The organism is Aliidiomarina sp. B3213, from assembly GCF_003290085.1.
GTDB lineage: Bacteria > Pseudomonadota > Gammaproteobacteria > Enterobacterales > Alteromonadaceae > Aliidiomarina.
Genome location: NZ_QMKJ01000004.1, coordinates 115,344 through 173,014, shown reverse-complemented (window position 1 = coordinate 173,014; position 57,671 = coordinate 115,344). Strand labels below are relative to the sequence as shown.

49 protein-coding genes (2 of these 49 cut by a window edge) are annotated in these 57,671 nt (G+C 45.7%); 35 read left to right on the top strand and 14 right to left on the bottom strand.

Annotation, left to right across the window (positions count from 1 at the left end; genetic code table 11):
- The 3 genes from DQX04_RS11860 to DQX04_RS11850 form a co-directional block, all read left to right on the top strand.
- On the top strand, window positions 1–1,480 hold the 3' portion of the coding sequence (locus DQX04_RS11860) for a Zn-dependent hydrolase (protein ID WP_111916151.1). The gene continues 197 nt to the left of window position 1, outside the view; only the last 1,480 of its 1,677 coding nucleotides appear in the window; its start codon lies beyond the left edge, outside the window; the stop codon is at window positions 1,478–1,480.
- Window positions 1,481–1,714: 234 nt separating this feature from the next.
- Complete coding sequence (locus DQX04_RS11855) at window positions 1,715–2,491, top strand: DUF2884 family protein (protein ID WP_111916150.1); 777 nt, start codon at window positions 1,715–1,717, stop codon at window positions 2,489–2,491.
- A 135-nt stretch (window positions 2,492–2,626) separates the two neighbouring features.
- A complete protein-coding gene (locus DQX04_RS11850; protein WP_111916149.1) occupies window positions 2,627–4,558 on the top strand; it encodes a S9 family peptidase in 1,932 nt (643 codons plus the stop codon).
- A gap of 83 nt (window positions 4,559–4,641) precedes the next feature.
- On the opposite strand, the gene DQX04_RS11845 is transcribed toward DQX04_RS11850, so the two are convergent.
- The gene (locus DQX04_RS11845) at window positions 4,642–4,854 is read right to left on the bottom strand and encodes a cold-shock protein (protein WP_111916148.1); all 213 of its coding nucleotides are present in this window, start codon (window positions 4,852–4,854) and stop codon (window positions 4,642–4,644) included.
- 254 nt (window positions 4,855–5,108) lie between these two features.
- Between DQX04_RS11845 and DQX04_RS11835 the strand changes: the two genes are divergently transcribed.
- Window positions 5,109–6,149, top strand: coding sequence for a cysteine synthase A (locus DQX04_RS11835; protein WP_111916146.1), 1,041 nt, complete (start codon window positions 5,109–5,111; stop codon window positions 6,147–6,149).
- Between the two features lies 1 nt (window position 6,150).
- Here the strand turns inward: DQX04_RS11835 and DQX04_RS11830 are convergent, their stop codons facing one another.
- Together DQX04_RS11830 and DQX04_RS11825 are read right to left on the bottom strand one after the other, a co-directional pair.
- Window positions 6,151–6,624: an N-acetyltransferase gene (locus DQX04_RS11830; RefSeq protein ID WP_111916145.1), complete on the bottom strand. Its 474-nt coding sequence runs from the start codon at window positions 6,622–6,624 to the stop codon at window positions 6,151–6,153.
- Window positions 6,625–8,085 carry a RimK family protein gene (locus tag DQX04_RS11825; protein ID WP_111916144.1) on the bottom strand — a complete coding sequence of 487 codons (1,461 nt, stop codon included), beginning with the start codon at window positions 8,083–8,085 and terminating at the stop codon, window positions 6,625–6,627.
- Window positions 8,086–8,196: 111 nt separating this feature from the next.
- On the opposite strand from DQX04_RS11825, the gene hemH reads away from it, so the two are divergent.
- From hemH to DQX04_RS11810, 3 genes are read left to right on the top strand one after another with little or no spacing between them, the layout of a single operon-like run.
- Window positions 8,197–9,285 carry a ferrochelatase gene (gene hemH / locus DQX04_RS11820; RefSeq protein ID WP_111916143.1) on the top strand — a complete coding sequence of 363 codons (1,089 nt, stop codon included), beginning with the start codon at window positions 8,197–8,199 and terminating at the stop codon, window positions 9,283–9,285.
- A 15-nt stretch (window positions 9,286–9,300) separates the two neighbouring features.
- Window positions 9,301–9,828, top strand: a complete 528-nt coding sequence (locus tag DQX04_RS11815) for a TIGR03546 family protein (RefSeq protein WP_111916142.1) — start codon at window positions 9,301–9,303, stop codon at window positions 9,826–9,828.
- Window positions 9,825–11,582 carry a TIGR03545 family protein gene (locus tag DQX04_RS11810; protein ID WP_111916141.1) on the top strand — a complete coding sequence of 586 codons (1,758 nt, stop codon included), beginning with the start codon at window positions 9,825–9,827 and terminating at the stop codon, window positions 11,580–11,582. The genes DQX04_RS11815 and DQX04_RS11810 overlap by 4 nt, the downstream gene beginning before the upstream one ends.
- On the opposite strand, the gene DQX04_RS11805 is transcribed toward DQX04_RS11810, so the two are convergent.
- Entirely contained in the window at window positions 11,579–12,190 is a 612-nt protein-coding gene (locus DQX04_RS11805; RefSeq protein ID WP_207916385.1) for a trimeric intracellular cation channel family protein, read from the bottom strand. The genes DQX04_RS11810 and DQX04_RS11805 overlap by 4 nt on opposite strands.
- 160 nt (window positions 12,191–12,350) lie before the next feature.
- On the opposite strand from DQX04_RS11805, the gene yajC reads away from it, so the two are divergent.
- Genes yajC through secF form a run of 3 tightly spaced genes read left to right on the top strand, consistent with a single transcriptional unit; the run spans window position 12,351 to window position 15,532 of the window.
- A complete protein-coding gene (gene yajC, locus DQX04_RS11800) occupies window positions 12,351–12,686 on the top strand; it encodes a preprotein translocase subunit YajC (protein ID WP_111916139.1) in 336 nt (111 codons plus the stop codon).
- A 30-nt stretch (window positions 12,687–12,716) separates the two neighbouring features.
- Window positions 12,717–14,567 carry a protein translocase subunit SecD gene (gene secD, locus DQX04_RS11795; RefSeq protein WP_111916138.1) on the top strand — a complete coding sequence of 617 codons (1,851 nt, stop codon included), beginning with the start codon at window positions 12,717–12,719 and terminating at the stop codon, window positions 14,565–14,567.
- Window positions 14,568–14,578: 11 nt separating this feature from the next.
- Window positions 14,579–15,532, top strand: a complete 954-nt coding sequence (secF, locus tag DQX04_RS11790) for a protein translocase subunit SecF (RefSeq protein ID WP_111916137.1) — start codon at window positions 14,579–14,581, stop codon at window positions 15,530–15,532.
- 90 nt (window positions 15,533–15,622) lie between these two features.
- Here secF and DQX04_RS11785 read toward each other — a convergent pair whose 3' ends face one another.
- Together DQX04_RS11785 and DQX04_RS11780 are read right to left on the bottom strand one after the other, a co-directional pair.
- Complete coding sequence (locus DQX04_RS11785) at window positions 15,623–17,488, bottom strand: hypothetical protein (RefSeq protein ID WP_111916136.1); 1,866 nt, start codon at window positions 17,486–17,488, stop codon at window positions 15,623–15,625.
- A complete protein-coding gene (locus DQX04_RS11780) occupies window positions 17,488–18,885 on the bottom strand; it encodes a S8 family peptidase (RefSeq protein WP_111916135.1) in 1,398 nt (465 codons plus the stop codon). Before DQX04_RS11780 ends, DQX04_RS11785 begins: the two co-directional genes overlap by 1 nt.
- Window positions 18,886–19,104: 219 nt before the next feature.
- Between DQX04_RS11780 and yaaA the strand changes: the two genes are divergently transcribed.
- From yaaA to DQX04_RS11740, 8 genes are read left to right on the top strand one after another with little or no spacing between them, the layout of a single operon-like run.
- Window positions 19,105–19,878, top strand: a complete 774-nt coding sequence (gene yaaA / locus DQX04_RS11775; RefSeq protein WP_111916134.1) for a peroxide stress protein YaaA — start codon at window positions 19,105–19,107, stop codon at window positions 19,876–19,878.
- A 54-nt stretch (window positions 19,879–19,932) separates the two neighbouring features.
- Window positions 19,933–20,775, top strand: a complete 843-nt coding sequence (locus DQX04_RS11770; RefSeq protein WP_165831994.1) for a DUF3014 domain-containing protein — start codon at window positions 19,933–19,935, stop codon at window positions 20,773–20,775.
- Between the two features lie 7 nt (window positions 20,776–20,782).
- Window positions 20,783–21,367: a 1-acyl-sn-glycerol-3-phosphate acyltransferase gene (locus DQX04_RS11765; protein WP_111916132.1), complete on the top strand. Its 585-nt coding sequence runs from the start codon at window positions 20,783–20,785 to the stop codon at window positions 21,365–21,367.
- Window positions 21,364–21,984, top strand: coding sequence for a hypothetical protein (locus tag DQX04_RS11760; RefSeq protein WP_111916131.1), 621 nt, complete (start codon window positions 21,364–21,366; stop codon window positions 21,982–21,984). Before DQX04_RS11765 ends, DQX04_RS11760 begins: the two co-directional genes overlap by 4 nt.
- A gap of 58 nt (window positions 21,985–22,042) precedes the next feature.
- Window positions 22,043–22,507 carry a 6,7-dimethyl-8-ribityllumazine synthase gene (gene ribE, locus DQX04_RS11755; RefSeq protein ID WP_111916130.1) on the top strand — a complete coding sequence of 155 codons (465 nt, stop codon included), beginning with the start codon at window positions 22,043–22,045 and terminating at the stop codon, window positions 22,505–22,507.
- Window positions 22,508–22,517: 10 nt separating this feature from the next.
- Window positions 22,518–22,937, top strand: coding sequence for a transcription antitermination factor NusB (gene nusB, locus DQX04_RS11750; protein WP_111916129.1), 420 nt, complete (start codon window positions 22,518–22,520; stop codon window positions 22,935–22,937).
- A 7-nt stretch (window positions 22,938–22,944) separates the two neighbouring features.
- A complete protein-coding gene (gene thiL, locus DQX04_RS11745; RefSeq protein WP_111916128.1) occupies window positions 22,945–23,928 on the top strand; it encodes a thiamine-phosphate kinase in 984 nt (327 codons plus the stop codon).
- Complete coding sequence (locus tag DQX04_RS11740) at window positions 23,925–24,419, top strand: phosphatidylglycerophosphatase A (RefSeq protein ID WP_111916127.1); 495 nt, start codon at window positions 23,925–23,927, stop codon at window positions 24,417–24,419. Before thiL ends, DQX04_RS11740 begins: the two co-directional genes overlap by 4 nt.
- Before the next feature lie 42 nt (window positions 24,420–24,461).
- Here DQX04_RS11740 and dxs read toward each other — a convergent pair whose 3' ends face one another.
- Genes dxs through DQX04_RS11725 form a run of 3 tightly spaced genes read right to left on the bottom strand, consistent with a single transcriptional unit; the run spans window position 24,462 to window position 27,468 of the window.
- Entirely contained in the window at window positions 24,462–26,327 is a 1,866-nt protein-coding gene (gene dxs, locus DQX04_RS11735) for a 1-deoxy-D-xylulose-5-phosphate synthase (protein ID WP_111916126.1), read from the bottom strand.
- A gap of 4 nt (window positions 26,328–26,331) precedes the next feature.
- The gene (ispA, locus tag DQX04_RS11730; protein WP_111916125.1) at window positions 26,332–27,225 is read right to left on the bottom strand and encodes a (2E,6E)-farnesyl diphosphate synthase; all 894 of its coding nucleotides are present in this window, start codon (window positions 27,223–27,225) and stop codon (window positions 26,332–26,334) included.
- 3 nt (window positions 27,226–27,228) lie between these two features.
- Window positions 27,229–27,468 carry an exodeoxyribonuclease VII small subunit gene (locus DQX04_RS11725; protein WP_111916124.1) on the bottom strand — a complete coding sequence of 80 codons (240 nt, stop codon included), beginning with the start codon at window positions 27,466–27,468 and terminating at the stop codon, window positions 27,229–27,231.
- A 192-nt stretch (window positions 27,469–27,660) separates the two neighbouring features.
- On the opposite strand from DQX04_RS11725, the gene pomA reads away from it, so the two are divergent.
- The 4 genes from pomA to DQX04_RS11705 all read left to right on the top strand — a co-directional run bounded on the left by pomA (window position 27,661) and on the right by DQX04_RS11705 (window position 31,291).
- Window positions 27,661–28,428 carry a flagellar motor protein PomA gene (pomA, locus tag DQX04_RS11720; protein WP_111916123.1) on the top strand — a complete coding sequence of 256 codons (768 nt, stop codon included), beginning with the start codon at window positions 27,661–27,663 and terminating at the stop codon, window positions 28,426–28,428.
- Window positions 28,429–28,431: 3 nt separating this feature from the next.
- Window positions 28,432–29,364: a flagellar motor protein MotB gene (locus DQX04_RS11715; protein ID WP_111916122.1), complete on the top strand. Its 933-nt coding sequence runs from the start codon at window positions 28,432–28,434 to the stop codon at window positions 29,362–29,364.
- Between the two features lie 71 nt (window positions 29,365–29,435).
- Window positions 29,436–30,914: a tRNA uracil 4-sulfurtransferase ThiI gene (gene thiI / locus DQX04_RS11710; RefSeq protein ID WP_111916121.1), complete on the top strand. Its 1,479-nt coding sequence runs from the start codon at window positions 29,436–29,438 to the stop codon at window positions 30,912–30,914.
- A complete protein-coding gene (locus tag DQX04_RS11705; RefSeq protein ID WP_111916120.1) occupies window positions 30,902–31,291 on the top strand; it encodes a VanZ family protein in 390 nt (129 codons plus the stop codon). The genes thiI and DQX04_RS11705 overlap by 13 nt, the downstream gene beginning before the upstream one ends.
- A gap of 19 nt (window positions 31,292–31,310) precedes the next feature.
- Here the strand turns inward: DQX04_RS11705 and srmB are convergent, their stop codons facing one another.
- Entirely contained in the window at window positions 31,311–32,567 is a 1,257-nt protein-coding gene (srmB, locus tag DQX04_RS11700; RefSeq protein WP_111916119.1) for an ATP-dependent RNA helicase SrmB, read from the bottom strand.
- Window positions 32,568–32,665: 98 nt separating this feature from the next.
- Between srmB and DQX04_RS11695 the strand changes: the two genes are divergently transcribed.
- Window positions 32,666–33,493 carry an HDOD domain-containing protein gene (locus DQX04_RS11695; RefSeq protein WP_111916118.1) on the top strand — a complete coding sequence of 276 codons (828 nt, stop codon included), beginning with the start codon at window positions 32,666–32,668 and terminating at the stop codon, window positions 33,491–33,493.
- Window positions 33,494–33,546: 53 nt separating this feature from the next.
- Here DQX04_RS11695 and DQX04_RS11690 read toward each other — a convergent pair whose 3' ends face one another.
- The 4 genes from DQX04_RS11690 to DQX04_RS11675 form a co-directional block, all read right to left on the bottom strand.
- Entirely contained in the window at window positions 33,547–35,451 is a 1,905-nt protein-coding gene (locus tag DQX04_RS11690; RefSeq protein ID WP_111916117.1) for a hypothetical protein, read from the bottom strand.
- A complete protein-coding gene (locus tag DQX04_RS11685; RefSeq protein ID WP_256371953.1) occupies window positions 35,448–36,725 on the bottom strand; it encodes a S8 family peptidase in 1,278 nt (425 codons plus the stop codon). The genes DQX04_RS11690 and DQX04_RS11685 overlap by 4 nt, the downstream gene beginning before the upstream one ends.
- Before the next feature lie 357 nt (window positions 36,726–37,082).
- Window positions 37,083–37,982, bottom strand: a complete 900-nt coding sequence (locus DQX04_RS11680; RefSeq protein ID WP_111916115.1) for a recombination-associated protein RdgC — start codon at window positions 37,980–37,982, stop codon at window positions 37,083–37,085.
- 44 nt (window positions 37,983–38,026) lie between these two features.
- Entirely contained in the window at window positions 38,027–39,733 is a 1,707-nt protein-coding gene (locus DQX04_RS11675) for a sensor histidine kinase (protein WP_243618976.1), read from the bottom strand.
- A 314-nt stretch (window positions 39,734–40,047) separates the two neighbouring features.
- Between DQX04_RS11675 and DQX04_RS11670 the strand changes: the two genes are divergently transcribed.
- The 12 genes from DQX04_RS11670 to DQX04_RS11615 all read left to right on the top strand — a co-directional run.
- Window positions 40,048–41,061, top strand: coding sequence for a porin (locus DQX04_RS11670; RefSeq protein WP_111916113.1), 1,014 nt, complete (start codon window positions 40,048–40,050; stop codon window positions 41,059–41,061).
- Between the two features lie 95 nt (window positions 41,062–41,156).
- Window positions 41,157–41,843: a phosphate regulon transcriptional regulator PhoB gene (phoB, locus tag DQX04_RS11665; RefSeq protein WP_111916112.1), complete on the top strand. Its 687-nt coding sequence runs from the start codon at window positions 41,157–41,159 to the stop codon at window positions 41,841–41,843.
- A 28-nt stretch (window positions 41,844–41,871) separates the two neighbouring features.
- Window positions 41,872–43,176: a phosphate regulon sensor histidine kinase PhoR gene (phoR, locus tag DQX04_RS11660; protein ID WP_111916111.1), complete on the top strand. Its 1,305-nt coding sequence runs from the start codon at window positions 41,872–41,874 to the stop codon at window positions 43,174–43,176.
- Window positions 43,177–43,323: 147 nt separating this feature from the next.
- Complete coding sequence (locus DQX04_RS11655; protein WP_111916110.1) at window positions 43,324–46,008, top strand: hypothetical protein; 2,685 nt, start codon at window positions 43,324–43,326, stop codon at window positions 46,006–46,008.
- A gap of 17 nt (window positions 46,009–46,025) precedes the next feature.
- On the top strand, window positions 46,026–48,710 hold the full coding sequence (locus DQX04_RS11650; protein ID WP_207801118.1) for a TonB-dependent receptor domain-containing protein: 2,685 nt from the start codon (window positions 46,026–46,028) through the stop codon (window positions 48,708–48,710).
- 149 nt (window positions 48,711–48,859) lie between these two features.
- Entirely contained in the window at window positions 48,860–49,831 is a 972-nt protein-coding gene (locus DQX04_RS11645; RefSeq protein ID WP_111916109.1) for a PstS family phosphate ABC transporter substrate-binding protein, read from the top strand.
- A gap of 197 nt (window positions 49,832–50,028) precedes the next feature.
- Window positions 50,029–52,323 carry an ABC transporter permease subunit gene (locus tag DQX04_RS11640; RefSeq protein ID WP_111916108.1) on the top strand — a complete coding sequence of 765 codons (2,295 nt, stop codon included), beginning with the start codon at window positions 50,029–50,031 and terminating at the stop codon, window positions 52,321–52,323.
- A gap of 18 nt (window positions 52,324–52,341) precedes the next feature.
- A complete protein-coding gene (gene pstA / locus DQX04_RS11635) occupies window positions 52,342–54,018 on the top strand; it encodes a phosphate ABC transporter permease PstA (protein WP_111916107.1) in 1,677 nt (558 codons plus the stop codon).
- Window positions 54,019–54,066: 48 nt separating this feature from the next.
- Window positions 54,067–54,873 carry a phosphate ABC transporter ATP-binding protein PstB gene (gene pstB, locus DQX04_RS11630; protein WP_111916240.1) on the top strand — a complete coding sequence of 269 codons (807 nt, stop codon included), beginning with the start codon at window positions 54,067–54,069 and terminating at the stop codon, window positions 54,871–54,873.
- A gap of 8 nt (window positions 54,874–54,881) precedes the next feature.
- Complete coding sequence (phoU, locus tag DQX04_RS11625; protein ID WP_165831993.1) at window positions 54,882–55,601, top strand: phosphate signaling complex protein PhoU; 720 nt, start codon at window positions 54,882–54,884, stop codon at window positions 55,599–55,601.
- A gap of 95 nt (window positions 55,602–55,696) precedes the next feature.
- On the top strand, window positions 55,697–56,512 hold the full coding sequence (locus DQX04_RS11620; protein ID WP_111916106.1) for a sulfotransferase: 816 nt from the start codon (window positions 55,697–55,699) through the stop codon (window positions 56,510–56,512).
- A gap of 50 nt (window positions 56,513–56,562) precedes the next feature.
- On the top strand, window positions 56,563–57,671 hold the 5' portion of the coding sequence (locus DQX04_RS11615) for an AMP-binding protein (protein ID WP_111916105.1). The gene runs 439 nt beyond the window's last position; the window shows 1,109 of its 1,548 coding nt (coding positions 1–1,109); it begins with the start codon at window positions 56,563–56,565; its stop codon lies beyond the right edge, outside the window.

Here is a 57,671-nt window from a genome sequence, read left to right as displayed (position 1 = left end):
TAACCAGAGAGAGATGGTTGGGCTACTTATCGATGCTTCGAAAATTATGGATGACTTGTTTTGGCGTCAGGCTTATACCGGAAGCCAAGCTTCATTATTAGAGCGTATTGAAGACCCAGACGTAGAGCACTTTGCACGCATCAATTACGGCCCGTGGGATCGTTTGAACAGCGACGCGCCATACATTCAAGGTTATGGTGAAAAGCCGTTAGGAGCAAACTTCTACCCAGAAGATATGACTCGCGAAGAATTCGAAGCGTTCGAAGACCCGACTAAAGACAGTTTATATACCCTTATTCGCCGTAATGCCGAAGGCGAACTATACACCTTGCCATTCCATGAAGCATACGCAACAGAGCTTTCAGCTGCGGCAAGCTTGCTTCGTGAAGCGGCAACCTTGGCGGAAGACGAGCGTTTCGGAAATTACTTAGAAATGAGAGCCGACGCCCTAGTCACAGGTGAATATCAAGAATCAGATTATGCCTGGATGGATGTTAGGGACAACTTGGTTGACGTGATTATAGGTCCTATTGAAACCTATGAAGACCGTTTGTTTGGTTACAAAGCCGCGTTTGAGTCTTATGTTTTGATAAAAGACACCGAGTGGAGTGAGCGTTTAGCAGTATATGCAGAAACGCTACCTAGCTTGCAGCAAGGACTTCCTGTACCGGCGGAATACCGTGCAGAAACACCGGGTTCAGACGCTCAACTTAATGCTTATGATGTTGTGTACTACGCGGGGCATTCTAATGCTGGCAGCAAAACCATTGCTGTAAACTTACCGAACGACGAACAAGTGCAATTAGAAAAAGGCACGCGCCGCTCGCAATTGAAAAACGCGATGCGCGCCAAATTCGACGGTATTTTAGTGCCTATTTCAGACGTTCTTATTGTGCCAGAACAGCGTGCGAACATTACGTTCGACGCGTTCTTTGCGAATACTATGTTCCATGAAGTTGCACATGGATTAGGTATCAAGAACACTATCAATGGCAGCGGCACAGTGCGCCAAGCTTTGCGTGAATATGCTTCGCCGATTGAAGAAGGTAAAGCCGATATTCTTGGTTTGTACATGGTTACTCAGCTTCTTGAAGAAGGTATTCTTACCGAAGGCGAGCTAGAAGACTATTATGTAACTTTCCTTGCGGGTATTTTCCGTTCTGTACGTTTCGGTGCGTCTAGCGCACATGGCATGGCGAACATGATTCGTTTTAACTACTTCGAACAAGAAGGTGCATTCATTCGCAACGAAGCGGGTCAATATGCAGTAGACATGGACAATATGCGCCAAGCGATGAATGGTTTGTCAGAGCTTATTTTGCGGTTACAGGGTGACGGTGACTACCAAGGCGTTGCTGAATTGTTCGACGATATGGGTCACGTGAGTGAACAGTTGTCTTCAGACCTAGCGCGTTTAGAAGCTGCTGAAATTCCAGTAGATGTTCACTTTGCTCAAGGCCGAGAAGTTTTAGGTCTGTAACATTGTAAAAATACGCCACTAAGTTGGTAAATTTGACCAACTTAGTGGTTTTTCTTTTATAAATCACTTCAGCAACACCTCTCCCTTTTTAATTAAATCTTTGAATTTATTCTAATTTTTAATATTGGCAAGCGCCTTGCTATAAACCTTATGTATTGTTCCCCAGTGGTGAGTTGGTACATCATCACAGTGGCTCAACTTTGGTGATGTACCGTTTTTTATAAGGAAAAAATCATGAGTGTTTTAGCGGTCGGTTTATTAGCAAGTTCTGTGGTTATTGGCGACACCAATTTAAACGTAGGTCAGGAATGTAAAATTTCAGTAGACCACGAACTTCATGTTTCTTCCGAGCAAGTGCGTTTGATTGACGATGGCCATGAAATGTGGCGTATCGACGCACAAGGTGATTTGTATGTTGAGGGCGTCTATTCTGCTCAACCTGACAATATTCAAGAGATGCTAGTCGACTACAAAGAGGGCGTAGAGCGTCAAACTGAAGCTGTAGTTTATGTAATGGGCGAGGCATTAGAAATTACAAGTGAAGCTCTGGTTAGTGTGTTCTCTGAAATGTTTAGTGCAGACCATCGTATTGTTCAGCGTATCGAAGATTTGCACGACACATTAGAAGTAGAGTTCGACAGTGTGGTGTATCAAGAAAATGGTGAAACCATTGTACGAGGCCAAGAGCTGGAGTCTTTCGGTGACCGTTTGGGCGACACCATTGAGCAGGAAGTAGAAGAAATCGTTTCCAGCTCTGTGGGTAGCTTGCTAGTCATGGTTGGTAGAGAGCTAATCAAAGGTGGCGGCGACATGAGTGACTTCGAACAGCGTATGGAAAATATGGGCGCTGACCTGGAAGCGCGCATTGAAGAGCGTACCGTTCGAATCGAAGAGCGTGCCGACCAAATGTGCGACGAAATTATCGTATTGAACCAAATCGAGTCGGAATTAGCGATGCATATTCCTGTTATTGCTAACTATCCACTCTTTGAACAAGCTCAAAGCAAGTAATTTGTAATTTAGTTAAGGCTCGGCCGTTTGCCGAGCCTTTTGCATTTGTAATGAAAAGAAACACTTTTTGCCTGAAAGAAAAGTTAGAATTCTGTAACATCATTTCGAGTTCTAAATAAGAAAATAGGCAAATAAATGCAGTTTTTAGTCAGGGTAACTATCGTTCTCGCGATGTTGGTTGTTTCGCGAGCCTCTTACGCACAAGAAATTCCACTCGAGAATTTCTTTAAAGAAGCAGAGTTTTCTAGTGTCGCTATTTCACCTACCGGCAAATATATCGCTGTGTCTACTCCAGGTGAGGATCGCAGAAACCTTGCAGTCATAGATATGTCTGATCCCGCGAATTTGAAGGTGACCGCAGCTTTCAATATGCGTGGGGGGGAAAGCCCAATTGGACTCCGGTGGGTAACTGAAGAAAGATTACTATTTGAATCGATGATCCAGATTGGAGCACTTGAACGCCCACAAGGAACGGGGCGAGTGTACGCGATCAATGCTGATGGTTCAGAGCGAAATCAATTATTTGGCACTCAAGCTGGGAGTTATGTAGGGCGCCAAATGTCAATTATGAGCTACATGGAAGACGAGCCAGAGTGGGTTTTGATACAGCATTGGGCACATGATAATCCTCGGCCAGTAGCCCAGCGCATGAACATAAACGATGGGCGCTTGGGAATGCGAACTACTTCTCCGCTCGAGCGTGGAGGTTTACTTGCTGACCAACAAGACAGAGTTCGTTTCGCTTATGGACAGAACGATCGAGATAAACCAGTCTTTTCTTGGCGTGCGAGCGAAGATTCGGAGTGGATAGAGTTCGAGAACGAGTTCGGTCAAATATCACCGATTGCCTTTACAGAGTCTGGGACAAGTATTTATTTTTACTCTCGCGAATCTGATCGGTTAGGTGTTTATGAAATCGACTTACTGACTCAACAAATTTCGCCGGTAGCTGAGCATGACCGTGTAGAGTTGGATACCCAATTGGGTTTGTCACCGTTTATTTTTGATAATGAAGGTAATGATCTTTTAGCTGTAAGATTCATGGACGGTATACCTGAGTGGGTGGCTGTCGACCAAGATGCATTTGAGGTGCAATGGCTACGTCAGTTAGAGAATATGTATCAGGACTACTATGTACACATTCATAACTGGACTGAAGATGGTAAGCAAGCCTTGGTGTCAGTGCGTTCGGCTAGCACACCGCCAGACTTTTTTATCTTAGACACGGAAACCCCAGAACTGAGATTTTTCGCTTCAGCTACACCATGGCTAGATCCAAGCCAAATGGCTTCAGTTCAGCCGATATCGTTTAACGCCAGAGATGGGCAAGAGATCCACGGATATATGACATTGCCGAATGATTATGTTGAAGGAGAGAGCATACCATTTGTTGTTTATGTGCACGGTGGTCCACACGGACCGAGAGACTCATGGAGCTATGAGTCGTTTGTGCAGGTGTTTGCGCATCATGGGTTCGGTGTTCTTCAGGTAAACTACCGCGGTTCTGGTGGATATGGCGTCGATTTTGAGGAAATGGGCTACCGAGAATGGTATGGCAAGATGCAAGACGACGTTACTGATGGCACTTTGTGGGCAATGGAGCAAGGCTATGCCGATGAAGAACGTACGTGTATCGCAGGCGCAAGCTATGGTGGCTTTGCTACCTTAGCTGGAATAACAAAAGAGCCTGATCTTTATGCATGTGCTTGGGCGTTCGTTGGAGTATATGACTTACCGCTGATGAAAGAGGAAGGGAACATTCCTAGTTTCGCAGCTGGGCGACGCTACCTTGATAGAGTGCTAGGCACTGATCAAGAAGAGCTTATTGCTCGTTCGCCTACCACTCACGTGGGTAAAATAACAACACCATTGTTTGTGTCGCATGGAGCGGAAGATACTCAGGCTCACTTTGGTCAGTATCACTTGCTTCTAGAAAGACTAGATGAAGAGGGAATTCCATACGAAAGCTTGTTCGTTGAAGGCGAAGGGCATGGTTTCTACAAAGTTGAAAACAATGTGATGCAAATGGAAAGAGTATTAGAGTTTATGAAAGAGCACACCGAATAGGTGTGCTTGCTCTTTTGCAGCGAAATTCAGACAAAAAAAATGACCGGCTAGCCGGTCATTTTCATTTGTAAACGGTTACTCACTTACTCAGCAATTGCTACGTTCTCTGCTTGAGGTCCTTTTTGACCTTGAGTAATGGTGAACGAAACTTTTTGGCCTTCGTTCAGAGTACGGAAACCGTCACCTGTGATTGCACTGAAATGTACGAAAACGTCAGGACCGCCAGCGCGCTCCAAGAATCCGAAACCTTTCGATTCGTTAAACCACTTTACGGTGCCAGTTACTGTATCAGACATATTCTTTCCTAACTTACTTTAATTTAAAAATTGCTGGACTACACCAGCATCACTATTGCTTTGATGCAGCGGGTATTTCCAGAGAACGAAGACCTTTCCAAATGGAGGGTAAATCGAGCTGATAAATTCGAGCAGCATATTCAAGCCTTTGTAGTATACATGGCGAATTATTCGCCCGCCAATCATTTCAACGATTATTTTCGTATGATTATTCGTTACACTAACGAAATCGAACTTTTTTTAGGAGTTATTTCATGCGAGTGGTAGACAACTTAGCGGCCCAAATCGGACAAACAGACTTGCTGAAAATTAAGTCTTTGTCAGAGCTTTGTGGGTCTGACATTTACGTGAAATGCGAGCACCAAAACCCCGGAGGCTCAATTAAAGACAGGGCCGCGCTACAGTTGATAACCGACGCTATGGAGCGCGGTGAGTTGAAAAAAGGAATGACCGTTGTTGAAGGAACCGCGGGTAACACTGGTATCGGTTTAGCTATTGTAACGAAGGCATTGGGACTAAATTTGTTGGTAGTTATGCCGAATGATCAAACTCCAGAAAAAACTCGAATGATTGAGTTACATGGGGCTAAATTGAAGACAGTTAACCCTGTTCCTTTTAAAGATGAGAATCATTTTTATCACACCGCTCGTCGCCTCGGTGAGGAAAACGCAGATTATTGGTGGGCGAATCAGTTTGAAAATACCAGCAATATGCGTGCGCATTATCTACATACCGGGCCTGAAATTTGGGAACAAACTCAAGGTAAAGTCGACATGTTGGTCTCGGTGTCTGGTACTGGCGGAACCATAGGCGGTAACTCAAAGTACTTGAAAGAGAAAAACCCGGATATTGAAGTGTGGTTAGCAGACCCAGACGGTTCCGGTTCATACGAATTCTTGAGAACAGGCGAGTACAAGTCGAACGGCGGTTCAATGACCGAGGGTATTGGTATTATGCGCTTGGTAGAGAATTTCCGACAAGCGCAAATCGACCACGCTATCAATCTGCCAGACCAAGATATTGTTACGATTTCTCGTTATGTTCGTGATCAAGACGGAATTCTGCTGGGTAGTAGTTCGGCGCTCAACGTAGCGGCAGCTTTTTTCGCGGCGCTACATCGTCCGAAAGGGAAAACCATTGTTACTTTTGCTTGCGACTTGGGTGAGCGCTCCACCTCCAAACTATACAACAAGGAATACCTAGCAGGTCGTGGACTTTCTGTGGAGCCAGAGCCTATGGAAAATCTCATAAAACGCTATCAAGGAATGTCGGACAGAATAGTCAACGTAAATTAGGTTAACTTTTTAAAGCTGGCGGAAGTGATAAGCGCATACGATAACCATCACTTCCGTCTTCGTAATATTGAGCAAGTAAGTCGGTCACTTCGAAACCTAGTGCGCGATACAGCGTAATGGCACCAATGTTGGAGTCTTTTACCTCCAACGATACACCAGCTGCCTTAGCGTTACGGCAAGCGGTAATGATGTGATTCATCAGAAACTTACCTACGCCAGTGCCTCTAGCTTCAGGTGCAGTAGCTATTGAGTAGACGCGCCACCATTTGCTGTTTTTACGCGTTAATGTAATGGCGTAACCCGCAATTTTGTCTTTTATTTCGCTACTTTGAACTATCCATAACTTTGCTGAAGCTATTTGGGTAAAGCGTCGAAATGACGCTTTACCAATACGGTCGCCAGTAAAGCAACGATGTTCTAAAGCTACAAGTTCGGCAACGTCATCTGCAGTTGCCGAACGAACAGACAGAGTCATTTAGTCTTCCATGCGTCGTAAAAAGTCACTCATCACGATTCGATACAACTCGTCTCCGAGGTATAAGTCTTCGACACCCGACTCAATGGAAGGGTTGTCGTTAATTTCAATAATAACAGGGCCTTTTGGTGTTTCTTTTATATCGACACCATACAAACCGTCACCAATCAATCGAGTCGCCTGAAGCGCTATTTTGATCACGTCTTTAGGTACTTGGTGTACCCCAATACAAGTAAAGGAACCACTCTTATTCTTTCCTTGTTCGGCATGGTTATATATTTGCCAATGGTTGCGCGCCATAAAATATTGGCAAGCATATACAGCCCGGTTGTTGAGCACGCCGATGCGCCAGTCAAAGTCGGTGGGCAACCATTCTTGAATGAGCAATATACTCGACTTCCTGAACAATTCTTCTGAGATACTATGAAGCTCTTCTTCGTTTCGAACTTTCTCTACGCCCACAGAAAATGAACCGTCTGGAATTTTAAGCACTAACGGAAAACCAAACCGAGACGCAATGCCCTCTACATCGAGGTGTTCAGACTTCACAACAATTTCGGTTTTAGGTCGTGGAATTTTGTGTTTCTCTAGTAACTCATTCAGAAACACCTTATTCGCACAACGTAAAATGGCGTCTGGGTGGTCGATCACCACCATGCCATTTGCTTCCGCCTTCTTAGCGAAGTGGTAGGTATAGTGGTTTATTTTAGTATTCTCACGAATAAACAAGCCGTCGAACTCTAATAATCGTCCGTAGTCTTCTTGGGTAATCAATTCGGCTTCAATATTAAAGTCCTTCGCTATACGAACAAATTTTTGCAGTGCTTTTTTGTCACTCGTAGGTACGAATTCGTTAGGGTCGTAAAGAATAGCTAAATCATACTTATATTCTTGCCGCGCTTTTGCTTTGCGCCACACACTCTTACTAAACTTCTCTAAACCATGGGCAAACAGGTCTTGTTCTTGATCATTAAGATCCGAAAGTGGCCTATTACGTAATGAATTGATAAACCAACGACCTTCAAGCCTAAATTCAGCTTCAAGAATCGGGCACGGATAGGCTTCGAACAGCTGTCGCGCAAGCTGGCTTAAGTTGTCGTTTTGACACTGACCAAAACAAATAAGCAAGCGAACTTCCTTGGAATCGGTGTCGCTTTCTTTGACGTACTTTTTCAGCTGCTTGTTCAAGTCTCTGAAAAAGACTTGGTATTGAGCAACGTTCATAAGATCGTTAATAGTAGAAACCGAGGGCAAAACGCGCTGCCCACGTGCTTCAGCTAATAAACTAACGTAATACCCGTTAGACAAATAACTTAAATCATCACAAAGGTTTATAATGGGAGCACGACGTTTTAGATCTTGGTCGGTAATATAGTCGCCGGCGCTAATCGTAGATTGGCTAGGATGGTACGGTTGCCAGTCTAAAAGGTCATCAAGAATGATTAATGGTGTGTGTTGCATAGATTCTCTTAATAGATAAAACCGTTACTAAAACGGTGGCGCATTTATCGCTTAAACTATAAATTTACACAAGCGTTTTTCACTGAAATTTAAAAATAAAGGCTACGTTGAATGAAGTATAGAGGCAGAAGTGACTTTAAGCATGGAGAAAGAGGAAAATTAGGGGTTTTAATACTTAATTTAGGCACTCCCGATGCGCCAACGACGCCTGCGCTTCGTAAGTACCTAGGACAATTTCTTGCTGACCCTCGAGTGGTTGAAGTACCTCGACTTCTCTGGCGCGTTATCTTGCACGGAATTATTCTACGTATTCGCCCGCGTCGCTCAGCTGCAGCCTACAGAACAGTCTGGACTCAAGAGGGTTCACCTCTATTGGTACACACACAAAACCAAGCCAAGTTATTACAAGAAGCACTCAAAGAAGAGTATGGCGATGATATCGTCGTCGAATTTGCCATGCGTTATGGTAACCCTTCGGTGGATTCGGCAATTGAAAAATTAATGAACGCTGGGGTTCGAAAATTATTGGCGTTACCTCTATACCCTCAGTATTCAGGCTCAACTTCGGCTTCAACCTTCGACGCCATTGCACAAGACTTTATGAAGCGCCGCTGGCTGCCAGACTTTAGATTTGTAAGTCATTACCATGACCACCCGCAATATATTGAAGCTATTGCCAACACAGTACGCAAGCACCGTGAAGAACATGGTAGCGCGGACAAGCTGATATTTTCTTATCATGGCGTACCTAAAAAATATTTGCTGAAAGGCGACCCGTACCACTGTGAGTGCTATAAAACCACTCGCTTGGTTGCCGAGCACTTGGGTCTAGACGAGTCTGAATATATGACCACGTTCCAGTCACGGTTTGGTCGAGAGGAATGGCTTCAACCCTACACGGATGTAACTATGAAGGCTCTGCCGAAGCAAGGGGTGAAGAATATTCAGGTGATTTGCCCAGGGTTTTCTTCAGACTGTCTGGAAACTGTAGAAGAAATCGACGAAGAAAATCGTGAGTATTTTATGGACTCTGGAGGTGAGTCATTTAGCTATATCCCTTGTCTAAATTCACAGCCGAGTCACATTCAACTGCTAAAATCTTTGGTCGAAGAAAATATTCAAGGGTGGCAAGCGCAGAGTGATGAAAGTGCGCAGCAGTCCAAGCAAAACGCCACTAAAGTCATGGATACAGTGTCTTAGGAAGGACAAAACTTTATGTTGAACTTGTTTGCCAAACTCATGAAGGCATTAAACTCGGAAACAAGCCCCTGGTCTTTGGCGGCTGCCGCTGCGCTGGCTATGTGTGCGGGTTTTATTCCGTTGTTAAGCCTGCAAGTGCTCATTATTGTAGGCATCGTGTTTTCACTCCGGGTGAACGGAAGCTTATTTCTTGCTTGTTGGCTCTTTTTTACAGGAACCGCTTATTTACTCGATCCTTTGTTCCATAGTTTAGGGGAATGGTTATTGGCGCATCAGGGGCTCAGTAGTTTCTGGCAAAGCTACGAGCAAGCCAATTGGTTATGGATTTTCCAGCTTCATCACACCATTCGCTTAGGAGCAACAGTCGTGAGCTTAGTACTGTTTGTGCCTGCGATATTCTTTTTTAAATGGTTAGTGGTGCACTACCGCAAAGACATTCAAGCCAGAGTCAATAAGTGGCCCATCATGCAGGTGCTGAAGGGCACTAAGTTTTGGCGAGTATATAGAAGCCTCAGTGGTTTGCATGCAAGGGGGCAGCTATGAATAAGTGGTTTAGATGGTACGGTGCTGCCTCATTTATCGGAATATTAACGGGCATCGGGTTCATAGCTTACCTTCTGAGTGACACGGTTATTCGTTGGACTGCAGAGCATGGCTTATCCACCCTAAATAATGCTGAAGTGAATATTGAACAAGTTGAATGGCAGGCATCGCCATTCAAAGTTGATCTCATTAATATCGAAGCGACCAACCCACGCGCACCGGAAAGTAATCGGGCTCAAATAGGCAAGCTAACCGTGCAACTTAGCTTTAGAGAGCTTATGCGTGGACGCTTTTTTGCGCGTGAAGTTGCGGTGGAAGGCGTTGCTTTCGATACCGAACGAAGTAGCCGAGGTTGGGTGGATAGAAATCCAGAAACCGAAGCGGCTAGACAGAACTGGCAGGAACAACTTGCTGCTTGGAATGTGTCTTTGCCCGACACAGAAGAGCTTATTGACCGACTAGCGTTGCAAACGGAAGAAAAAGTTGAGCAGTTCCAGGCTAACCTAGCGGAGCGCCGCGAGGCGGTTGAGGAAGCCAGAGAAAACCTGCCCGATGAAGAACAGCTCGCTGAATTTCAGGAACGGTTAGAGGCAATTATTGAGTCTAAGCCAGAGTCTCCACGCGAAATTCTGGAAGCTCGAGAAAACTTAAATGATTTGAAAGACGACGTGAAAAGTGCTGCTGAGCAAGTCGAGGTGTTTATTGCCTTAAGCTCAGACACGCTCGCCGTAACCCGCCATGAGCTTACAGAGTTGCAACAGGTTGCAGGTGGCGACTTGTCGCGGCTGAATAACTTGCTATCGCTGAGCCCCGATTCCTTACCTAATTGGAGCGGTATTCTTTTTGGGCCTACGGTGGAGAAGTGGGTGACACGAGGGAACTCTATCTTCCAGTGGGTTGCTCCTAAATTGAAAAGTGCGCGCGACGAACAGCAGCGTCCGTCTCGCTGGGAAGGGCGCTATGTGGACTTAAGCGAAAACCGTCCCAAATTCTTGATTGAACAAATAAACGTTAACTTTGCTCAGTGGCAGGGTGCGCTGGCAGTGAATATTAATAATTTAACTTACCAGCATGGTTTAATTGGCGAACCGACGACCTTTGCTGTGAATGCCGGAGCAACCGAGCGTTGGAGTTCGTTGGCATTGTCTGGGGATATGTCATTTGCCGGCGGGCAATTGTTAGGCCAACAACAATGGCAAGTTTTGGGCTTGAACCTCACAGACATGACATTGCTCAACTCGGAGAGCCTTACCGCCAAGTTATTGCAAGCTGGGGTGAATACTCAAGGTAGCACTCGTGTTGAAGGCTCGGAACTTTCAGGGCAAGGCGGTTTTGACCTGAGTTCTGTGGAAATGGACTTTGGCGGTGAAAGTCCAGTAGCTCCTCGCTTAGAGCAGCTCTTTTCTTCTATACAGTCGTTCTCTTTGGGGCTAAACCTTTCCGGAGAAACAACGTCGCCGAGTTTTGCAATAGAAACAGACCTAGACGAGCAGCTTGCTGGCGCTTTTGCCAACCAACTTCGTTCTGGATTAGAGGGACAGGTTGAAGCTGGTGAGGAGCGATTGCAGAACATTATTGCACCCGCGAATAGCTCGGCCACGCAATGGCTCAGTGCTGTTGAAGCGCAACGTGCAGAGGGGCAGTCTTTGCAAGAGTCGCTTACCGCAGTGCTTGAAACTGAGCTTGATGATTTAATCGAGTCAGAAAGAGACCGAGCACTGCGATTACTACGAGAGCGTATTGGCGGCAACTAGTAGCCTGGCGGCTCTTTGAAAACGGTTAGCGACCAATGGTAACGAATTGCACCTAAGCGTAACCCTAGTGTGGCGAGCATCGCTGAAACCATTGCGATGCCTGGGTGAAGTGGGTATAGCAATACGAAAAGTACGCCACCGGCAATACATGTGGTGGCGTAAAGTTCGCTTTTTAATACCATGGGTACGTCTCTTGCTAAAACGTCACGAATCATGCCACCAAATACCGCTGTCATCGTTCCAAGAATAACCGCAATAATTGGGTGAACCCCATTGCTCAATGCTTTTTCTGCGCCCAACACGGTGAAGAAAGCGATACCTAAAGCGTCTGCAAAAAGTAATCGATTTACCGGAATGTAGGCTTTAAACCTTAACCAAACAATAGTCCCCAATGCCGAGCCAGCAATAACCGCAAAATAAGTCGGGTCGGCAACCCAAAATACGGGCACGTCTAGAATAAGGTCTCTTGTGGTTCCGCCCCCAATCGCAGTAGCTGATGCGAGTACAATAACGCCGAATCCATCCATTTGTTTTCTAAAGGCTAAAAGTGTGCCCGCGATAGCGAATACAGCGCAGCCAGCAAGGTCGGCAAAATAAATCCAATTCAAGCTATTGAACTCCTGTTCATAAGGACTCATGTAAAGGGTTTATGGGAAGATAATAGAAAGCGCGACGAAGGATAACAAGTATCTGTTTAGTTGCGTTTCGATTTACTACGCCTTCGTATACAATACGGGGCTTCATTACAAATATAAAAGAGGAAATACCATGGATTTTCTAATTGCTAACGCCCACGCTGCGGCTGGCGCACCACAACAAGGTAGCCCAATGTCTTTGGTTATCATGCTGGTTGTTTTTGGTTTAATCTTCTATTTCATGATTTTACGTCCTCAGCAAAAGCGCATGAAAGACCACAAAAGCCTTATCGAGTCATTGAGTAAAGGTGACGAAGTGCTTATGCAAGGTGGTTTAATTGGCAAAATCGAGAAAATCGATGCAGAAGGCGACATGATGGTTGTGTCTTTGTCTGAAACGACCAACGTAACAGTTCAAAAAGCTGCAGTAGCAACTGTATTACCTAAAGGGTCTATCAAAACTCTTTAATTTTGAGAAAAACAAACGAAGGAAAGGACTGTGTTAAACAGATACCCCTTGTGGAAAAACTTAGTCATTCTGCTCGTTGTGTTAGTGGGTACGCTTTACGCGCTACCAAACTTGTATGGTGAAGACCACGCCATTCAAATCTCTGCCACTCGTGGTGGAGAAGTAAACACACAAACACTACAACAAGTAGAGTCTGAACTCGCAGCGAACGGTGTTTCACCGCGCGGAGTTACCATGGAAAACGACCAAATTCTGGTGCGTTTGAACTCGGACACAGAGCAGTTGGCCATGCGTGAAGCGTTGGTCGATGCCTTGGGCACCCAATACATCGTGGCGCTTAACTTGGCACCTGCAACGCCGGAATGGCTGAAAACTATTGGGGGTATGCCGCTTAAGTTAGGCCTTGACCTTCGAGGTGGTGTGCACTTTTTAATGGAAGTGGACATGCAAGAAGCTCTGCGTAAAATTCGTGAGCAAATGACCACTTCTGTGCGCGACCGCCTTATTGAAGAACGTATTCGCTATAGCAGAGTCGCTGAAGAAGGTAACAACGTAGTTATCGAACTTCGTACCGAAGAAGACTACCAAGCGGCTGTAGCTTCATTGCGTAACCAGTACCAAGGTTATGACTTTGACGCAGACGCCAGCACGCGCACCGTTCGTTTAATGATGACCGACGTGCAATTGCAAGAAACCCGTTCGAACGCGATTGAGCAAAACGTAACTATTTTACGAAATCGTGTGAATGAGCTTGGTGTAGCTGAACCTGTGATTCAGCGCCAAGGTCAAGACCGTATCGTGGTTGAACTTCCAGGTGTACAAGACACGGCTCGTGCGAAAGAAATTCTGGGTGCTACTGCAACTCTTGAGTTCCGTTTCGTAGACACAGACAGTGACTTGCGCGACGCGATGGAAGGCCGTGTTCCTTTCGGTAGTACACTGTATAACCAACGTGGTGGCGGACAAGTATTACTGGAAAATAGAGTGATTCTAACCGGTGATCATATTGTCGACGCAAATACGGGTTACGACGAAAACGGTCGTCCGCAAGTAAGTATTACGCTCGACGCTGCGGGTGGCCGTATGATGTCACTAGCTACGCGTGACCGAGTTAACGACCCTATGGCAACGTTATTTATCGAGTTTATTGCCACCGGTGAAACAAGACCAGACGGTAGCTTAGAGTTTGATCGCCTGGAAGAAGTTGTAAGTGTTGCGAATATTTCCGAGCGCTTAGGTAGTAACTTCCGCATTACTGGTGTTGGTTCAGTGCAAGACGCACAAAACTTAGCGCTATTACTTCGCTCTGGTGCTTTGATTGCACCGATTCAAATCGTAGAAGAGCGTACAGTGGGACCGAGCTTAGGTGCTGAAAACGTGAAGTCTGGACTTACCGCAATTATGGCAGGCTTCGTATTAGTACTTATCTTCATGGGTATTTACTATCGTAAGTTTGGTCTTGTGGCGAATATGGCGTTGTTGACCAACCTTGTGATGATCGTTGGTGTAATGTCGATGATTCCTGGTGCAACGTTAACCATGCCGGGTATGGCGGGTATTCTTCTCACCGTGGGTATGGCGGTCGACGCGAACGTTATTATTTTCGAGCGTATTCGTGAAGAACTTAAGGAAGGTCGTAGCCCACAACAAGCTATTGCTCGCGGTTACGAAAATGCTTTCTCTACAATTGCCGACGCCAACATTACAACCTTAATCACTGCTTTAATCCTATTCGCTGTGGGTACAGGTTCAATTAAGGGCTTCGCGGTAACACTCGCAATCGGTATCGTAACTTCAATGTTTACGGCGATTACTGGCACACGCGCGGTGATTAACCTCACCTGGGGACGCAACAAGCGTCTTTCTGAGCTGTCGATCTAGGGAGAGGGCAAATGTTTGAGATAACAAAGGTAGACGAAAATAATCCGATTCGTTTTATGAATTGGAGAATGCATACCACGATTCTTAGTATCGTGATTGCTATTCTCGCGATCGCCAGTTTAAGTGTGAACAAACTAAACTGGGGATTAGACTTCACTGGCGGTACATTGGTTGAGGTAGGCTTTTCTCAGCCAGCAAACCTTAGCCAATTACGTACGGTGCTAGCAGAAAACGAATTAGCAGACGCAATCGTGCAAAACTACGGCACACAGCGCGACGTGTTAGTACGTATTCCTCCTCGCGAAAACGTGGAGTCGGAGTCTATTGGCGACCAGTTGTTGATGATACTTCGCCAAAACATGGACGAAGACCTAGTTATTCGTCGTGTTGAGTTTGTGGGACCGCAAGTGGGTGATGAGCTGGCAGAGGCAGGTGGTTTGGCGCTTATTGTAGCCATGATCTGTATTCTTGCTTATGTATCGTTCCGCTTCGAATGGCGTTTGGCACTCTCTGCGGTTATTGGTTTGTTCCAAGACGTATTGATGATTCTGGGGATATTCTCGCTTCTTCAAATAGAAGTTGACCTAACTATTCTGGCAGCACTTCTTGCGGTTATCGGTTACTCGTTGAACGATAGTATCGTTGTAGCCGACCGTATTCGTGAGAACTTTAGAAAGTTACGTAAGGAAGACCCAGAAAGCGTTATTAATATTTCATTGAGCCAGACCATGAGTCGAACCTTAATGACCTCATTAACAACGCTAGTGGTTATTGTGACGCTGTTCTTATTCGGTGGCACGATGATTCATGGATTCTCTATTGCCATGATGATCGGTGTAATTGTAGGTACGTATTCATCAGTATTTACGCGCAGCACGATCGTTCTGGCGTTCGGTATTTCGCGTGAATCGCTAATGCCTCCTGAAATAGAAAAAGAAGGCGAAGACCAAGAAGCAATGATGTAGTTGAGTTTTCTTAGCTTCAGGTAAAATAAAAGGGACAGAGTGAAAACTCTGTCCTTTTTTGTTTTCGAGTATTCAGATTGTTGTTATTTATTATGGGCGTAAGCGATTTACTCTGTATTGCGAAACGCCAATAAGTAACAACAGCATGAGGAGTGCTGACAGGTTTATACTAGAACCCGAGCTGGAGCCAGAATCGGGCTTAGGCTCGGGTTCAGGTTCCGTAGTTACGTTATCGTCTACATCCAGTGCGACGGACAGTTCTCTGTTTTCCGGAATATCGTCCTGAGGAGCCGCGAACAACCGGAAATTAAGATTATATTCGCCTGTTTCAGTAGCTCTTAAGTCGAGTTCAACCGTATCGCCAGACAGCGCTTGTAGGCTATCAATTTTACAACGATAGAAGAGGTCCGTAGCTTCTTCCCAGCAGGTATGGCTTGCATCTTCCAAGTGAACACGAGGCGCATCCCCTCCTGCATATCGGTCAATCTCAATCAATACGTTGCTTACGGTACGTTCAGACAAATTATCGACATTCAGAGACACTTGGAAGCTCTCATTCTCGGCGACGTTTCGAGAGACTGCATTACTCTCGAGGCGCATAGGTATGGTGTTGTCTTCTGCGGTGTATAAGTAAACAGCTCCTCGATTACCTTCACCAAAAACATAGGCGCTTCCACTTGCGACAAATAGCTCTCCATTAGGGGTGATGTCCATAAATGAGCCCAGTTGCCCTGTCCGGACGGGGGTAGAGGGACGAAGAGTTTCTGGAGGAATTGGAGCGTAAAATCGCTGTACCTCTTCCCAGTTTGACGAAGCAGTTGAGCGCTCTAATACTAAAACTTCTCCTAATGAATTGAAAATCTCGTTTTCGTCGTAGAGTTTGGCTAAGGGGGTCCCAATATAAAGACGATTCCCATCTAACCTGATGTGTTTAGCAAAAGAGTTTCTTGCCGGGTTATTCGATATGTCTGCTTGCCCTAATTCGTAATTGAACTGATTGTGAAGGCTCCAAATATCGTCAACTTCACTGTATCGGTAGTGGGAAACGTAGTGAGCATCGTCTTCTTTTACACCTTTAAAGATGAGATCATGATTTACTAACTCTAGGTTACGCATATTGCGTAAACCGTCAGCAGGCTCTTCGAAGCCCACGGTCTCAATAGTTTGATGAAATTGCCAATCATCAGTCTCAACGTCGTGCTTAAAGAGTTGAATTTCTGGACCAATATCGTCAGTTAGTGAGTTATGCAAGCTAATGCCATAAGCAGCTAACCACGGATAGCTAATATCTATTACGTCCCCAAAAGAATTGTAAGCACTACTTTGCAATTCAAATCCTTCGGGTGCTATTTCTGAGTGAAATCCCCACTGGGAATTGTCGTTTTCTTTGAAAATAAAGAGTTTACCACCCTCTAAACCACCGTCAGTTCCAAGTTGGTCTAACGGGGTTGAGGTGACTAACCAGCCACTATCATAAGTAATTCTCTCGCCAAAGCTATCAATACCTAATTTTGGTCTATTAATTTCCCCAATTAAGGTTGCTTGTTGCGTTTGCGAATTAAATTCATATACAAATATTACACCCGAAGCGAATTCACTCGCGTTATCGCCTTGGCGTGCCTCATTGTCAGCAACAAAGAAACGATTACCATCTACCGAAATGCGCAGGCCAAAAGTAAATGCCTCTCCTCTCAAAACTTGTGTTTCACGCCAATGACCATTTGAGTCTGGCGTAAACAGCCTTACGTAACCTCCACCAACATCGGTTGAAACAGAGTGAAATAGCGCATACCCACTGCCTACAGTAATTCTTTGTCCAAAAATCTCATCGGTTTCGACATTCATTTCGGGCAAAAATAATTGTTTAGGCGTAAAGCCTGCATAATTAGGAAAGGAAACAAGCGCTAGTAAAACTAGCGCCGCTTTCAAAGTATTTTTAATAGTTGAGTTGTTCATTATTGGCACATCACCCAATTGTTGTTTTCATCCATATATGGGCAGTCAAAGCCTCCTCCAGAACCACCTGAGCCTCCTCCAGAACCACCTGAGCCACCACCGGAGCTTCCGTCTTCACCATCATTTGGAATGTAGAGGAGCTTGTTAGCTGTTCCACTTGGGACCTGATATAACTTGTTCAAGCTAGCATGGTTAATTAATGAGGTTATAATATCACTCGGGACAACGGGTAAACCTATATTTTCTTCAATTAATAAAGCAAGGGCTCCGGAAACGAAAGGAGCTGCCATCGATGTTCCGTCGGCGGTGCCATACGAAGAATTTGAATTATAGGTAGCGGAAGTAATACTTTCTCCAGGTGCAAAGATATCTATAACTGCACCATAATTGGAAAAACTCGCTTTTGCATCATTGCTGTTGGAAGCTCCAACTGTTACAACACTGGATATTCTCGCCGGAGTCGTATTGCTAGCATCTGCATTCCCGTTTCCTGCAGACGCCACTACGATAAAGTCGTTAGAATTCGTTAACTGGTTTATGGCTATTTCTAATTGCTCATACGCGACTTCGTTCTCTTCTGTTACAGTCGCTCCTAAACTCAAGTTAATTACTGAAATCAAATTTGAAGTGTTAAAGTCGCGAATTGCATTTAGCCCGCTGATTACAGACGCGGTACTACTATGACCATAACAGTTAGCCACTCGAACATCGTAAATCTCCGCTTGCTTGGCAACACCATAGTTTTGGCCTGAAGCTATTCCAGCTACATGAGTACCATGGCTTCTCGCTAGAATACTTTGTCGTCTTAATTCGTCTTCTGGAGGCGGAGGTCCGTCGGGACAAAAGGTCTCAGTCACAGAGGATTGATGAATATAACTACTGTCACCATAACGGTCGAAGTACTGTGTGACTCTTCCGCTCATTTCTTGATGGGAGTTTTTTACACCTGAATCCACGATATAAATTCTGACATTGTCACCTTGATAGTTGGTGGTATAAGTACTTGATAATGGCAGGTCGATTTGGTCAATCCTGTCGAGTCCCCAGTCCGGACCATTTTGAGTGTAGGTGTTAAGGTGCATAGGGGCCACCGGCACAACAGAATGTATATTTGGGTTCCGTGCTAAAGCTTCAGCACGCGCAGCAGGCATAGAAGCAGAAAACCCCTGTAAAACATGGTCAAAAACTGAACCTACTTCGATATTCTGTTGATTGGCAAACTGAGTGGTTAATGCTCTGACTGCTTGTGGAGCCATTCGATGTCCTTCGTTAAAACGCACAATATATCGATCTTTAATGTGGTTCTGGTAGAAGGCTTCTTCGTAAGTTTCCGCGTGAGAGTAGGGGGGGGGGTAAAGATTGCGCCGATTATAGTAAGTGCTAGTAAATACTTCCATTGATGTTTCATATGAGGAGTCCTTGTTGTAAAACTAAAATTAACATTTCATATATCAAGCAACTGAGTTTAAAAGTTGTTTGTGTTTATTTTGTTGCATTGATTGCGGGTGTTGTCAAATTAGTCTGGAAAATCCGAATAAGGGTATCTAATTTCCGGTACTTTTCCAGAGGTATTCCTGTGGTAGACTTTTGACTAAAGTTATCAAAGAGGTAAACACATGCTATTCGTTGTTTCTCCCGCCAAGAATTTAGATTATGAAACGCCTGGCCCGGTTTCTGAGTATACGCAGCCGGAACTTCTTAAGCCTGCTCAAGAGCTAATTAATATTTGTCGTGAACTTTCTCCGCAACAGCTTGGTTCATTAATGAGTATCAGCGATAAGCTAGCCGGTTTGAATGCTGCTCGTTTCCAAGAATGGAGTACGCCTTTCACAACAGATAATGCCAAGCAGGCAGTATTCGCATTTAACGGTGATGTATACACAGGCCTAGACGCTAACTCGCTTAGCGGTAATACGTGGGAATATGGCCAGAAACACATGCGTATTCTGTCTGGTTTGTACGGTACTTTGAAGCCGTTAGACCTAATGCAACCTTATCGTTTAGAAATGGGTACCAAGCTGCAAAACCCACGCGGAAAAGACTTATATACCTTTTGGGGTGACACGATTACAGCGTCGTTAAACCAAGCATTGGAAGAAATTAATAGCAAAGTACTGGTGAACCTGGCTTCAAACGAGTATTTTAAGTCTGTGAAGCCTAAAGCATTGAATGCAGAGATTATTACGCCAATTTTTAAAGATACAAAGAATGGCCAATTAAAAGTAATCAGTTTCTATGCTAAAAAGGCAAGAGGGCTTATGGCTCGTTTCATTTTAGAGAAGCAACCGAAGTCGGTTGAAGATTTGAAAGCATTTAATTCAGCAGGATATGAATTTGATGCTAATCTTTCTAAGGGAAATGAACTGGTATTTCGTCGCGAAGAACAATAGTTGCGACTTGAAGCTCGGTTGAATCGACACAGTATTTAAACGGGAAGGATGATTATGCGCGAAGAAAATTCAACAGAACAAACAGGGCAAAATCAAAAAACGACAATCATTGTTGCGGTTATCGCCGTTATCGTAATTGTGATTATCGGTTGGACAGTATTTAGCGGCGGTGAGCCGGAGCCTGATCCAGAACCAGTAGAACAAGAAGTTTCTATGGAAGTTGAGCCCGAGGAAGAAGAAGTTGTAACCGACCCCGTTGAAGAAGTAGAAGAAGAAAGTCCACCGATTACAGACCGTGTGGTTACGGAACCTGAGCCAGATCCATTACCCGGTTTGAACGAAAGTACACCTGCGGTAATGAGTGCGTTAGACGAGCGCTCAGTAGATACCGACCCAGTAACTAGTGAAAACCTTATTCGCGATCTTGTGGTGTTTATCGATAACATTGCTGCAGGTATCGTTGCCCGTGACGCTGCCGTTATTGATGGCCCTTCAGAGCGTTTTATGGTGCAAGAAAGCGGTGACACAACATATATCGACCCACGTAGTTATGCGCGCTACGACGCAATTGTAGATTGGTTCGTTGGTTTAGACGAAGACGCAATGGTTGCTGTGTTTGAACAGTTTGAACCGTTATTTGATGAAGCTTACGCTGAAGTTTCTCGTCCTGGTGCTGATTTCAGAGATCGCGTTCGTCGCGCGGTTAGCGTGCTAAATGCGGCGCCTGAACAAAACGGTCGCTTGGCATTGAATGACGACGAAGTGATGTACACGTTCGCCGACGAGTCTTTAGAGTCTCTGCCAGCGGCACAGCGTCAAATGATTCGTTTAGGCCCTGACAACATGCGCCGTGTTAAAGCTAAATTAACCCGACTATTGAATGCTTTGAATAACTAAAGGTTCTATGCAGTCGGAAAAGCAGTGGCAGCATTTGCCCGTTAGAAATGGAAGGTTCGGTCGTTGGTTTGGACGACTGGGCCTTCGTTGTTTGGGCGGTTGGAAAATTACCGGCGAGTTACCCGACATTCCTAAAGCGGTAATTGCTGTTGCGCCACATACCTCGAATTGGGACTTCTTTGTAGGCATATTCGCCATGTTTGCATTGCGGTTGAAAATCTCGTTCTTGGGTAAGCACTCTATTTTTGTCTTTCCTGTAAAGCGCCTACTTATGGCAATGGGTGGCATTCCTGTGAACCGTGGTAGCGCTAAAGGCGTAGTTGGTGAAATGGTTGCAGCCTTTAATGAACGTGAACACTTACTTCTGGGTTTATCGCCAGAGGGCACGCGTAGTAAAGTCGAAGAATGGAAAAAAGGCTTCCTTTACATGGCTCGTGACGCGAAAGTTCCTGTGATTCCTGTTGCACTCTGCTTTCAAAGCAGAGAAATCCAGATTGGCGAACCTATTCACATTGAAGACATTGATGTTGGACTTGCTGCAGTCAAGGCTTTTACTGGCCAAGCACAAGGTAAGCGACCGGAGCTAGCATGATAGTACGCATTTTGATTGCTCTAATATTGTTGTTACCTAGTTATGTGACCGCATTTCAAGAAGAGGGTGAGCAGTCGCCGGATATATGGGAAGGCAGTGCTTGGGTTATTGCCCCTTTGCAAACAAGAGACGCAACCCTTTTTCATAGCGCATACTTTAGCTCAGCGCCTTATCTATACAATGTTCTGGGCTGGGGATGGCCTACCGCAAAGATTACTGTGGAAATGAACGCCAACATGGTGCAGCACCATGTTTCACAACATAACGCTGGTGCTAGCTATACATACTCAGTGCGCAAGTTAGGTTATGCGGACATTGTGGGTGCGATTTATATAAATCCAGTAAATCAAAGCCGTAGTGACGTACCTAATTATAATGCGCAAGATTATGAAGCTGAAATGTCGATGTGGTTTACTCAGCAGGTTGAACAAGACGAAGACATTGCCCAACTTGGCGTAGACATTATGAACTGGCTCGCAAATGAGTGGAGTTTTAACTCAGTACTTATTCCGGTGCACGAGAATTATGAGTTTTTGCAGGGAATAATGAGTAGCCAAGAGCTTGACCCTTTCACAGAAGATGCAGATGCGGGAATGTTGCTTTACCGCTATCCATAAAAAATATGATATTCTTCGCCCCATTCAAATTGGGTTTTGACCTACCGAAGGAAAAGTGATGAACATTATAGAAGCTGGTGTTGCCGCACCTGGGAAAAAAGTCGCGATCGTAGTGTCGCGCTTCAATAGTTTTGTTGTTGAGAAATTACTGGAAGGTGCAGTAGACACGCTTACGCGCATTGGCCAGATTAATACTGACGATATTACCGTTGTACGCGTTCCTGGTGCTTATGAACTGCCAGTAACCGCTAAAAAAGTTGCGGCAAGCGGCAAATACGACGCAGTTATCGCTATCGGCGCGGTGATTCGTGGCGGTACACCGCACTTCGACTTTGTTGCTGGACAAGCGAACTCTGGCTTAGCACAAGTAGCGTTAGATACGGGTGTTCCTGTTTCGTTTGGCGTCATCACTACCGACACCGATGAGCAGGCAATTGACCGTGCTGGTGTGAAGCATGGAAACAAAGGCTCTGAAGCTGCTCTTGGTGCGTTAGAAATGATTAACGTACTGGCGCAACTGTAAGGAGTATCGCGTGAAACCAGCAGCACGAAGAAAGGCAAGACGCCTAGCTATTCAAGCCGTTTACTCTTGGCAGCTTTCTGAAAACTCAGTGACTGATATTGAAGCTGAGTTTTTAACAGACAACGACGTAAGCAAAGTAGACGTGGAATATTTTCAAGACCTACTTAAAGGCGTAGCTAAGCAAGTTAGCTCGCTAGACGAAGCACTAACTCCGTTTACGGACAGACCGTTTTCAGAGCTTGACCAAATTGAGCGCGCTATACTCCGCGTAGCGGCATACGAGCTTAAGCAACGTCTCGATGTGCCATACAAAGTGGTAATGAACGAAGCAATTGAACTTGCCAAGGCATTTGGCGCTGACGATAGCCACCGGTTCGTCAATGGTGTACTAGACAAAGCCGTCGACACCCTGCGTTCTGCCCGCCAATAAATTTTATATGGACTCGTCCAAAAAAGAATTTGATCTGATCTCTCGGTATTTCCAGAGATCAGACAATCTTCGTTGGGATGTAAAAACCGGTATCGGTGACGACGCCGCAGTCGTGAGTCCGGGTGAAGCCTCTGATGTGTTGATTACCACAGATACCATGGTTGCCGGCGTACACTTCGACGAATCCCTTTCAGCGCGAGCCATCGGCCATAAATTAGTTGCAGTCAATTTAAGTGACCTCGCTTCTATGGGGGCAGAGCCAGCATGGCTTTCTCTGGCCCTCACTTTGCCGAGTGTCGATGAAGCTTGGTTAGAAGGCTTTTCCCAAGGCTTCATGGATATCGCACAGTATTACAACTGCGACTTAATTGGTGGTGACGTTACACGAGGTCCGCTTACCCTTACGGTGACAGCTCATGGACTTGTTCCTAGCGGTAAGTCTATCCATCGCAGTGACGCTCAGCCAGGTGACCGAATTTATGTGTCGGGTAATTTAGGTGACGCACGAGCTGCATTAGAAATTGCCCAAAGCAACTTAGAAAGCACTAAGGCGCACGCAGAGTACTTCACTGAAAAGCTGCATTTTCCAACCCCGCAGGTTGCATTAGGGCAAGCATTAAGAGGCGTTGCCACCAGTGCAATCGATCTTTCTGACGGATTAATTCCCGACTTAAGGCACATGTTGGCTGCTTCTGAGGTGGGTGCGCGTATTCACTTAGAAAATTTGTCTGCGTCTGAAGCGCTACAAGCAACGATTCCAGATTTGCAACAACGACTGGCTTTACAGTGTTTTGCCGGTGATGATTACCAACTCTGTTTCACCGTTCCAGAAAGCCGCAGAGGAAGCCTTGAAACCGTCTGTAAGCAATTAGGTGTGCAGGTAAGCTGTATTGGTGTTATTGACGGTGAAGACGGCCTGTATTGTTATTTAGACGAGGAAGAAATTGAACTGCCAGATAATGGCTTTGTTCACTTTGGAGCAAACTCATGAAACCACATCCGAAAACGTTAATTAAAAATCCAATTCACTTTATTTCTTTAGGCTTCGGCACTGGGTTAGCGCCCAAAGCACCGGGAACTTTTGGAACTTTAGTGGGTATTCCAGCGGTTTTATTGTTTGCACCGCTTGGAGTGCAAGCTTATTTAGGTATTGTCGTCATGTTTAGCTTGCTTGGTATCTATTTCTGCCAGCAAACGGGTACTGCATTAGGTCAGTCTGACCACGGTGCGATAGTTTGGGACGAAATTGTGGGCTACATGATTGCTATGATCGCGATTCCGGTAGCTTGGCAAACCTTATTGCTCGCATTCCTGTTGTTCCGGTTTTTCGATATTCGCAAGCCGTGGCCAATTAAGTGGTTTGATCAAAAGGTCAAAGGCGGCTTAGGCGTTATGTTAGACGACGTTCTAGCAGGGTTAGCGACGCTAGTGATTATGCATGCGCTATTAAAAGCCGATAAACTTCCTGGTGTTATTGCGTAGGTAATAACTCTTTAGGTAATAAAGGTTTGTAGCAAAAGCGGTTTAATTTAACCGCTTTTGAATAGCTGCCAATATGCCTTTCGCGTCGAGCGCTAGCTCTTCTCGTACTTCGCTTTGAGACCCATGCTTAATAAAGATGTCTGGCAGACCAAGCTGTAATACTTGAGTTGTATTTTGTGCTTGCTGTAAGCACTCGAGTACCGCAGAGCCTGCGCCTCCAGCAATAGCGTTCTCTTCCACGGTTACGAGCAGTTCGTGCGAGCTAGCCATTTTCTCAACCATTTGTTGGTCTAGAGGCTTCACAAAACGCATATCGACAACAGTCGCGTTAAGGCTTTCAGCGGCTTCAAGCGCTTCAGGGAGCAGTGTACCGAAGTTTAGAATGGCTACCTTCTCACCCTCGCGCTTAACCACACCTTTACCGATTTCAACAGCTTGCGCGGGCTCTAGTTCTAAGCCGAGACCATTACCGCGAGGGTAGCGAACAGCCGCAGGACCTTGGTGCTGGTAACCGGTTTCTAATAAGTGGCGACATTCATTTTCGTCACTTGGCGTCATGACAACCATATTTGGAATACAACGCATATAAGTTAAGTCGAACGCCCCTTGGTGAGTAGGACCGTCTGCGCCGACAATACCTGCTCTGTCTATTGCGAAGAGTACGTCGAGGTTTTGCAACGCCACGTCGTGAATCAGTTGGTCGTATGCCCGTTGCAAGAAAGTCGAATAAATCGCAACTACAGGCTTCTTGCCTGCAATTGCTAGCCCGGCCGCAAAGGTAACTGAGTGCTGCTCAGCAATGGCAACGTCGTAATACTGATTCGGGTAGGTTTGTGCAAATTGCACCATACCCGAACCTTCACGCATAGCCGGTGTAATGCCTGCTAATTTTTTGTCTTCAGCTGCTTTCTCACAAAGCCAGTCACCAAAAACTTGTGAATAGCTTGGTACGCTAGCCGGCTTGTTAGGTAAAGCTTCATGTTTCGGGTCGAATTTAGGTACGCCATGGTAGCCAATCGGGTCTTTCTCGGCAGGCGCATATCCTTTCCCTTTTTTGGTCATAATATGAAGAAGCTGAGGCCCTTTAAGGTTCTTCATATTCGCCAGTGTTTCCACTAGCCCTTGAACGTCGTGACCGTCGATAGGTCCAATATAATTGAAGCCAAATTCTTCAAAAATGGTACCTGGGGTAACCATGCCCTTAACGTGCTCTTCTGCACGACTGACTAATTGACGCATTCCCGGCATATCTTTAAGAAGTTGCTTGCCACCTTCTCGAAGCGTGGTGTATGGCTTGCTCGACAGAATTCGTGCGAAATTACGATTTAACGCGCCTACGTTTTCTGAAATCGACATTTCGTTGTCGTTCAAAATAACCAGCATGTCAGGTTCAATATCACCGGCGTGGTTTAATGCTTCAAAAGCCATACCTGCGGTCATTGCACCGTCGCCAATAATCGATACAACCTTCCGGCTTTGCCCTTCTTCATGAGCTGCAACGGCCATACCCAAGGCCGCACTTATGGAGGTGCTAGAGTGACCGACACTCAATGTGTCGTATTCACTTTCTTCACGCCAAGGAAATGGGTGTAGTCCGTCTTTTTGGCGGATAGTGTGAAGCTGATCACGGCGACCCGTTAAAATTTTATGTGGATACGCTTGATGGCCAACATCCCAAACAATTTGGTCGAAAGGTGTCTGATAAACGTAGTGCAAAGCCACGGTAAGCTCGACTGTTCCTAAACCACTAGCTAGGTGTCCACTACTTTGACTTACTGAATTGAGCAAGAACTGACGCAGTTCATGACTAACCTGATTGAGCTGAGCTTTAGGTAAGCTTCTCAAATCTTCTGGTGACTCGATGCGGTGTAAAAGAGGAAACAGTTCCGCTGTAGACTTCTGTGTCATGATGTTAGCGATCTCGATTTATCAGGTATTGCGTGAATTCTTGTAATAACTCGGTATTGTACGCAATTGTGGAAAGAGCTTGTAGCGCTTTTTCTACTAATGCGTCTCTGGTGGCTATGGCTTGCTCTAGCCCTAGCAGACTTGGATACGTTGACTTTTCAAGGTTTAGATCTGCCCCCTGCACTTTGCCTAACGCTTCGGTGTCGCCAGTAATGTCGAGAATGTCGTCATGCACTTGGTATGCATGACCAATGAACTCTGCCCACTGAGTAAGGGCTAAGAAGTCTTGCTGTGACACCTTGGGCGCACATAACGCGCCAAGTTGAACCGCCGCGACAATCAGCGCGCCAGTCTTATTTTTATGAATTTGCTCGAGGGCTTCTAGCGACAATTTTTCTTCAATGTTGGTAGCTTCAACATCGAGGGCTTGCCCACCACACATACCGCGGTAACCCGACGCTTGCGCTAGTGTTTGTACCATTTTTACTACTTGTTCCGCCGGTAACGTGCTCTTTGTGTTGTCGGCTAACAGTGCGAATGCTTCGGTTTGCAGTGCGTCGCCCGCTAGAATGGCAGTTGCCTCTCCAAATGCGATGTGACAGGTAGGCTTCCCTCTGCGCAGCGCATCGTCGTCCATTGCCGGTAAGTCATCATGAATCAACGAAAACGCGTGTATACACTCAATGGCTGCGGCTGCACGGTCTAAGTCGGAAGCGTCGGCACCTAACATTTCACCGACGCTGTAAATTAAGAAAGGTCGTACACGCTTACCACCATTTAAGACACTATATTCCATAGCTTCTTTGAGCTTTGAAGAGGTGGTAGGTAATGCCTGTATATGCGTCGACAAGAATGACTCGTTACGTTGCAAAACAGCGTGCAGCTTGTCCATCAGCATTCTTTATTCTTCTCCCGCAGGAAGGTTATTTAACGTTTGTTGTCCATTTTGTTCGACAAGCATTTGAACTTTTTGTTCGGCGGCTTTTAATTTGTCTTGGCTAATGCGAGACAAAGAAACTGCTTTCTCGAATTGTTTAAGAGCTTCTTCTAGTGGCAGCTCGCCTTGTTCTAAAGACTCTATAATAGTCTCAAGTTCTTGCACTGCGGATTCAAAAGTTGGGGCTTTATCTTGTTCTGCCATTGCAGTTGCTCCATGCTGTTATCTGTTGTCGAAAAATATAAATAAATTCGCTATCAGTTTGATCTAACGTAAAGAAAGCCTATTGTTAGCCGATATGATTCATTAGACAAACGAATTAGCGGTTGTGTCGACGTCTCTGATGATGAAAAATACCATATAAACGGACCGCTCGGCAGAGGTGAGGAGAAAATAGTGGATATCGCAACGCTCATCGGCATACTCGGTGCTATTGCTTTTATTGTTATGGCAATGGTGCTCAATGGCGATATTGGCCTTTATATCAACGTTCCGTCTATCTTAATCGTATTCGGTGGAACAGTCTTTGTTGCGCTTGCAAACTTCTCTTTAAGCCAGTTTCTTGGTGCCGGTAAAGTCGCAGCAAAAGCCTTCATGTTTAAAATTGAGCCTCCTCTTGAACTTATCGACAAAGCCGTGGAAATGGCTGACTCGGCGCGAAAAGGCGGCTTCCTTGCGTTAGAAGAAGCGGAAATCGACAACCCGTTTTTTCGTAAGGGCATAGACATGTTGGTGGATGGTCACGACGCGGACGTAGTGCGCCAAACGCTGCAAAAAGATATTGATTTAACGTATCAACGCCACGAGCAAGGTACGAATATTTTCCAGTCTATGGCCGACACTGCACCCGCTATGGGTATGATCGGTACGTTGATCGGTTTGGTGGCTATGTTGGCTAACATGGACGACCCAAAAGCTATCGGGCCTGCTATGGCGGTAGCGTTGTTAACCACACTCTACGGCGCATTCCTTGCTAACGTAATCTGTCTTCCATTGGTGGCTAAGCTGAAATTAAGAATGGAAGAAGAGAAGCTGAACCAAGAGCTCATGCTGGATGCGGTGTTAGGAATCCAAGACGGTCAGAATCCAAGAATTATCGAAGGCTTGTTGAAAAACTACTTGGCTCAATCAAAACGCAACAACGGCGAAGAAGAGGCCGCATAATTTATGGCAGCTGTCATCGAGAAAAAATGTCCGAAGTGTCCACCCAAGGGGCTTGCTCCATGGATGGCGACTTTTGCCGACTTGATGGCGCTGCTTATGTGTTTCTTTGTTCTGTTATTAGCGTTCTCAGAAATGGACGTGTTGCGATTTAAACAGATTGCAGGCTCAATGAAGTTTGCCTTCGGTGTGCAAAACAAAATTGAAGTAACCGACATTCCTCGCGGAACCAGTGTTATTGCGCAAGAATTCCGCCCAGGCCGCCCAGAGCCTACGCCGATTGAAACCATTCAACAGCAAACGCTAGACATGACTCAGCAAGCGCTTGAGTTCCAAGCTGGTGAGGACAGCGAGCAAGGCGGTGACTCTCGTGACCAAGGCGGTGAAACAACCTTTGAAGAGTCTAACTCTTCAATGGAACAACGCCAGAATATGAACGAAGACGCACAAGAACTCATGGAACTGATGATGCGCTTGCAAGAACAGCTAAGCGAACAAATTGACGAAGGCGCGTTAGAGTTAGAACAACTGGGTCAACAGATCATTATTCGGGTGAATGAACAAGGAACCTTCCCTCAAGGTTCGGCGTTCCTGCAGCCTCAGTTCCGTCCAATCATTCGCCAGATAGCCAGTGTCATTGGCAATATTCCTGGAGAAGTTAGAATTTCAGGTCATACCGACAACCGTGTAATTCGCTCTGAAATGCACAGTTCTAATTGGGACTTATCGAGTGCTCGTGCAGTGAGCGTAGCTGAAGAGATGAGCCAAGCAAATGAGTTCGACACCAGTCGAATGACCGTGCAAGGCTTTGCAGACACGCGCCCATTAGTACCCAACAATAGCGAAGACAACCGCCGCCGTAACCGTCGTGTGGAAATTGCCATTCTACAAGGCGAAGCGTTAGAAAGCGCACCAATTGATGCTGTAACCGACCAGTAATTACCGTCGCTTTCCGCCCATAGCGAAAACAAGTATAATACTGCGCTTTTACAGCACTACTGGTCGGTACCATGATATTTGTCCTTCGTTTTCACGCCGAAATTACCGTTAAAAGCAAGTCGTTAAGACAACGCTATAGCAAGGTTTTAACCGGCAGCATTCGTAACCTTATGAAAGCTATCTCGCCCGAGATCAAGGTTCGCAACTTGTGGGACAAGTTAGAGGTAGAAACGCCGGAAGTTCCTGAAGTGTGTGCGCAGGTACTGGATCGGCTGCAAAACACGCCCGGTATTTCTCACATCGAGCAAGTTGAAAACACTCCGTTCGAAAGCTTTGAGCAACTTCTAGAGTTTGTGCTCGACAAGCAAGGTGAACATCTTGCCAACCAGTCTTTCGCGGTTCGTGTGAAGCGTAAAGGAAAACATGAATTCAGTAGCCAAGACCTTGCCGCATATATTGGCGGTGGTATTAAGGCTCGTGTTGAAGGCACTCGCGTTCAACTTAAAAACCCAGAGCAAACCGTAAAAATTTGGCTTGAAGACGACCAAGCGAACGTTGAAATTGAACGCTTTAATGGTTTAGGTGGTTATCCTATTCCTACACAAGAAACGGTGGTGTCACTTATTTCCGGCGGGTTCGACAGCGCTGTAGCGACTTACGCTTTAATGCGCAGAGGCGCCAGAACTCATTTTTGTTTCTTTAACCTAGGTGGCGCGGAAGCGCACGAAGCGGCGGTCAAAGAAGTCAGCTACTTTATTTGGGAAAAGTTCTCAAAGTCGCATCCCGTTAAATTTGTGTCTATCGACTTCAGTGATGTTGTAGACCGTATTCTCACGCAAGACCAGCCCGGCCTTATGGGCGTACTTCTGAAGCGCGCGATGCTAAGAGCTGCGTCTATTGTAGCTTCACGTTTAAATGCCCAAGCTATTGTTACCGGTGAAGCGTTAGGCCAAGTTTCGAGCCAAACACTGACTAACTTGCAGGTTATAGACGAAGTAACGGATACGTTGGTGTTAAGACCTCTAATTGTGTCGGACAAGCAGGACATTGTAGACCTAGCAAACAGTATTGGTGTTGGTGAGATGGCCGCGGCTATTCCTGAATATTGTGGTGTTATCTCTAATAAGCCAACCGTAAAGGCACAGCGCGGAGCCATTAAGGTGGCGGAGGAAACACTAAACGACGAGCTCATAGAGTCCGCTGTACTTAACGGTAAGCTTATCGATGTAAGAAATATTCCAACCGTAACCCAAGAAGAAACACATATACGTCAAATAAACGATTTGGCAGAGCTTAACGGTAATGAGTTGGTACTAGATATTAGAGCGCCAGAGGAAGAGGAATTAAACCCGTTAGTTTTATCCGGTTCTAAGGTACAACATTTACCCTTTTTTAAACTCGCAAGAGCCGCTGAAGGTCTTGATAAGAACCAACCGGTAGTGCTTTACTGCAAGCAGGGTGTAATGAGTCGCCTACAAGCGATTACGTTACGCAATATGGGCTTTACACAGGTAGCTGTGCTTGCAGACGAGGCAGTATGCAAAAGCTAATTGAATTCTTAAGGCGCAAAGGGCGAGTACTTTTTGTTCTAAGTGTTGTTGTTGCTTCTATCGGCTTACTCAGCCAAGTCCCAAGTGACTTAACACCGCGTTCTATACCCATGTACGACAAAATAGCCCACGTTATTCTGTTCTTCGGCCTTGCCACCACATTGCACTTCGCGTTTTCGCCAAGAGTATGGCTCGCTTTCGTCATTCTTGGCATATACGGCGGCGCTGTAGAATGGGTGCAATACTATATTCCGGGGCGTGGTGCAGAGTGGGTAGACTTTCTAGCCGACATGGTTGGTGTTGCGCTGTTTTATGGCGTTCGTGCTGCTTGGTATGCGGTTTTAAGCCGCCAGCCTGAAACAAAAAGCCGCGGATAACCGCGGCTTGTATTGAGTATTACTTCTTAGGCTTACTCGGCTTTTTAGTGGCTGCCTTCTTCTTAGCCTCTTTCTTTTTCACTTTCTTAGCTTTGCTCTTTTTCTTGGCGATTTTGTCCGGTTCTGGGAATTTGAACTGTGGACGTAAATCTTTAATGAATCGGCGTTCGATTTTTTGGCCGAGGTATTTTTCAATGCGACCAAGATAAATTGCGTCATGAGCTTCTACTAAGCTAATTGCTGTTCCTTTCTTGCCAGCTCGACCTGTTCTGCCAATGCGATGAACGTAGGTGTCGCCTTTCACTGGAAGGTCGAAATTCACCACAAGCTCTACGTCTGGCACGTCTATGCCTCGTGCGGCAACGTCGGTGGCAACTAGAATGCGAGATCTTAAAGAATGAAACGCGGCAAGACGTTTTTGCCGTTCGTCTTGCGGTAATTCGCCCTCAAGAAACAGGCAATTAAAACCCTCTCGTTGTAACAGCGCATGCACTTCATGTACACGCTCACGTTTTTTCACAAATACCAGAACGCGGCCTGTGTATTCTTTCAATGTACGTGAAAGAAGAGCTACTTTGTGTTCTAAAGTGTCTGCAATATGCAGCCACTGAGTGATTTTTCCTCGTTCACGTTTCGGTGGCTCTGCGTCTATAACCGTTGCAGCATTCAATGCTGCTTTCGAAAAAGCTCGTAACGAATGGTCGTCATTGGTGGCGGAGAACAGGAAACGTTGCTTCAGGTGAGGAGCTTCACTTTGAATTTGTTCCACCGCACCACGGAAGCCCATGTCGAGTAGGCGATCGCCTTCGTCTAACACCATGAGCTCTAATTCGTGGGCGCTAAATTGTTCAGCTGCAAGGTAGTCAATTAAACGGCCTGGTGTAGCAATGACGATATCGAGATTCTTCTCCATTTCACCCAAATGACTACCGTAATTTACACCGCCAGTAATGGTTAGTGACTTCAGCCCCGTTGCTTTGCCTAGTTTCTCTGCCCATAAGCCAATTTGATTCGCCAGCTCACGGGTTGGCGCAAGAACCAATGCTCGAGCTGAACCGGGCTTGCTGCGCGGGAAGTCGACTAGGTATTGGAACACTGGCAGCAAATAAGCAAGGGTTTTGCCGGTTCCTGTAGGTGAAGTCGCAAAAATATCCTTTAATTCCAAGGCGTGCGGTATCACTAGCTGTTGAATACGGGTCGGTTTTTTGAGACCTTCTTCTAACAGCACTTGTATTAATTCTGAACTAAGTTCAAGATCTTGCCAATCTGGAGTCATCGGATTCGCTTTTTCCGGTTAAATAGATACACTGATCATAACCGATTTTTAAGCATGGGAGTACGCCCTTGCGAAGGGTTCGTAACGTGAGAATAAGAATGGCCACCAAAAAAGCCTTTTTGAGCATATTAGAAAACGAAATTTCACAAGACACATTGAAGTTACCCACGCTTCCAGACATTGCGATTCAAGTCGAGCAAGCTGCTAATGACCCGGATGTTTCCTTACAAGACTTAAATGCCATTATTGCCCGAGATCCAGCGCTAAGCGCTCGTATGGTAAAACTAGCTAACAGTGCATGGCTTGGTCGCGCAGTTCGTGTCGAGAGCTTGCAGCAGGCTTTAACGCGCATAGGGCTTTGGCAGGTCCGCAACATCGTCGTAGGTTTGGCCATGGAGCAATTGTTCGAAGCGAAAAACGATATTGTTCGGCGACGTATGCAGGAGTGTTGGCTCGAGTCTGTGAAGCTTACCGCGGCAGTGGTTGTGTTATTGAAAAATTACGATGGCAAAGTGCGGTTGCACCAACACACCGCAGCGTTGATGACGATGACCAGCCAAATTGGAGCACTTCCGGTGCTTACTATGGCAGAGAAACATGCCGACACCTTTGCTAACCCTACGTTTATAAACGACTGCATTGCCAGCGTGGCACCTTCGTTAAGTGGCATGATTTTAAAAGCATGGAAATTTGCCGACGAACAAATTCACGTGGGTGAGCATTGGCAGGGCGCGATTGTGAGCTTTAAGCCGTCTTACCTGAGTATTATTCAACTTGCAGGTGTTCTGACTGAAACGCACAGCTCACAGCGTAGTGAAGCGTTGTTAAGTTGCTTCGTACAAACCGGCTTGTTGCCTGCCCCCAACTGGTGGGAGCAGGAACATGTTCAGGCGGAGTATAAGAGTATTTTAGAAGCGTTGAGTTAAGTAGTTTGTGATTGCCCGAAGGCTTTTGTGATGTCGGCCACAAGCTGGTTGAATTAGCCCGCCCGTAATACGTGATTTTTTGAGATATTCACTCTCGACTGCCTAAAGACCATCGCAAACAATAGAATCAGTGTCCAATACCCAATGCTAGAACCTGAACTCGAACCTGAGTCGGGTTCGGGGTCTGGATCAGGCTCAGGAGTGGGGTCTGGCGTAGTTTCATTATTCTCGTCTACATCAAGCGCAATGGTTAACTCTCTATTTTCTGGTACAGCATCTTGAGGTGCTGCAAATAGCCGAAAGTTAAGATCGTATTCTCCAACTACGGAAGCGCTTAAATTGAGTTCAACGGTGTCGCCTAAAAGCGCTCTTAAATTGTCGATTTTACAGCGATAGAAGAGGTCAGTGGCTTCTTCCCAGCAGGAGTGGCTTGAGCTTTCAAGGTGAATTCTAGGCTCGCTACCTCCAGCGTACCGGTCGATTTCAATTAAAATATTGTTTACTGTACGTTCAGACAAATTATCGATATTTAAAGACACTTGGAAGTTCTTACCTTCGGAAACGCTTTGTGAGGCGACATTACTGTCGAGGTGCATGGGAACGGTGTTGTCTTCTTCGGTGAAAAGGTACACCGCACCAGTGCCGAACTCGCCGTAAACATAAGCGCCACCACTTGCGACAAATAGCTCTCCATCAGGGGTAATGTCCATAAATGTACCTAGATGCCCAGCCCGAAGGGGGGCAGGGGGGCTTAGCGTTTCTGGTGGAATTGGAGCGTAAAATCGCTGTACTTCTTCCCAGCTTGACGAAGCGGTTGAGCGCTCTAAGACTAAAACCTCACCCAATGAATTGATAATTTCGTTTTCATGGTAGTACTTGGCGGCCAGGTTGGTGGAAATATATAGGCGGTTTCCATCTAATTTGATGTGTCGAGCAAACGCGTATCTTGCTAGATTATCCGATATGTCCTCTTGCCCTAGTTCGTAGTTAAACTGGTTTTGCAGGCTCCAAATATCGTCAACCTCGTTGTATTGGTAGTGGGAAACGTAGTGGGCATCGTCTTCTTTCCTACCATCAAAGATAAGATCATTGTTTACTAACTCTAAGTTACGCATACTGAGTAAACCGTCAGTTGGATTTTCGAAGCCAACGCTTTCAATAGTTTGATGAAACTCCCACTCATCAGTTTCAACGTTATGCTTAAAGATTTGAATTTCTGGGTCAATATCGTTAGTAAGCGAATTATGCATCACTGACCCATATGCCACGAGCCATGGATAACTTATATTTATTTCCTGCCCAAAACCATTGTAGGCAGAGCTTTGTAGTTCAAAGTCCTCGGACCAAATTTCAGAATGTAACTCCCATTGCGAGTCGGCATTTTCTTTGAAAATAAAGAGCTTTCCGCCCTCTAAACCATTCTCTGTACCGAGTTGGTCTAGCCAAGTGGAGGTGATGAGCCAGCCGTTATCATAATTGATTTCCGTTGCGAAAGCGCTAATGCCTAATTTTGGCCGGTCAATCTCTCTAACAAGAGTTGCTTGTTGAGTTTCAGGGTCAAACTCGTATTCGAAAATGACGCCGGAAGCGAATGGACTTGCGATATCTCCAGGGCGCGCCTCAGTGTCAGCGACAAAGAAGCGATGACCGTCTACCGCAATGCGGTCACCATAGAGAGATGATTCCCCTCTGAGTACTTGTGTTTCACGCCAGAGTCCATTTGAGTTGAGGGCGAACACTCTTACGTATCCACCACCTTCATCCATAGATATAGATTGGAATAATACATACCCATCACCAGTAGTAATACGTTGTCCAAGTTTCTCATCGGTATCGAAATTCATTTCTGGCAGGAACAATTGTTTGGGTGTAAAGCCAGCGTAACTTTGAAAGGAAACGAGCGCTAGTAAAACTAGCGCTGTTTTGACGGTGTTGTAGATAGTTGATTTGATCATCATGGGCACATCACCCAGTTGTTGTTTTCGTCCATATAGGGGCATTCGAGTCCGAAGTTTGGGTCTCCACCGGAGCCTCCATCATCACCACCAGAGCCACCATCAGTACCGCCGGAATCACCATCATTGGGAATGTAGAGAAGTTTGTTGGGCGTACCGCTAGGAACCTGATATAGCTTGTTCAAGCTAGCATCATTAATCAACGAGGTTATAATATCACTCGGGTTAACGGTTGTTGAATATCTATTTTGGTCAATTAATAAGGCAAGAGCGCCGGAAACGAAAGGAGCTGCCATAGATGTTCCATCCTGGGTTCCATACGAAGAGTTTGAGCTGTATGTTGCTGAAGTAATGTTTGCTCCCGGAGCAAAGATATCTACAACCGCATCATAGTTTGAGAAATCGGCACGCTCATCATACATCGTTGTGGCTCCAACTGTGACCACTCTAGGAATTCTGGCAGGGGTCTTATTGATGGCATCTATATTTTCATTTCCAGCAGATGCGACTACGATAAAGTTATTGGTGTCTATTAATTGATTGACTGCAATTTCAAATGGGTCTTCGCCCCCTTCCGTTGCAGATAGTCCCAAACTCATGTTTACCACTGAAATTAACTCGGCATCGTCATGCCCACGTCGGTAAATTGCATTGAGTCCGGCAATTATCGATGCAGTACTAGCATTCCCATAACAATCAGTCACTCGAACGTCGTAGACTTCTGCTTGCTTGGCCACGCCAAAGCTTTGACCTGCAGCTATACCTGCAACGTGCGTACCGTGATTTTTATTCCAAACACTATCCACTCTACCATCTTCTGGAGGAATAATTGCCGAACACCAAAGTTTTACTTCGGGGGATTGATACAGATAGTTACTACTGCCAAAGTAGTCGAAATACTGTGTAATTCTGCCATTCATTTCTTGGTGATTGTAGTTTACGCCCGAGTCAACGACGTAAATTTTGACATCATTACCTTGATACTCGGTGGTATAACTACTGGACAAAGGCAGGTCGACCTGGTCAACCCTATCGAGTCCCCAGTCCGGATCATCTTGTGTGTAGCTGTTAAGGTACACAGGAGCTACCGGCACAACCGAATGTATATTCGGGTTTCGAGCTAAAGCCTCGGCGCGGGCAGCAGGCATAGAGGCAGAGAAACCTTGTAAGATATGGTCAAAAACTGAACCCACTTCGATATTCTGCTGATTGGCAAATTGAGTAGTTAATGCTCGGACTGCTTGTGTAGCCATTCTATGCCCTTCGTTAAAACGCACGATGTACCGGTCTTTAATGTGGTTTTCGTAAAAGGCTTCTTCGTAAGTTTCCGCGTGAGAGTAGGGGGGGGGTAAAGATTGCGCCTGTGACTGTGAGAGCTAATAAGTACTTCCATTGATTTTTCATTCTTATGTCCTTGCTTTGTTGTCCTCCATTATTGTTAACACTGTCTATAACTTTAATCAATGAACCAAGTGATAACTTTGTAAAGAGCGGTTTTTTTACGAACAAGGAGAGGTTGCTAAGGGTTCACTCCCTCATAAGGTGCATAGCAATTCGAGTGAGGCATATTTCTGGAGAGGAAAAAATAGCCGCGGCTAACCGCGGCTTGTGTTGAATATTATTTTAGCGCTTAGCTAGTCGTTAGCAGCTTGCCCAAATGCTTCGGCAAGGGCATCTACCAACTGGCTAAACTCACCTTGCATAAGCGCTAAGTCTGAATCGAGTAACGCCGCGGCATCCAACCCATCTGTGTCGCGTTGCTCCATTACTTGGTCTGTGAACTTTATGCGCTTAATGCCATAGTCGTCGGCTAGCGAGAACAATATATTTTCTTGATACGACATCGCCAATTCAGTCACACGTTTGTTTTGCTTTAAGTGTTCCTGTACTTCTGGCATGTCGAGATCGTGGCCTTTAATTTTAACCACCATAGAGTCTTCGCTGAGGTGTTTTAGTTCAGCGTCTTGACCCATTTCAAAGCCATCCGGTGCTTTCATTTTCTTCACCCAATCGGTCATAAATAATGACGCAGGTCCTTCAGAGGCAAAAGGTTGAACAGGTAAAGAGCCTAGAGAAGTTCTTAGGTGAGAGGTAAATTCTTCGGCCTTTTTTGCAGAAGAAGAGTCGACATAAACACGCTGATTCTTAATATCGATAATGCCCCACGTTAATGCGAACTTACTTAAGGCACGAGGCATCATTTCGTTCATAATGTCTTCTTTAAGCGCCTTTTGGTCTTTACGCGGCATCGCATAGGCATTTTCTTGTTCAAACTGGGTTTTGCGATGCTCTAATTCTTCTTTTACTGCGCTAGCTGGAACAACTTTCTCTTCCTTGCGTAAACACAAAAGTACCGCGTCCTTTTGTTCAACAGCCATCAGTTCACTTTGGGCAAATGGAGACACCCAACCTAAACTCATAGGTTCACTGCGGTTGCAGGGGGTAAATTGGTTCTGAACGAGCGCTTCTTGAAGATTACCAGGAACAGAAAACTCTTGGCTAAAGGTATAAACACGAAGGTTGCGAAACCACATTTGTAGACTCCATTATTCGCAAGCAAAAAGGTATGGTAACGACTTTAATATCCGTTGTCAGTCGCTTCTGCGTCTTTCTCTAGAGGAACTACAGGGAAAGAGAACTGGTAGCTCAGGCCTTTGCCTTGTTCGCTAAAGGCATTCACTTCACCGTTTAAGGTTTCGCGCACAAGTGTGTAAATAATGTGGGTACCCAAGCCGCTACCGCCTCGGTTGGCTTTAGTGGTAAAGAATGGGTCGAAAAGGTGTTCAAGCTGCTCTTCACTTAAGCCTAAACCATCGTCGTTGTATAAGAATTCTAGAACATCTTTATCGAGCTTAGCTTGAATCGTAATGTGGCCAGACTCTTTACCTTCAAAACCATGAATAACCGAGTTCATAATCATGTTGGTAAGAATTTGGGCAAGTGCGCCGGCAAGGCATTTCACTTTTATTGTTTCGTCGCATTCAATGTCTATGGAAACATTTTGTTTTTTCAATGTTGGGTGTAGCGACTTCACTACGTTGCGCATATAGGCAGCCAATGAAATGTCTCTCATTGCGTCTGAGCTTTGGTCCACGGCGACTTCTTTGAAGCTAGACATGAGCTCTCTTGCACGGTGTAGATTATTTTCAAGAAGTTGAACGCTTTCTCGTGCCTCGTCAATAAACCGCTTCATTTGCGACTGAGTGAGTGTTTGGTCGTCTAACGCTATAGCTAAGGCTTCTACCCGGTCTGCAAGGAATGAAGTTGCAGTTACACCAATGCCAATGGGGGTATTTACGTCGTGCGCGATACCCGCAACTAAACCACCAAGAGAAGCGAGTTTTTCACTTTCTACAAGTTTCGATTGTGCTGTTTTAATCGTGTCTAAGGAATCTTTCAGGCGCTCATTGGTGCGCTTCAGTGTTGCTTCAGTTAAGCGGCGCTGCTGAATTTCTCGTTCAAGCTCGTATTGGCGTTTTTCAAGATCTAAACGGCGCTCTTCAAGGTCTAGCATTAGCTTGCTCATACCCGAAGTTTTTCTTGCTACTTCTTGCTCTAACAGGTCATTTTGCTCGTCGAGCCTGCGGTTTGCGTGAACTAACTTGTCTTGAGTTCGTTGTAAGTCGGTTTGATATTCACTAATTTTGTCGAGCAACTCATTAAACGCACCTTCTAAAAGGCCGAACTCATTTTCTTTGGCGTTACTCAGGTTCAGCCTAGACTCGTCGGGTGAGTTTGGCTCGAACGCTTCAATTTGAGTAGTGAGCTCCTGCATGGGGCGTGTCAGCATTTTATTAAATGCGTAGGTAAACAAAAGAAGCAGGAACGTTGTTTTAATTATGGCGTTACCGAGTAAAAACAAAAGGCTAACTTTAAGGCGCTCAATGGCAACGTCGCGGTTAGAAAACAGGGTAATGTCACCTACCAAGGTAGACTGACCTGAAAACTCAAACGCGAGTGGACTGTAATGTCCGAAAATACCGTCGCGCTCAGAAATTTTCACAGGACTTTCTGGGTTATTGGGCAAAGCATTCAAGGGCAGCGTTTGCCCCATTTGCACAATAAGTTGTCCACGGTCGTCACGAATCACTAAGCCACCAATTGCAGGAATACTAATAAGGCCGTCGGCAAGCGCTTGGATTTGTTGGTTGTTAAACTCCCAAAGTGAACGTGTAAGGCTGGCAGAAAAGGTGTTGTGCTGGTTCTCTAACTCAATCGCTAAAGAACGTTTGGTATTGTTGTACTCACCAACAATATGCGCAGTAGTCACGATGAAGGTGATCACAAAATAGACTGATAAAACCCGAGTGAGAAGGGTTCGAGAAATGCTTTTATATTGCACTTACACGTTTCCTGTCATTTAGTCTGCGCATGAAAATTTGGAATTCCATGTCAAAACTACCGAATAGCATGCAGGTTCGCAAGAAAATACTGTCATTGCAGGCTATAATCTGAAGCGTTCAGTATACGAACATTTCAATTTCGTCATAATTAATTCATATTTTGGTAGAAAATCTGCAATAAAAGTGTCACTTGTAATAAAGCTGTAATGTTTGTGTCATACAATTGTCGTTTTCATCATCACGATAGGAAAGTTTTATGAAACAGGTAAAAACACTTGGACTTTTAGTGGCGGCTCTTGGGTTTACTTCTATAGCGCAAGCGAACGAAGTAGAAGTAGACTTTTACGGTCGTATTCAATTGTCGACAGCTTATTTGTACGACGGTGACGAAGGTGGCCTTAATGTAGCGAGTAATGCAAGTCGCATCGGTGTAACAGCTGATTACCGACTGAATGAAGACTTGAGTGTTTTTGCCGAAATCGAACGCTCGGTAGACGTAAGTGAAGGCGGCAGCTCTCTGGGCGCTCGTGACACTTTAATCGGATTTAAAGGCGACTTCGGTACCGTAACGTTCGGTTACTTTGGTTCTCCAACCAAGTCTATTCTTTCGGGTGTTGAAGAGTTTCGTGACCGAATTGGTGATGGCCGTAACATGCTTCGTCGTGGTGAAATGCATCTCGACCGCCGTTACAAAAATGCTGTGCAATACCAAACTCCGAATATGAATGGCTTTGTATGGAAGCTTCATTACGGAACTGAAGAACAAACTGGCGTAACGGTAACGAACGACAACGACATTATTGGTACGTCGTTGCAATACCGTACTGGTGGCTGGGCATTTACTGCAGGCTATCAGCACGACAACCGTAACGTAGGTAAAACAGTAAAAGGTACTCGTTTTAGTGTTGTTCGTATCGGTGATGGCTGGCGTGTTGCTGCACTTGGTCAGCGCGTAACTAACTTAGTTGAGGGTGACGCAACTGGATGGATCTTGTCTGGTCGCTATCGCTTAAACAACGAATACTGGCTTAAAGCGCAAGTGGGTGCGCGTAGTTATGACGACATCGACAATAACGAATCAAGCTCGTTCTCTATTGGTTTAGACCGCGTATTGTCGCCAAGCTTAACGGTATACACTGTGGCTACCATGACTAACAATGACGACCTAGGTCTAGCCTCAATCACTGAAGGTGGATTTGGTAAGTCTCTTCCTGTAATGGCAGGTAACGACCCATTCGGACTGTCTGCTGGCGTAGTATTCAGATTCTAAAATCGAGAATGTGACACTTTTTCGACGGAAGTCATAAAAGTGTCACACTTCTATCCCATACTGATAATATATCGAATAAATAATGGGATATGGTCATGCCAAGTAGAATTCTAATCGTTGAAGATGAAGCACCAATTCGCGAGATGCTTGCTTTCGTTATGGAGCAACACGGATATCAACCCGTGGAAGCTTCAGACTACAATGTTGCACTAGAGCGTTTAGTTGAACCTTACCCAGACATGATTCTGTTAGATTGGATGCTTCCTGGTGGTAGTGGTGTGCAGCTTGCGCGCAAAATTAAAGGAACTGAGCATTTAAAGCATATTCCAATCATTATGCTCACAGCGCGTGGTGAAGAAGAAGACAAGATAAAAGGGTTAGAAGTTGGTGCCGACGACTACATGACTAAACCTTTTTCTCCAAAAGAGTTGATTGCGCGTATGCGTGCAGTGTTCCGCCGAGTGAACCCAACTTCATTAGACGAGCCTCTGGTTGTTGAAGGGCTTAAGCTAGACCCAGTGTCACACCGAGTTTCAACCAACGACGACCCACTAGATATGGGGCCGACCGAATTTCGCTTATTACACTTCTTTATGACACACCCAGAGCGCGTGTATAGTCGTGAGCAGCTACTTGACCACGTTTGGGGTACGAATGTATACGTGGAAGACAGAACGGTAGATGTGCATATCCGTCGCTTAAGAAAAGCGTTAGAATCGCATGGACATGATCGACTTGTACAAACGGTTAGAGGTGTAGGTTATCGTTTCTCTGCGCGATAATTTAAGTTGTCTTCCTGAAAGGTAATCTATGGAACGCGATTATAATTTTGCTCGGCTACTCATTCGTATTGTTGTTATTTGCGCCGGCTTGGCTGCAATAGGCAGTATCTGGGGTATCAGTGCTGAGCTTATCGCGTTATTTCTATTTGGTTTGATTGTTTGGGGACTGTTTTATCAGCAGCGCCTAAGTAAATGGTTGTGGCAAAGCCGCACCATGCACCCTCCACAAGCTCCGGGTACTTGGAGCGACATTTACGACGGTATTTATCGTACATTGCGTCGCTCGCAGTTAAGACGTCGTAATTTAGCCATGATTTTGCAGCGCTTCCGTGAAGCCGCTGAGTCGATTCCCGATGCGGGCATGGTGTTAGAAGCAAGTGGTAATTTGGTGTGGGCGAATCGTTTAGCTCAGCTTTATTTTGGCTTGAAATGGCCAGCTGACAAAGGCATACGTATCACCAACTTTATACGCCACCCACGTTTTGTGAAGTACTTTAGAAAGGGCGACTTTAAAGAGTCAATTACGTTGTCGTCGCCAGTGGGTGACAGCCGCATGATCGAGTTAAGAATTATGCCCTATGCGGGCAAACAGTGGTTGGTGATAGCTCGAGACGTTACTCGAATTTCAAAGCTTGAACGCATGCGCAAAGACTTCGTTGCCAATGTGTCCCATGAATTAAAAACACCGCTTACCGTTATGCAAGGCTATTTAGAGCTTATGGAAGATCCAGAGCTTATGCCGCCCAAGCAAATGAAAAAAGCAATTCGCGACATAACGAGTCAAACCGGTCGCATGCAGATTATGGTCGAACAGTTACTTACGCTTTCGCGTATGGAAGCTCAGGGCTCAGACGTAAGCGACGTTATCCGTGTGAAACAATTAACAGAGCGGTTGCTTGCCGACCTGAAAATTATGGCAGAGTCGAAAGACCAAACATTACAAGTAGAAATAGACGACAGTATTATTGTTCAAGGGAGTGAAGAGAAGCTTAGCGCTGCAATTCAGAACCTTGTAGTAAACGCAATTAAGTACACCCCCACTGAAGGCATCATTAAAGTGTCGTGGAAAATGAATATGCAAGGTGCTGAATTTTCCGTGACCGACAACGGTCATGGTATTAGCGCCGAACATTTGCCTAGACTAACGGAGCGTTTTTATCGCGTTGAAGACGACCGAAACAGCGGTACTGGTGGTACGGGTTTAGGTTTGTCTATCGTGAAGCATTCGTTAGAACATCATCGTTCATACCTGCAAGTTCAAAGTGTTTTAGGCAAAGGAAGCACCTTCAGCTTCGTTATTCCCCATAGCCTACTTCTAAGTGCGGCGAGCTAAATTTTAGCTGTCACAAAAACGCCGCATTTGTCACAAAACCTTCTCACTTGTCATTGAATTGTCATTTTGCATTCACTTAGCTGTCACATCGATTTGGATAATGGTTCCCGCAAACTAATAATCTTCCAATAACGGGGACCTACAAATATGTTAGCTCGTAACTTATTCAAGCTTAGTGCTGTCGCAATGGCGTTGGCGCTTTCTGCATGTGGTGGCGACATCGTCATTAATGCAGGTGGTGAACAGAATCCAGGCGGTGACGGCGGCTCTGGTGGCGGCGGTGGCGGCACACCAGTTGAAGGCGATTGCCCTTCATGGGCAACTGAAGGCGACGCGATCAGTGGCCAGAACCTACCTGTTTGTGAAATTACAGGTACGTTAACGCAAGACCGGACATTAACGAACGACATTTTGTGGGCGCTAGACGGCCGTGTAGCAGTAGGTAACGACGAAGCTGACTCTACTGTGCTTTCAATTGAAGCAGGCACCACGTTATTTGGTAAAAGCGGTGCAGACTTCTTAGTGGTTCGTCGTGGCTCGCAAATCATGGCAGAGGGCACACAAAACTCGCCAATCGTAATGACTTCATTGCAAAACCTACTTGGTACAGCAACTGGTACTGACTCAGGCCAGTGGGGTGGTTTAGTGTTGCTAGGTCGCGCACCAAGTAACCGTTGTGAAGATTTGTCAGCTTGTTCAATTGAAGCTGAAGGTGACGCTGGTCCTTACGGCGGTAACCTAGAAGACGACAACAGTGGTGTTTTACGCTACGTGCAGGTTCGTTACGCGGGTTATGAAGTATTGCCAGACAACGAATTAAACGGTATTACCTTCGCAGGTGTAGGTTCAGGTACTACTGTTGAACATATTCAGGTTTACAACAACCTAGACGACGGTATCGAGTTTTTCGGCGGTACAGTAAGTGCTAAATATGTTGTCCTTATGGGTAACCAAGACGACTCTCTAGACTGGGACGCAGGCTGGAATGGTCGTTTACAACACGTACTGATCAAGCACAACCCATACAATGCAAAAGCTAACCGTGGTATCGAGGCAGACAATAGTTCTGCAGACTTCAATGCTACGCCACGCAGCCGCCCAGTAATTTCTAACCTAACCATTCTAACGAATGAGTGGGACGGTGATGACGATGCTGAAGGTATCTTGTTACGCCGTGGTACTAGCGCTGAACTTCACAACGTTATTATTGCAGGCGAGCCAGGAACGGGTGAGTGCTTCGAGTTAAACGACGACGCAACTGTTGCAAATGCGAATTCGAACGACATGCAATTCACACACTCGATCATCAGCTGTTCAGAACCTTTCAAAGCAACTGTAGACGCGAACGACAACGTTACTTTTGACGCTGAAGCTTGGTTCCTAGGTCAAGAGGGTAACTCTACTGTTGACCCACTTCTAGGTGACTACATGCCTTCTGCGGTTTCTCCTGCGCTAGGTGCTGGTGTAAACGTAGCGAACCAAGTAGATAACTGGTTCGACGAAGTTGACTACATCGGTGCGTTCGACGGCACAACTGACTGGACTGAAGGTTGGACTTACGGTTTACATAACACTGTAGACGCAATGAGCTGCCCATCAGGTACTACTCAAATTCAAAGTATTACTGGTCGCTTGAACTGTGAACTGAATGGTACTTACACGCAAGACGTTCACCTACAAGTAGGTGCAGACTATGTACTTGACGGTCTAGTGCGTATCGGTAACGACAATGCTGACAACTCAACACTCTACATTGACCCAGGTGTAACTATCTTCGGTCAAGGTGGTGCTGACTTCTTGGTTATCGCACGTGGTTCTAAAATTAGCGCTGAAGGTCGCCCGAACGCGCCAATCGTAATGACATCATTGCAAGACGTTATTGGTGCAAACACTTCTTCTGGCCAATGGGGCGGACTAGTGTTGCTAGGTAACGGCGTAAGCAACAAGTGTGACCAAGCAGCTCCGGAAAACTGTGCAATTGAAGCTGAAGGCGACGCTGGCCCATATGGCGGCGGTATTGAAGACGACAACTCAGGTAAAATGAAGTTTGTACGTGTTCAACACGCAGGCTACGAAGTATTACCAGACAACGAACTTAACGGTATTACTTTCGCAGGTATCGGTTCAGGAACTCGCTTGTCATTCTTACAAGTTCACCAAAACCTAGACGACGGTATCGAGTTCTTCGGTGGCTCTGCAAACGTGCGTTACATGGTAACGACAGCAATTGGTGATGACTCACTAGACTGGGCTGACGGCTGGAACGGTAAAGTACAGTTCATGCTTGTTAAGCACGACGGTGAAGCGAACCGCGGTATCGAAGCTGATAACCAGTCAGGTAACTTCACTGCTACTCCTATCTCGAATCCAACGGTTGCGAACATGACCATTATCGGTAACGACTACACGTCTGCTGATAAGGACTCTGAAGGTGTGCTTCTTAGAGCGGGTACAACTGCGAAGCTATATAACTTTGTTATCACTGGTCCTGCAGGAATGGGTGAATGTTTAGAGTTTAACTCTGACGAGTCAATGGCACTTGCTGCAGACTTCACGACAGAGATGACGCACTCACTAGTTGCATGTGACGAACCTTTCAAAGGTGACGTAAGTGCTACGCAAACAACAGAACAGTGGTTCTTAGCTCAAGAAGGTAACCAAACTGCAGCAACTATGGCTGAAGCAGTAAACGGTATCTTCACAATCTTCGATACAACAGCTCGCGACGTGTCTCAGGATGATGACTTCTTCGTAAACGTTCCATTCATCGGTGCGGTTACAGAAGACTACAACTGGACGCAAGGTTGGACTGTTGGTCTTGAATCTAACTAATAAAAGGCGGTAACTAAATGAAGCAACGTAGAATGATCCTGAGACCTCTCGCACGATCAATCCTAATTGCTCTTGCTACCGCCCCTCTGATGTCTCAGCCCTTGTGGGCTGAGACTACAGACGTTGAGGCGGAAGCTGCAGCGGAGGAAGCGGAAGAGCAAGTGATTGACGAAGTGCTACGCGAGCAACGTGTTGAGCGTATTCAAGTCACTGGTCGTCAAATGAGTTCGGCAGCTGTAGTTGCTGCAGAGCGCCGTGAGCAACCGCAAGTAGCAGACTACCTCGACTCAGTCTCTATCGGCAGAATTGGTGATTCCGACGTAGCGTCTGCATTAAGACGCATTACCGGTCTTACTCTTGTCGATAATAAGTTTATCTATGTACGTGGTTTAGGTGAACGTTATTCGAGTACCTTGTTAAATGGCGGTATGGTACCGAGTCCAGACCCAACCCGTAATGTAATACCTTTGGACATGTTTCCAACCAGTATTATTGAAAGCTTAGTGGTACAAAAGAGCTTCTCAGTGTCTGAACCTGCATCTTTCGGGGGCGGTGGTGTAAACATCCGCACGTTGAACTTACCTCAGGAAAGATTCTTTGAGTTCTCACTAAGCACAGGAATGAACTCTGAAAACAGTGACGATGGTTTAACTTATGCTGGTGGCGACGATGACTGGCGTGGTCGTGATGACGGCACACGCGGTTTGGCACCTGAGTTAACGAATGCACTGAATCAGTATGGCTCTTTAGAACCAATTTCTATCGCGCAAGCACTTGGCGGTGTAACAGTTGAGAACCTTGAGCAAGCTCAAGCGATTAACCGTGACTTAGGCTTAGCCATTAATCGTAATATGGACGTTACTGAGCAGTCGATTGACCCAGACTACGGCGCAAGCTTTAGTTATGGTGACCGCTTTGAACTTAGCGACAGTTTGAGCCTGGGTTTAATGAGTGCTGTAAGTTACGACCAAAGCGCGAAAAACATCAACGAACAAGAGCGTTATTACTCTATTACTACCGGTAATGAGTTAACTCCGCTTGTGGCGTTCGACGATATTTCCGGAACGGAATACAACACTCAGTTGTCAGGCATTTTCAACGTAGGCTTGAACTACAACAATGAACATAAGTTGGAAACAACTACGGTTTATTTGTTAGACACAGCCGACGAAATTAAAAAGAAAGTGGGTGACACCATTGAAACCATTAACGAGTCGAACCGTGAAAACGTAGACTACTCGATTCGTTATGAAGAGCGCACATTGGTGGCCAACCAAATTCGCGGTTCGCACGTATTCGGTTTCTTGGGTGACATGAGCATAGACTGGCAGTATACCGACGCTAAAGCACGTCGTTATGCACCAGGCGAAGTAGAGTATCGCTACCTTCGTAACCGTGGTGAAGACGGAAGCGTAACTGAAGCATTACGCCGCAGTGACAACGCTGCATTGTACTTGTTCAGTGACATGGTTGATAACACGGAAAATGGTCGCATCGACTTTGGTTTACCTGTGAGTTTGAGCAACTGGGAATTAGAACTGCAAGGTGGCTACTTCTATTACCAACGTTCGCGCAACTCGGAAGTAAATCGCTTTAAGTTGGACAGCCGTGGGTTCTCAAACCAAGAGTTGGCGCAGTCGTTCTCGAATATTTTCTCGGACGAGAATATTCAAGATCCAAACCGCAACTTCAGAATTTCTGACGTAACAGCGCAGGCAGATGACTACATTGCAGCACAGCAACTAGACGCGTTCTATGTTGGTGTAGATGCATTGTGGGACTACACATGGCGTGTAAATGTTGGCGCACGTTATGAAGACTTCCGTCAATTAGCATTACCTATGAACCCTGCTACAGGTGAAATTCAAGGTGAAATTGCTGACTATCCATTGCTAGACGACGACTTGTACCCAAGTATCGCCGTAACCTGGTTATTCCACCCAGACATGCAGTTAAGATTCGGTGCTAGTGAAACCGTTGTTCGTCCAGACTTGCGTGAGGTTACTCCAGTACTTTATGTCGACCCACTTACGGATTTTAAAGTCATTGGTTACTCGGACCTGATTAGTTCGAAGCTCACTAACTTTGATGTGCGCTGGGAATGGTACATGTATACCGGTGGTTCTCTAAGTGTTGGTGGTTTCTACAAAGACATCGACGCGCCAATCGAAACGATTGAGCTGCTTGGTTCAGACGGTAACTTACTGGTGTCGTTCCGTAACGCTGAGACAGGTTACGTGTATGGCTTAGAAACAGAGTTTGTAAAACCATTTGAAGGCGCTTTAGAAGGTTTCTTCGTCGCCGGTAACGTTACGTTGAGCGACTCTGAGATTGAAATTCAAAGCTTTGGTGAATCAAACATCACTAACCTTACACGTAGAATGTCAGGCCATTCTGAGTATGTACTGAATACCCAGTTAGGTTTCGACTCTGCGAACGAGAAACACTCTGCAACGCTGAGCTACAACGTGTTTGGCGAGCGTATTTCTTTCGCTGGTGTAGATGGGAAAGACGATGCTTACGAGCAACCATTCCACTCTGTAGACTTTACCTATAGCTACTACCCTGTAGACGGTATGACGTTCAAAGTGGGCGCGAAGAACCTACTGGGTGAGTCAGTTGAAATTACTCAGCAAGGTGAAATTCTTCAACGTCGCGAGCCTGGAACAAGTTTAAGCGCAAGTTTTACTTACCGCTTCTAAACTTCGTTCATAAAAATGTAAAAATAAAACCTCTAGCTTTTCAATGAGCTAGGGGTTTTATGCTACTTTTATGACAGCTGTAACAAAACTGACACAGTGAGTCGTTATGATCATTGCCGAATTAATCGAGTCCCAAGTGGAGAAAACAGATGAGACAGTTCAAGAAAGTTTTGTCAGCGGCAGTTGCATTATGCGTAGTCAACTTTACCGCAGTAGCAGATATCGACCCTAACTTACCCGACTACGAGCGTGCGTCTGGTGTTTCCGGTAACCTGAACTCAATTGGTTCAGATACATTAAACAACTTAATGACGCTTTGGGCGGAAGAGTTCAACAAATTCTACCCAAATGTGAACATTCAAATTCAAGGTGCGGGCTCTTCTACAGCTCCTCCTGCGTTGACTGAAGGTACAGCAACACTTGCGCCAATGAGCCGCGAGATGCGTCAGTCAGAAATCGAAGCATTCGAAAACAAATTTGGTTATGCGCCTTACGCATTGCCAGTAGCTATCGACATGGTAGCGGTGTTCGTAAATAAAGATAACCCAATTGAAGGTTTGAGCCTGCCAGAAGTTGACGCAATCTTTTCTGCAACTCGCCGTGGTGGCTACCCTGAAAATATCGATCGCTGGGGCCAAGTTGGCTTAACAGGCGCTTGGGACAACCGCGATTTCGCACTTTATAGCCGTAACGCAGTTTCGGGTACATACGGTTTCTTTAAAGACATGGCATTGTTTGGTGGTGACTATAAGCCAAGCATCAATGAACAGCCAGGCTCTTCTTCTGTAGTACAAGGTGTTTCTGAGTCTATCAACGGTATTGGTTACTCAGGTATCGGCTACCAAACTTCAAGTGTTCGCGCTATTCCATTAGCTGTTGAGCTTGGTGGTGAGTACTTTGAACCTACGGCTGAAAACGCAGCTACGGGTGCGTACCCACTATCTCGTTACTTGTTTATCTACATCAACAAGCATCCGAACCGTCCACTAGACCCAATGATGCGTGAATTCGTGAAAATGGTTTACTCAAACGTAGGTCAGGGCGTGGTATACAGAGACGGATACGTTCCTTTGCCAGCTTCACTAACTAACCGTGTGCTGGCTGACTTAGGTATCGAGTAATAAAGTTCAGTGTAAGTCCCTTTTTGAGGCACCTCGGTGCCTCTTTTTATTTTTGGCGCATGACAAAAGTATGAAAGGCAGGAAATGTGTCAGTACCGTGACATAAATATGACAATATGACAGTACTGTAATAAAGCTGTCACATTTCTTAACTATACTTGCCTTCTAATATCCAGTTATCTATTTGAGAGAGTACGATGACAGAATCAGTAGCCTCAGCGACGGGAAAGCCTAACGAGTCCCGTTTACCTTCATCGGAGCTACGCGCGAAACGCCGCCGTGTCCGTATGTTTAAGGACAAAGTTTCAAAGGTTGGCATTACCAGCGCCGGTTACGGCGTAGTGTTTTCGCTAGCGCTTATCTTTATTTATTTGTTCTATGAAGTAATGCCTATTTTGAAAGGCGCAGACGTAGAGCAACAAGCAAGCTTCGAACTACCTGTTGCTGCAGAGCAGGGTAATTTGGAACACTTGATTATGGAACGCTACCAAGAAATGGGAGTTGCGTTTACCGATCAAGGTCAAATTACGTTCTTCGACGCATTCTCTGGTGCCGTCGAACATTCTGAGTCAATCTCAGACATTACCGATGCTCATGTTTCAAGTTTTGCTCATGGTGAAAACTTGGGTGGACTGGTTGGCTTCGGCTTAGACAACGGTGAAGTCTTGTTCGCCAAACCAGATTACGAGCTAAATTTCCCGAACGACCAACGTGAAATTACTCCTTCTGTGGCCTATCCGTATGGAAATTCGTCAGTAGTGTTAGACCCACAAGGGGCGGCAATTGAGCTGCTTACCGTGCAAGAGTCTACGCGAGGTCGCGCGCAAGCGATGGCAGTAGGTTATACGGCGGACCAACGGTTTGTAGCTGCGCGTGTAAGCACTCGTGAGAATTTATTCACAGGTCAATTAACTAGCCAAGTGAGTCGTTTCGAGTTGCCGGGAATTCCGGGAACACCAAAGTCGATGATTATCGACAAGTCATTTAGAAACCTATTTGTAGCCGACACCGATGGCCATATTCACTACATCGACCTAAGCTCGCCGAATGCGGCACGCTGGGTTGAGTCGGTCAATGTGACCAATGACGACATTACTGCCATGGAATTCTTAGTGGGTTCTGTGTCAGTTATCGTGGGTACTTCAGAGGGTGAGTTAAGCCAGTGGTTCTTAGTGCGCGACGAAGACAACAATTACTCACTTGAAAGAATTCGAGACTTCGATCAGCACGCTGGCGCAATTACTTCGATTTCAGCGGAATATACGCGTAAAGGGTTTGTCGCTACTGACGCTACCGGTGGTGTAGGTTTGCACTACGGTACTTCGTCACGAACCTTGTTCCTTGATCAAATCGCAGAAAATACGCTACCTCACGTGGCTATGTCGCCTGTAGACAAAGCTATTTTCACATTAGGCAGTGACGGCCTAGTGACCAATTACAGTGTTTGGAACGAGCATCCGCAACTTTCCTTCAAAGCACTCTGGAATAAGGTTTGGTACGAAGGTCGTGCAGAGCCTCAATATGTATGGCAGTCGTCTTCAGCGAGCGACGAGTTTGAATCTAAATTTTCGTTAATACCACTGTCTATTGGTACATTGAAAGCCGCGTTCTTCGCAATGTTGTTTGCTATGCCTTTAGGTATTATGGCAGCAATTTATACCGCATATTTCATGACGCCAAAACTACGTGGCGTGGTGAAACCAACTATAGAAATTATGGAAGCATTGCCTACCGTAATTCTTGGTTTCCTCGCAGGCTTGTGGCTAGCGCCATTTATGGAAAGTAACCTTCCGGCGGTGTTCACAACGTTAATCGGCTTACCGATTATGATGTTGTTGATGGCTTTTGCATGGAAGTCGTTGCCTGAAAACTTAAGAAACAGAGTACCTGCAGGTTGGGAAGCAGCGCTTCTTGTTCCTATCGTATTACTTTTCGGTACGTTCGCGGTTGTAGCGAGCCCATATATGGAAGTGTTGTTCTTCGACGGCAGTATGCGCCAATGGCTAACCGACAACGGTATTACCTACGACCAGCGTAATGCTCTAGTTGTAGGTGTGGCTATGGGCTTTGCTGTTATTCCAACTATTTACTCGATCGCCGAAGACGCCGTGTTCAACGTGCCTAAGCACTTAACGCAGGGCTCACTGGCACTGGGCGCAACCCCATGGCAAACCATGATGGGTGTTGTATTGCCAACGGCTAGTCCGGGTATTTTCTCGGCGCTGATGATCGGTTTTGGCCGTGCCGTTGGTGAAACCATGATCGTGCTTATGGCGACAGGTAACAGCCCAATTGTGAACTTCAATATCTTTGAAGGTATGAGAACGCTGTCCGCTAATATTGCAGTGGAATTGCCAGAAACTGCGGTGGGAAGTTCGCACTTCAGAATTCTGTTCTTAGCCGCTTTGGTATTGTTCACCTTCACCTTTATTTTGAACACGATCGCGGAAGTTGTACGCCAACGCCTGCGCGCTCGTTACAGCAGTTTATAAGTACGGGGACTGATAGCTATGAAGAATTGGTTTAAAAGTGGAGCCCCTTGGATTTGGTTAACAGGCGGAGCTGTAACCCTAAGTGTGGTTATGGTTGTAGGTTTGCTGGGTTTAATCGCGGTGCGTGGTTTCAGTCATTTTTGGCCTGCAGACGTGGCAATCATTGAAATCAATGAGCCTGAAACCGGTGCAACAAGCCGTTTAATGGGTGAAATTGTTCGCACCGAAGGTATGACCGCTGCGGCGGCTCGTGAAGCCGGTAATACAGTTCCAGAAGACCGCGAGTTGGTAAAGCGTTACCTTATTAAGCAAGGTAACCGCGACCAATTTGGCACCGACTTTGTGTGGCGTTTCGAATTCGGTATGAGTGAATTCGAATATACCGAGGGTGTGTATGTCATTGAACGCCGTGAATGGGGTAACTTCTATGGCTTTCCAACTGCTATAGAAATTGATGGGGAAACGCAGCAAACCCTAGCGGATAACCCAGAAGACTTCCATGAAGCTGTTCAGTCTGCTGTAGACACTAGCGTTGAATACCATCACCGTATTCGCAATATCGAGCGTGGTGAAATCGGTCGTATTAACAATGAAATTGAGTCACTACGACTGCAAGAACGTCAGTTCCAACTTGATGGTTTGGAAGGCGAAGCACTTGAACAAGCTACTGCAGCTCTAGACGTTCGTCGTGCTGAACTCGAAGCTGAATACCTAGAGTTACGTAACGAACTAGACGCGCTTTACGAAGACATGCACCGCAATACATTACGTATGCAAATGGTTGATGGTGCGGAAGTACCGATTCACTTCGCAGACATCGTTTCGATAACTATGCCGAACGACATGAATGCGCTGCAAAAGTGGGGTGAATACTTCCACCGTGTGTGGGTATTCCTTACCGCGGAGCCGCGTGAAGCAAATACCGAGGGCGGAATATTCCCAGCTATTTTCGGCACCATTACCATGGTTTTCGTGATGTCGATTCTGGTGACTCCATTTGGTGTGTTGGCGGCAATTTATTTGCGCGAATATGCGAAGCAAGGTCCTATTACCAAAATGGTACGTATCTCGGTATATAACCTTGCCGGCGTGCCTTCTATCGTATTTGGCGTATTCGGTCTTGGATTCTTTATTTACTTCCTTGGTGGAAATATTGACCGTATTTTCTATGAAGCGGCATTGCCTTCACCAACGTTCGGTACACCTGGCTTATTCTGGGCGTCATTAACACTTGCGCTATTAACATTGCCGGTTGTTATCGTCTCTACAGAAGAAGGTTTGGCACGCATTCCAAGTACCATTCGCCAAGGCTCTTTAGCACTTGGTGCAACTAAGTCTGAAACACTATGGCGTGTGGTTGTTCCGCTAGCTACTCCTGGCATGATGACCGGGCTTATTTTGGCTATTGCACGAGCTGCAGGCGAAGTAGCGCCATTGATGTTGGTGGGCGTGGTGAAGTTAGCACCTACTTTACCGATAGACGGCGAGTTCCCGTTTATCCACTTGGAAAGAAAGATTATGCACTTAGGTTTCCATATCTTCGACGTTGGCTTCCAAAGCCCGAACGTAGAAGCGGCAAGACCTTTGGTGTACGCAACAGCATTAACATTGGTTGCCTTGATTATTATTTTGAATATTTCGGCAATTAGTATTCGTAATCACTTGCGTGAAAAATACCGCAGCGATTCTGATTAAGCATTCGAAATTTAAGAGAAGAGTATTATGTCAGCACAAGAAACTCCGATGATTAAAACTGAGATGAACCCAGCAGGTTCAGCTGAGAAAATGGAAAATCTGAAGACTAAACTTGAAGTACGCGACTTGCGATTAAAGTACGGTAATGACGAAGCGCTTAAAGGTATTAACTTAGAAATACCTGAGAATCGTGTAACGGCATTCATCGGTCCTTCGGGTTGTGGTAAGTCAACGTTATTACGTTGCTTTAACCGCATGAACGACCTGGTCGACAGTTGTACAATTACAGGTGAAATTCGTTTAGACGGCGAAAACATCTACGCTCCAAAAGTAGACGTAGCAGAGCTTCGCCGCCAAGTGGGTATGGTGTTCCAAAAACCAAACCCATTTCCAAAGTCGATCTACGAGAACGTAGCTTACGGTTTGCGCTTACAAGGTGTAAACGACCGCAGAACACTAGACGAAGTCGTGGAAAGTTCGCTTCGTGGTGCGGCGCTTTGGGACGAAGTGAAAGACCGTTTGAACGACAATGCATTTGGTTTGTCGGGTGGTCAGCAGCAACGTTTGGTTATTGCGCGCGCTATCGCCATTGAGCCTGAAGTACTATTATTAGATGAACCTGCTTCTGCACTTGACCCTATTTCAACGCTTAAAATTGAAGAACTTATCAACGAGCTGAAAGAGAAGTACACCATTGTGATTGTTACCCACAACATGCAACAGGCTGCGCGCGTCTCTGACTTCACTGCGTTCTTGTACATGGGGCAAATGATTGAGCACGCAGACACAAATACATTGTTTACGATGCCTGCGAAGAAACAAACTGAAGACTACATTACCGGCCGCTACGGTTAAGAGAGGAAATGGTGGAAAAATTTAACTTAGGTAAGCACATTTCCGGCAAGTTTAACGAAGAACTTGATACGGTGATGAATAAAGTTTTAGCCATGGGTGGTTTGGTTGAGAAGCAACTGACCGACTCACTTGCGGCTATTCAAACCAGCGACCAAGAAGTTGCTGAGCGCGTATTGGCAAGCGACGGCAAAATTAACAAGCTTGAAGTTGAGATCGACGGTGCGTGTACGCAAATCATTGCAAAACGTCAACCGACTGCGAGTGACTTGCGTTTAATTCTCGCCATCATTAAGGCGATTTCAGACCTAGAGCGCATTGGTGACGAAGCTGAGCGCATTGCCCACGTAGCCATGGAAACCTTTAGTAAAGACCAAGCTCACTTATTAGTAAGCTTGGAAAACTTAGGTCAACAAGTGCTTTCTATGCTTCGCCAAGTACTCGATGCGTTCGCACGTATGGACCAAGAAGCTGCTTTAGCGGTGCACCAGCAAGACGCTAACGCAGACCGCCAGTACGAGGCATTAACACGCCAGCTCATGACATACATGATGGAAGACTCTCGCAGTATTCCTAAAATCATGGATGTGCTTTGGGCAGCGCGCTCGCTTGAGCGCATTGGCGACCGTTGTCAGAACATTGCTGAGTACATTGTGTTTTATGTTCGCGGTAAAGACGTACGTCACGTTTCTGCCGAGTCGATGGAAGACACAGTGAAAGGCGTGAGATAACTCGCGATTTTGACGACAAGTCGATAAACTAAGCGTGCTTTGCTCATTTGAGCGGCACGCTTTTTTATTGGATAAGTCGCAAAAAGGAAGTCTTCATGGCTCTATCGGTTTCTGTTCGTTTAGCTATCCGCCACGCGTTAGCGCGGTTACGCCATGCCTCGAAATTTATTCGTTTGCCTAGAAAAGGGAAACCCTTGCGCACCGACATGCCAGCCGTGTTTGTGATGGGATGTGGGAATAGTGGAACAACACTAACTGCAGCAAGAATAGGGCGTGCAGAAGGTGTTTATTTGCTTGGTGAAGAAACAAGCTTATTTCAACCGCGTACGCCAATTCAGGAAGCCAGAGCCGTGTTTGACCAACTGCTTATTGCCTTAAAGCAGTTCAAAGCCTCAATGCTGTTAGAAAAAACACCAAAGCATATTCATGCTGTAAGCCGAATTTTAGCGGTATTCCCGAATGCTAAATTTGTGGTTACCGTGCGTAATCCTCTCGACAACTGCGCGTCACTCTACAAACGCTTTGCCCATAAAAAATCAAAAGGCTTAGGTTATGCAATAACCCGTTGGAATCGTGATAATTTAGCGGTTTTGAATTTACTTAAAAGTCATCCGAAGCAAGTTCACGTGGTGCAGTTTGAAAAGCTGACCAAAGATCCTGAAACCACCCTCAAGGACGTTTTTGAGTTTCTGAGCCTACCTTGGCAACCTGAAATACTTGAAGCCGGTGAAACTGCCTACGATCAAGTAGAACAGAAGCGAAATATGAAAATTCGCCAAGAGCAGGTGGCTAAAGCTATAACGCACAAAGAAAACACTTGGAAAGACATTCTTAGCGAGCAGCAAGCCGAGCAAGTGCAGAAAAAAACGAGGTTGATTTATAGCGAACTTTCACGTTTCATAGATGAATAAAAAGGGACGCAGTTACGGTGTCTTATAACTTATCTATGGAGTGAAGTTTCATGCCAGTTGACCAGCCGTTTAATAACCTTTCTAGCTATTTAGAGTCTTGTTTTTCTGCCCATGGCGATAAAGTTGCTTACCAATGCATTGGGCAGTCTGTCGATTATCATTACATTGATCAAAAATCAGAAGATTTAGCTCGCTATTTCCAGCATGAGCTTGGGCTTGCAGCGGGTGACCGAATTGTTATCCAACTTCCTAATATTATTCAGTACCCAATAGCCACCTACGCGGCATTGCGGGCAGGATTAGTGGTGGTTAACACAAACCCGCTATACACCACGCGGGAAATGCTGCACCAGTTTAATGATTCAGGCGCAAGAGCAATCGTCATCCTGAGTGATTTATACCCGAAACTAGAACAAGTGAAAGCCGACACTCAAATAGAACATGTAGTGGTTACTGGTGCGGCAGATTTATTGAAAGGTAGTACCGACCTTATTGAAGGTACAAACGGTTTTGTTCAGGCTCTAGACGCTGGCTCTGCGTTACCAGAGTTAAAAGCGAATACAGCACAAGTAGACGATATTGCAGTGTTGCAATACACCGGTGGTACAACGGGTGTCGCGAAAGGTGCAATGCTGACTCATGGGAATCTGTTAAGCAACTCTGCGCAAATGAAAGCGCGTATTGTTGAGCGCAGTACCAGCGGCACGTTTGTTTGTCCGCTACCGCTTTATCATATTTACGCTTTTACCGTGAACATGCTGGGTTTGTTCGGCATTGGTATTGCCAATCACCTTATTCCTAACCCTCGTGACATCGACGGCTTTGTGAAGAGCATCAAAGAAACCGAGTTCACAGGTATTGCCGGCATTAACACTTTGTTTGTGGGGTTATGTCAGCATCCAGAGTTTAGAGCTATGGACTTCTCTTCTTTGAAAATCACTTTTTCTGGTGGTGCTGCATTAACGCATTCGGCGGCCGATCTGTGGAAGGAAGTCACGGGGTGCACGGTAACTGAAGGCTGGGGCCTTTCGGAAACCTCTCCGGTTGCGACTCTCAATGAGTTTGACCATGAAGAAATTGGCACCGTAGGTACGCCAATGGACGACACTGAAGTGCTGGCTTGGGACGAAGACAACCAACCGCTTGCGGTAGGTGAACC

Coding starts and splice junctions, on each gene's coding strand:
- DQX04_RS11855 (WP_111916150.1), top strand. CDS start 1,715: ATGAGTGTTTTAGCGGTCGGTTTATTAGCAAGTTCTGTGGTTATTGGC.
- DQX04_RS11850 (WP_111916149.1), top strand. CDS start 2,627: ATGCAGTTTTTAGTCAGGGTAACTATCGTTCTCGCGATGTTGGTTGTT.
- DQX04_RS11845 (WP_111916148.1), bottom strand. CDS start 4,854: ATGTCTGATACAGTAACTGGCACCGTAAAGTGGTTTAACGAATCGAAA.
- DQX04_RS11835 (WP_111916146.1), top strand. CDS start 5,109: ATGCGAGTGGTAGACAACTTAGCGGCCCAAATCGGACAAACAGACTTG.
- DQX04_RS11830 (WP_111916145.1), bottom strand. CDS start 6,624: ATGACTCTGTCTGTTCGTTCGGCAACTGCAGATGACGTTGCCGAACTT.
- DQX04_RS11825 (WP_111916144.1), bottom strand. CDS start 8,085: ATGCAACACACACCATTAATCATTCTTGATGACCTTTTAGACTGGCAA.
- hemH (WP_111916143.1), top strand. CDS start 8,197: ATGAAGTATAGAGGCAGAAGTGACTTTAAGCATGGAGAAAGAGGAAAA.
- DQX04_RS11815 (WP_111916142.1), top strand. CDS start 9,301: ATGTTGAACTTGTTTGCCAAACTCATGAAGGCATTAAACTCGGAAACA.
- DQX04_RS11810 (WP_111916141.1), top strand. CDS start 9,825: ATGAATAAGTGGTTTAGATGGTACGGTGCTGCCTCATTTATCGGAATA.
- yajC (WP_111916139.1), top strand. CDS start 12,351: ATGGATTTTCTAATTGCTAACGCCCACGCTGCGGCTGGCGCACCACAA.
- secF (WP_111916137.1), top strand. CDS start 14,579: ATGTTTGAGATAACAAAGGTAGACGAAAATAATCCGATTCGTTTTATG.
- DQX04_RS11785 (WP_111916136.1), bottom strand. CDS start 17,488: ATGAACAACTCAACTATTAAAAATACTTTGAAAGCGGCGCTAGTTTTA.
- DQX04_RS11780 (WP_111916135.1), bottom strand. CDS start 18,885: ATGGAAGTATTTACTAGCACTTACTATAATCGGCGCAATCTTTACCCC.
- yaaA (WP_111916134.1), top strand. CDS start 19,105: ATGCTATTCGTTGTTTCTCCCGCCAAGAATTTAGATTATGAAACGCCT.
- DQX04_RS11770 (WP_165831994.1), top strand. CDS start 19,933: ATGCGCGAAGAAAATTCAACAGAACAAACAGGGCAAAATCAAAAAACG.
- DQX04_RS11765 (WP_111916132.1), top strand. CDS start 20,783: ATGCAGTCGGAAAAGCAGTGGCAGCATTTGCCCGTTAGAAATGGAAGG.
- DQX04_RS11760 (WP_111916131.1), top strand. CDS start 21,364: ATGATAGTACGCATTTTGATTGCTCTAATATTGTTGTTACCTAGTTAT.
- ribE (WP_111916130.1), top strand. CDS start 22,043: ATGAACATTATAGAAGCTGGTGTTGCCGCACCTGGGAAAAAAGTCGCG.
- thiL (WP_111916128.1), top strand. CDS start 22,945: ATGGACTCGTCCAAAAAAGAATTTGATCTGATCTCTCGGTATTTCCAG.
- DQX04_RS11740 (WP_111916127.1), top strand. CDS start 23,925: ATGAAACCACATCCGAAAACGTTAATTAAAAATCCAATTCACTTTATT.
- dxs (WP_111916126.1), bottom strand. CDS start 26,327: ATGACACAGAAGTCTACAGCGGAACTGTTTCCTCTTTTACACCGCATC.
- ispA (WP_111916125.1), bottom strand. CDS start 27,225: ATGCTGATGGACAAGCTGCACGCTGTTTTGCAACGTAACGAGTCATTC.
- DQX04_RS11725 (WP_111916124.1), bottom strand. CDS start 27,468: ATGGCAGAACAAGATAAAGCCCCAACTTTTGAATCCGCAGTGCAAGAA.
- DQX04_RS11715 (WP_111916122.1), top strand. CDS start 28,432: ATGGCAGCTGTCATCGAGAAAAAATGTCCGAAGTGTCCACCCAAGGGG.
- thiI (WP_111916121.1), top strand. CDS start 29,436: ATGATATTTGTCCTTCGTTTTCACGCCGAAATTACCGTTAAAAGCAAG.
- DQX04_RS11705 (WP_111916120.1), top strand. CDS start 30,902: ATGCAAAAGCTAATTGAATTCTTAAGGCGCAAAGGGCGAGTACTTTTT.
- srmB (WP_111916119.1), bottom strand. CDS start 32,567: ATGACTCCAGATTGGCAAGATCTTGAACTTAGTTCAGAATTAATACAA.
- DQX04_RS11695 (WP_111916118.1), top strand. CDS start 32,666: ATGGCCACCAAAAAAGCCTTTTTGAGCATATTAGAAAACGAAATTTCA.
- DQX04_RS11690 (WP_111916117.1), bottom strand. CDS start 35,451: ATGATGATCAAATCAACTATCTACAACACCGTCAAAACAGCGCTAGTT.
- DQX04_RS11680 (WP_111916115.1), bottom strand. CDS start 37,982: ATGTGGTTTCGCAACCTTCGTGTTTATACCTTTAGCCAAGAGTTTTCT.
- DQX04_RS11670 (WP_111916113.1), top strand. CDS start 40,048: ATGAAACAGGTAAAAACACTTGGACTTTTAGTGGCGGCTCTTGGGTTT.
- phoB (WP_111916112.1), top strand. CDS start 41,157: ATGCCAAGTAGAATTCTAATCGTTGAAGATGAAGCACCAATTCGCGAG.
- phoR (WP_111916111.1), top strand. CDS start 41,872: ATGGAACGCGATTATAATTTTGCTCGGCTACTCATTCGTATTGTTGTT.
- DQX04_RS11655 (WP_111916110.1), top strand. CDS start 43,324: ATGTTAGCTCGTAACTTATTCAAGCTTAGTGCTGTCGCAATGGCGTTG.
- DQX04_RS11650 (WP_207801118.1), top strand. CDS start 46,026: ATGAAGCAACGTAGAATGATCCTGAGACCTCTCGCACGATCAATCCTA.
- DQX04_RS11645 (WP_111916109.1), top strand. CDS start 48,860: ATGAGACAGTTCAAGAAAGTTTTGTCAGCGGCAGTTGCATTATGCGTA.
- DQX04_RS11640 (WP_111916108.1), top strand. CDS start 50,029: ATGACAGAATCAGTAGCCTCAGCGACGGGAAAGCCTAACGAGTCCCGT.
- pstA (WP_111916107.1), top strand. CDS start 52,342: ATGAAGAATTGGTTTAAAAGTGGAGCCCCTTGGATTTGGTTAACAGGC.
- pstB (WP_111916240.1), top strand. CDS start 54,067: ATGATTAAAACTGAGATGAACCCAGCAGGTTCAGCTGAGAAAATGGAA.
- phoU (WP_165831993.1), top strand. CDS start 54,882: ATGGTGGAAAAATTTAACTTAGGTAAGCACATTTCCGGCAAGTTTAAC.
- DQX04_RS11620 (WP_111916106.1), top strand. CDS start 55,697: ATGGCTCTATCGGTTTCTGTTCGTTTAGCTATCCGCCACGCGTTAGCG.